The organism is Aestuariibius insulae (assembly GCF_040783535.2).
Classification (GTDB): Bacteria; Pseudomonadota; Alphaproteobacteria; order Rhodobacterales; family Rhodobacteraceae; genus Aestuariibius; species Aestuariibius insulae.
In genome coordinates this window covers 57,141-113,751 of record NZ_JBFONW020000002.1, presented here as the reverse complement: position 1 = coordinate 113,751, position 56,611 = coordinate 57,141, and the positions used below count along the sequence as shown (strand labels likewise).

The window sequence follows — 56,611 nt, the reverse complement described above, 5'->3', positions numbered from 1 at the left end:
CGAGGATCCCGAACCAGATCGCCGTCTCCTCACGCGTTAGCCCGAAATCGAGCGCCATGACGATGGGAAAGAAGATCGGCACCGTCAGCAGGATCATCGACAGCGAATCCATCACGCAGCCGAAGACCAGATAGGCCGCCAACATCGCCAGCAGAACCGCCATCGGCGCAAAGCCCTGCCCTGTCACCCAGTCCGACAGCAGTTGCGGCGCGCGCGTCGTGGCCAGAAACGAATTGAACAGCGCGGCCCCAAAGACGATGAAAAAGATCATCGCCGTGGCCTGCGCTGTCTCGAGGATAGCGTCCAGAAACGCCGCCCGCGTCAGATCGCGGGTTAAGACGCCGTAGAGCCCGGTCAAAACCGCGCCCACGGCAGCCCCTTCGGTCGGCGTGAATAGCGCATCGGGGCCGGGTGTACTCCAGTCCCAGTCGCCCGCGATGCCGTACATGACCAGACCAAAGATGAAGATCACCGGCCATGTCGCCGCCAGCGACCGCATCCGCTGCCGGTAGGGCACACGGTCCGCTGTCCCCGCCGCTCCGGGAGCCACCCGCACATAGATCGCAACAACCGCCATATAGCCCAGCATCGCGAGGATCCCCGGCACGAGGGCGGCCACGAACATCTTCACGATATTCTGCTCCGTCAGGATCGCGTAGATCACCAGAATGATCGAAGGCGGGATCAGGATGCCCAGTGTGCCGCCCGCCGCCAGCACCCCGGTGCTCAGCGCGTCGGAATAGCCGCGCTGGCGCATCTCGGGCAAGGCCACCTGCCCCATGGTCGAGGCTGTCGCCAACGACGATCCGCAGACCGCGCCAAACCCCGCGCAGGCGCCGACAGACGCCATCGCCACGCCGCCGCGCCGATGCCCCAGCCAGTCGGAGGCCGCCGTGAACAAGGCCGCCGACATGCCCGATTTGGTGGCGAACTGCCCCATCAGCAGGAAAAGCGGCACGATCGACAGCGAATAGCTCGCGAACGTATCGTAGGTCAGCGTCTTGAGCTGCGCGAGTGGTGGCGCCATCGTCCCTCTCACGACCCAGATACCAAGGATCCCGGTCAGAGCCATCGCCACTGCGATCGGCACCCTCAGGAAGATCCCGACCAGCATGAGAGCGAACCCCGCCAGAGCGATCTCGAGCCCGGTCAAATCCGCGACGTCTTGGCTGTCTCTGCCGGCTCGGCACCGGCCATCGTCCAGTTCACCGATCGCCAGACGGTATAGGCCGAGACGATGACGAAGACCCAAGCTCCGATCAAAGCCAGCCCGTGCAGCATCCAGATCGGGATCTCCAGCTCATAGGTCGTCTCGGGGTAGAACGGCTTGTATCCCATGCCGAGCCGGTCTCTCCAGACGTCCGAGAAATAGGGGAACTTCTCGCCAAACCCCAGATAGAACCGCCAGGCGATGAGCGCAGCCAACCCGGTCACGAGCAGATCTCCGATCACCCCGAAAATCGCGCGGATGCGCGGGCCGAGCCGGTCCACCAGAAGATCAACGGTCACATGCCGCCGCTGAAGCTGGCACCAGGGCAGAAAGGCAAAGACGGCAATCGCAACGCCCGCCTCGACCAGCTCATAGTCGCCGCGGATTGGCCCAACCCCGTCGATCCGGCGCCCAATGATCGAAACAACCACCATGCAGGCGATACCAACCAGAAGGACGCCGCCCAGATAGGCGAGCCCGCGCGAGAGCGCGCCCAACGCGCGCCCTACCTTCACTTCTGTCTCAACCGCCAGTCCCATGCCGCGCATCCAAAGCGCAGCAGGCGCCGGGTTTCAACCGTCCCTTACAGCTGGTTGGTGATGAATGTGTCGCATTGGGTCAGATCGCCGGTCTCGTAGCCGCGAACGAACCAGCGCTGACGCTGCTCGCTCGTGCCATGTGTGAAGGTGTGCGGCTGCACCACCTGCCCCGATTGCCGTTGCAGCATGTCGTCGCCGATCTGCCGGGCTGCGTTGACGGCTTCGTCCAGATCCCCCGGCTCAAGCGATCCGAACCGGCTTTCGGCCGCGCGCGCGAAGATGCCTGAGAAACAATCGGCCTGCAGCTCGATCCGCACCGACAGCGCATTCGATTCGCGCGGGCTAGCGCGCTGGCGCAGGGCGTTGACCTCTCCAAGGATGCCCAGCTCGTTCTGCACGTGATGGGCGACCTCATGGGCAATCACATAGGCCGCCGCGAAATCGCCGCTGGCGCCCAGACGCCGGTCCAGCGTGTAGAAGAAATCCGTGTCGAGATAGGCGCGTTCATCCGCCGGACAGTAGAACGGCCCCGTCGCCGCCGAAGCACCGCCGCAGGCCGACCGCACCGTGCCGCTGAAAAGAACCAGCTCCGGCTCGTCATAAGGCCGCCCGAGCTGCCGCTCGAAGATATCGGTCCAGACCTCTTCAGTATCGGCCAGCGTCACCGACACGAACTGCGCCATCTGATCGTCCTGCGCCGAGATCTCCTGGCGAGGCGCGGACGATTGCCCGCCGCCAACTGCCTGCAAGAGCGGTGTCACGTCGATGCCGAAAAACCATCCCAGCACCAAGACGACGATCAACCCCAGACCTCCGATCCCGCCTGCCGCCCGGCGTCCGCCGCTTCTGCGCCGATCCACGATATTCCCGCTTCCGCGGCGTCCTCGCCATCTCATCGGCTGTCCTTTCCCTGTCGTCGCAGCGCTCCGGCTTGACCTGCCGCCGCCACCATGTCCTATGACCATGAACGAGCGAGAGCCGAAAATGATCCGACGCCTTTACGACTGGACCCTGGCCCTTGCGGCGACCCACCACGCGATGTGGGCGCTTTTCATCATTTCTTTCATCGAAAGCTCGGTCTTTCCGATCCCGCCCGATGTGCTGCTGATCCCGATGGTGCTGGCCCGCCCGCACCGCGCCTTCGAAATCGCGGCCCTTTGCACCGTGGGCTCTGTCATGGGAGGGCTTGCAGGCTACTGGATCGGCTATGGCCTGTTCGAACAGGTCGGCCGCCCGGTCCTCGAATTCTACGGCAAAGATGCCTATTTCGATGACTTCGCGACCCGTTACAATGAATACGGAGCCTGGGCCGTACTGATCGCGGGCGTCACACCCTTCCCGTTCAAGGTCATCACGATCCTTTCAGGGTCCACAGGCCTGAACCTGACCGTCTTCATCATCTCCTCGATCATCGCGCGCGCCTTCCGCTTTTTCCTCGTCGCGGGCCTCCTGTGGAAATTCGGCGAGCCGATCCGCGAGTTTATCGAAAAGCGCCTGAACTTGCTCTTCGTCGTCTTCTGCGTCCTGCTCGTGGGCAGCTTCGCGCTGGTGCGCTTCCTGTGACTGCGCGCCAGCTCGTCGTGCTGGCCGCCGGAGGCTCCGCCGCGCTTCTTCTGGGCGCCTGGGCCTTCCAGCTTGCGGGCTATGCGCCTTGCACTATGTGCCTCTGGCAGCGCTGGCCCCATGCCGCCGCTGTCGCCATCGGCATCGTCGCCTATGCCAGCCCGGTCGCCGCCTGGCTTGGCGCGGCAGCCGCAGCAACGACGTCGGGCATCGGCGTCTTTCACACCGGCGTCGAACGCGGCTGGTGGGAGGGCCCGTCCAGCTGCACCGGAGGTGGCGCCCTGACCGGAGATCTCCTCTCCACCGACATCCCCGACATCGTCATGTGCGACGAGGTCGCATGGAGCCTTGCGGGCCTCTCCATGGCCAGCTGGAACGCTCTCGCTTCTGCTGCGCTCGTCCTTATCTGGATCGCCGCCGCCCGCCGCGCCTAACCGGCCCCGCCCCTGCGAGTCGATAAAAGCAGGTTCGTCTCGCTGCGCTGCACCCCCTCCATCCGCCGGATCGCAAAAAGCGCCGCGTCGAAATCCTCGAGCGTCTCGGTTCCCAGCTCGACGATCAGATCCCAGGTCCCGTTGGTCGAATGCACGGACGCGACATCGGCCCGCCTCAGCAGCGCCCCCCGGATCCGCTCGGTGCCGCGCCCCTCGATGCCCAGCATCATCAACCCGCGCACCGGGTGCGGCGCGACATCGGCGCGCGTCAGCACGGTAAAGCCCGCGATCTCTTCGCTTTCGATCAGCCGGGTAAGCCGCACCCGTACCGTCGCCCGCGAGAGCCCCAGATCCACAGCCAGCTGGGATAGCGAGGCCCGCCCGTCCCGTCTGAGCGCCGCGATCAGCCGCGCATCCATATCTGCCATTTCGGTCACATCACCTACTCAAATCGAACAATCCCTGCCCGTTTTGCGCAATCCGGCGGCTTCCGTCCAGAGCGGTTCTCGCCAATGCTCCCGCCAACGCAACCCGGAGGCCAAGATGACCCCGCAAATCTGCATCCTTGTCGGCATTCCGATGGACAGCGGTAAACGCCGCCAGGGCTGCCGCATGGGACCGGATGCCCTGCGCATCGCAGGCCTTGCCGAGACGCTGCAAGAGCTGGGCCACACCGTCGAGGATCGCGGCACCGTCACGCCCGACCCTGCCGCGCTTGCTGACACGCCGCCCCTCTACGCTCTGGCCGAAACCGTTGGCTGGACGCAGGCCATCACCCGCGCCGCCCAAGACGCGGCCATAGCAGGCATGCCGATCTTCCTCGGCGGTGACCACGCCCTCTCCCTCGGCACTCTGGCAGGCCTTGCCGCCCATGCAAAACAGCAGAACCGCCCTCTCTTCGTCCTCTGGCTCGACGCCCATGCCGATTTTCACACGCCGAACACGACGCAAAGCGGCAATCTGCACGGCACCCCTGTCGCCTATGCCGCCGGCCGGGACGGCTTCAACGACTTCCCGCCCTTCCCCGCTACAATCCCCGGCGAGCGGATTGCCATGATCGGCTTGCGCTCCGTCGATCCTGAGGAAAAAGCGGCCCTGGATGGCACGGGCATCCACCTCACCGACATGCGCGCGCTCGACGAACGGGGCCTACGCACCCCGCTGGCGGCTTTCCTGACCCGCGTAGAGCAGGCAAACGGCCTGCTCCACGTCTCCTTCGACACGGATTTCCTCGATCCGGACATCGCCCCGGCCGTCGGCACCACCGTCCCGGGTGGCGCAACTCTGCGCGAAGCGCATCTGGCGATGGAGATGCTCTGCGACAGCGGCCTCGTCACCTCTCTCGATCTGGTCGAGCTCAACCCCTTTCTCGACCATGCAGGCAAGACTGCTCAGCTTCTTGTCGATCTGACGGCCTCCCTCATGGGGCGCCGCATCTTCGACCGACCCACACGAGGCCCCAAATGACCCAGCCCGGCGCGCTCGCCCTCGTCCCCTTCGTCTCCGTCGATCACATGATGCAGATCGTCCACCGCATCGGGATCGAAACGATCCTGACCGGCCTCGCGACGGCCATCGAAGACGATTTCCGCCGTTGGGAAAGCTTCGACAAGACGCCGCGCATCGCCTCGCACTCTCCCGAAGGCGTGATCGAGCTGATGCCGACCTCCGACGGCGACACCTATGGCTTCAAATACGTGAATGGGCATCCAAAGAACTGGAAGGACGGCCGCCAGACCGTGACCGCCTTCGGCCTGCTCGCCGATGTCGCGACCGGCTATCCGGTCCTGCTTTCCGAGATGACGATCCTGACGGCCCTGCGCACCGCCGCCACCTCGGCGATGGCCGCCCGACACCTCGCCCCGAAAGGCGCCAGGACGATGGCCGTTATCGGCAACGGGGCCCAGTCCGAGTTCCAATCCATCGCCTTCAAGACGATCTGCGGCATCGAAGAGGTCCGCCTCTTCGACATCGATACCGACGCCACCGACAAATGCGCTGCAAACCTCGCCCAGAGCGGCCTCCGGATCACCAAATGCCCCACCGCGGAAGAGGCGATCGAAGGCGCGCAGATCGTCACGACCGCCACCGCCGACAAGCGCAACCAGCAGATCCTGACTGACAACATGGTAGGCTCGGGCTTGCATATCAACGCCGTCGGCGGCGACTGCCCCGGTAAGACCGAACTGGCCGAAGCGATCCTGCATCGCTCTGACATCTTTGTCGAATATCCGCCCCAGACCCGCATCGAAGGCGAGATCCAGCAACTCGCTCCCGATCACCCTGTGACCGAACTTTGGGAAGTTATCACGGGCAAGACACCGGGCCGCAGCAGCGCCGCACAGATCACGCTTTTCGACAGCGTCGGCTTCGCGACCGAGGATTTCTCGGCACTGCGCCATATCGACGGCCTCGCCAAGGAAACGGGTCTCTATACCGATCTCGACATGCTGGCCGATCCCGACGATCCGCGCGATCTCTTCGGCATGCTCATGCGCGCCGGCTGATCCTCATCTTGCCCTAAACACCTCGGAGAATTGTCAAGGAGGCAGCGCCTCCTTGACGCCCGCGCGGCGAGCGCGCGAGCATCTGTTGCGCCGAAGGCGCTCCGGCAAAGAAGGCTTCCCCCCAGATACCGCCGCTGCTATACATGGGAGCAACAAGATATAGCGCAAAAGCAGCAGGACGACCTCCCCCTTGAGCGATACGCCAGACATGCCAGAAGACGGCGACATTCCCGCCTACTCCGGTCCCTCCATCTCGATCGAAGACGAGATGAAGACCTCCTATCTCGACTACGCGATGTCGGTCATCGTCTCCCGCGCGATCCCCGATCTGCGCGACGGGCTTAAACCCGTGCACCGTCGCATTCTCTACGCGATGCACGAGACGGGAAACACACACGACAAGTCCTACCGCAAATCCGCTCGCCCCGTCGGCGATGTGATGGGTAAATACCACCCCCACGGCGACAGCGCGATTTACGACGCTCTCGTTCGGATGGCGCAGGATTTCTCCATGTCGCTGCCGCTTCTCGACGGACAGGGCAATTTCGGCTCCATGGACGGTGATAACCCCGCCGCCATGCGCTATACCGAAGTCCGCATGGACAAGCCCGCCGCCTATGTCCTGGCCGATATCGACAAGGACACGGTCGATTTTCAGGACAATTACGACGGCAAGGACCGCGAGCCGACCGTCCTGCCCGCCCGCTTTCCCAATATGCTGGTCAATGGCGCGGGCGGCATCGCCGTCGGTATGGCGACCAACATCCCGCCCCATAACCTAGGGGAGGTCATCGACGCTTGCCTCGCGCTGATCGAGGATCCCGATCTCAGCTCCGAACAGCTGATCGACTACATCCCCGGCCCCGACTTCCCCACCGGCGGCATTATGCTGGGCCGGTCGGGCGCGCGAAAAGCCTATCTGGAAAGCCGCGGCAGCGTCATCCTGCGGGCCCGCACCCGGATCGAGGAAATCCGCAAGGATCGCTACGCCATCATCGCCGACGAAATCCCCTATCAGGTCAACAAGGCCTCGATGATCGAGAAGATCGCCGAACAGGTCCGCGAGAAAAAGATCGAGGGCATCGCCCACGTTCAGGACGAAAGCGACCGCAACGGCATCCGCGTCGTCGTCGAGCTCAAGCGCGACGCGACAGCCGAAGTCGTCCTCAACCAGCTCTACCGCTTCACGCCGATGCAGACGAATTTCGCCTGCAACATGCTGGCCCTCAACGGCGGCCGCCCCGAAACCCTGACGCTGCGCCGCTTCCTGACGAGCTTTCTCGACTTCCGCGAAGAGGTCGTCGCCCGCCGCACCGCCTATGAACTCAGGAAGGCGCGCGAGCGCTCGCATGTTCTTTGCGGTCTGGCCGTCGCCGTCTCCAATGTGGACGAGGTCGTGCGCACGATCCGCGCCTCCGCCGATGCCGCCGAGGCCCGCGAAAAGCTGATGACACGCCGCTGGCCCGCCCAGGAGATCCTCGAATACATCCAGCTGATCGACGATCCGACCCACACGGCCAATGAGGACGGCACCTATAACCTGTCGGAAACCCAGGCCCGCGCGATCCTCGACCTCCGCCTCCAGCGCCTGACCCAGATCGGCGTCAAGGAAGTCACCGACGAGCTGGAGGAACTGGCCGCCAAGATCCGCGACTACCTCGACATCCTCGGCTCTCGCGAGCGGATCATGGAGATCATTCGCAGCGAACTAACCGAGGTCAAAGACCTTTTCGCCGTCCCCCGCCGCACCGAGATCGTCGACTGGTCCGGCGATATGGAGGACGAGGACCTTATCGAGCGCGAAGATATGGTCGTGACCGTCACCCAAGGCGGCTACATCAAGCGCACCCCGCTCGCCGATTTCCGCGCCCAACGGCGCGGCGGCAAAGGTCTTTCCGGCATGCAGACCAAGGAAGAGGATGTCGTCACAACCCTCTTCGTGGCCAACACCCACACCCAGCTGCTTTTCTTCACGACCGACGGTATGGTCTACAAGCTCAAAACCTGGCGCCTGCCGCAAGGCTCCCGCACCGCCAAGGGCAAGGCCATCGTCAATATCCTGCCGATCCCGCAAGGCGTCTCCGTCGCCGCCATCCTGCCCATCGACCGGGACGAGGAGGACTGGCAGGACCTGCAGGTGATCTTTGCCACCAGCGCGGGCGATATCCGCCGCAACACGCTGAGCGATTTCACCAACGTCCGCGCCAACGGCAAGATCGCGATGAAACTGCCCGAGGATGGCAGCGTCAGCCTCGTAAACGCCCGCATCGCCTCCGAAGACGACGATGTGATGCTCGTCACCCAGTCGGGCCGCGCCATCCGCTTTTCGACCACTGCCGTGCGCGTCTTCAAGGGCCGCGACAGCACCGGCGTGCGCGGGATCCGTCTGGGCGAGAACGACCGCGTCGTCTCCATGTCGATCATCCGCCATTTCGAAGCCGACCCGGCCGAGCGCGCCGCCTATCTCAAGATGCGCCGCGCCATGGCAGGTCTCGCGGACGATGCCGAAACCGACGACGAGGACGACACTGCCCCCGGCTCCATCAGCCAGGAGCGCTATGCCGAGATGTCTGCCTCCGAAAACCTGATCTTGACGATTACCTCGCAAGGCATGGGCAAGCTCTCCTCGTCGCACGACTATCCCGTGCGCGGTCGCGGCGGCCAGGGCGTCGCGGCGATGGATCGCGCCATGCGCGGCGGCCCCCTCGTCACCAGCTTCCCGGTCGATATCCACGACCAGATCATGCTGGTGACGAATATGGGCCAATCGATCCGCGTCCCCGTCGACGGCATCTCCTTCCGCTCCCGCGGCGCGGGCGGCGTCAAGGTCTTCAACACCGGCAAGGGCGAAGAAGTCGTCAGCGTCGCCTGGATCGCCGATCAGGGCGACGAAGATGCCGAGGAGACACCACCCGAGGAGTGAGGTTCAGGCGCAACAGGCTCAGATCCAGGAGAGGCAGACCTTTACCTCTTAGACATCCCGATTATAACGCGTTGATGAACTCCGTTCACGGGGCTCGACCTGCATTACGCTATCAACATCGGAAACCATAAAATGAAGACACATATTCTCGCAGCCATTTCCGCAATCACACTTCTGCCGCTCGACGCCACCGCTCAGACGGTGCTGAACGGCGGCGAACTCGAATTCCGCTACAGCGCCTTCACGGACCTTGACGACGCCGACAAGACCCAATTCGCGGGCTCCTACGAGCTCGGCTTCTCTCCGACCTTCGCATTTCAGGGCGATGTCAGCGCCGGCAATTTCGGCTTCATCGACGAGTGGTTCCTCAACGGCACGCTCCACGGGATCTACCAGCCCACCGAACGCGCGTCCTTTGGTGTCTTTTTTGGCAGCGAAACCATCGCAGATCTTGATAATGAAAATCCCTATTTCGGGATCGAAGCGGCCTATGAGTTCAACCTCGCTTATATGCAAGGATACGCCAATATCTTCGAAGACGGTGACGATACCGTCCAATACGGCATCTCGGGCGGCCTCGCGTCGCGCGGTCTCGGCTACAACCGCCTCTCGATCGACCGGATCGAAGACGACGACACATCCTTCACCCGTTATGCGCTTCTCGGCGGTTTCGAGATTGCCAATTCCGTCAGTCTTGTGGGCGAATTCGGAACGCTTGAGGTCGAGGCGGACGGGAACAGCGACAGTGAAACCTTCTTTGGCCTCGGCGTCAGATACGGGTTCGGACGGGACGGAAAGACCACTTTCGACCGCCGCGGCAGCCTGACGATCCTGCCGGGTCTCTGAACCGGCCCTCATCTTGCCTGAAATACCTCAGGGGATCTTTAAGGGGACAGCGTCCCCTTGAAGGCCCGCGCGGCCCGAGCGCAAAAGCATCATATGCGGCGCAAGCCGCACCGCCTTTTCAAAGCGGCCCGCTCCGACTATCTCATCCTCCATGACCCAGACCCTTAACATCATCGGCGGCGGCATGGCCGGATCCGAGGCCGCCTGGCAGGCCGCCAATGCAGGCCTCCAGGTGCTGATCCACGAGATGCGCCCCAAGGTCGAAACCTTCGCGCATCAGACCGGCAATCTCGGAGAGATGGTCTGCTCCAACTCCTTCCGCTCCGACGATCACGAACAGAACGCCGTGGGCCTTCTCCACTGGGAGATGCGGCAGGCAAACGGTCTCATCATGGCCGCCGCCGACACCCACCGCCTTCCCGCAGGCGGCGCGCTCGCCGTCGACCGCGAGCCCTTCGCCGAAACGGTGACGGCCCGCCTGAAAGCGCACCCAAATATCCGCATCTCCTACGAAGAAATCACGGAGCTGCCGACCGAAGGCCACTGGATCATCGCCACCGGCCCCCTCACCTCCGGCGCGCTGGCTGAGGCAATCCAGCAGGAAACCGGCACCGACGCGCTCGCCTTCTTCGACGCCATCGCGCCAATCGTCCATCACGACAGCATTGATATGTCCAAGGCGTGGATGCAGTCGCGCTACGACAAGGGCGAGACTGAGGAAGAGCGCACCGCCTATCTCAACTGCCCGATGGACAAAGATCAGTACGACGCCTTCATCGACGCGCTTCTCGCCGCCGAAAAGACCGAGTTCAAACCGGGAGAAACAGCAGGCTATTTCGACGGCTGCCTGCCGATCGAGGTGATGGCCGAACGCGGCCGCGAGACCCTGCGCTTTGGCCCGATGAAGCCGGTCGGTCTCACCAATCCTCACCAGCCGGATGTCAAAGCCTACGCCGTCGTTCAACTCCGCCGCGACAATGCGCTGGGGACGCTCTATAATATCGTCGGCTTCCAGACCAAGATGAAATACGGCGCGCAAACCTCTGTTCTGAAGATGATTCCCGGGCTTGAAAATGCCCGCTTCGTCCGGCTCGGCGGCATCCACCGCAACACGTTCCTGAATTCTCCGACGCTGCTCGACGCCCAGATGCGCCTCAAATCTCGCCCCAATATCCGCTTCGCCGGCCAAATCACCGGCGTCGAAGGCTATGTCGAAAGCGCCTCCATGGGCCTGCTCGCTGCCCGCCTCGCCGTGGCCGAGATTACCGGCCAAAGCCTCGCCGCTGTGCCGCCCACCACCGCCACAGGCGCGCTCGTCACCCACATCACAGGCGGCGCGGAGGCCAAGACCTTTCAGCCCATGAATGTCAATTTTGGCCTCTTTCCTCCGGTCGAGGGTCTCAAAGGCGGGCGCCGGGGCCGCAAGGACCGCTACAAGGCCTATACCGACCGCGCCAAAGCCGATTGGCTGGACTGGCTCGGGACACGCAAGCTGGACGCCGCCTGAAACCGCGTTAACCTTGCCCTATGGCAAACAGCTATCTCGACCGCATCTATGCCGCGCAAACCGAAGAGGAGCGGCGCCGGATCTACGCCGACTGGGCCGAAAGCTACGACATCGAACTGGACGGTGCCGGCTATGCCACCCCGTCCCGGGTGGCCGAGGCACTGGCGGGTTTTGCCGACAAGGATGCGCCTCTCCTCGATTTCGGCTGCGGCACCGGCCTCTCGGGTCTGGCCCTCCACGCCTCCGGTTTCACCACCGTCGATGGCGCCGACATCTCCCAGGAGATGCTCGCCAAAGCCCGCGAGAAAGGGATCTACCGGGATCTGACAGCCCTTACCCCCGAAGCCGGTCCGCCGACCGGCTACAGCGCAATCAGCGCAACCGGCGTCGTCAGCACCGGAGCCGCCCCGCCCGAAACCTTGGGCGCGCTGCTGCAAGCCCTGCCAAAAGGCGGCCATCTCGGCCTCAGCTACAACGATCACACGCTCGCCGATCCCTCCTATACCGGCGCGCTGAACGACTGGATCGATTGCGGCGCGGCCCGTCTCCTCTTTCGCGAGCACGGCGACCACCTCCCCGCCATCGACCTCAAGTCGATGGTCTACGTCCTTGAAAAGGCGTGAGAACCCGCTTTGCGCCGTCCCCGACCGGTCCCCTTCATCTCGGTCACGCCTTCTCGGCCATTACAGCATTTGAGATCGCTCGCGCCGCCCGTGGAGAGTTCCTCCTGCGGATCGAGGATACGGACCGCGCCCGGAGCAAGCTCGAATTCGAAGAGGCAATCCAGGACGACCTGCACTGGCTCGGCCTCCCATGGCCAAGCCCGGTCTGGCGCCAATCCGAGCGCCTCGCGATCTACGAGGCCGCACTCAACCGTCTGATTGAACTGGATCTTGTCTATCCCTGCTCCTGTACCCGGGCAGATATCAACGCAGCACTTTCGGCCCCCCAGGAAGGCGTCACCCATCTGCCGCCGGATGCGCATGTCTATCCCGGAACCTGCCGTCACCGGCCGATCTCCAGCCGCAGCACCTCCGATGCCCTGCGGCTCGATCTGGCGAAAGCTCTCGATCTGACAGGCCCGCCATCCTTCAGCGAAGTCGGTCCGATCAAGACCGGAGCCCATGAATGGAGCCGCGACAGCATGCGCGCCGATATCGGTGACGTCGTCCTCTACCGACGCGACATCAAAACGGCAGCCTACCATCTGAGCGTCGTGGTCGACGATGCGGCGCAAGAGATCACCCATGTGATCCGCGGCATGGACCTTTTCGAGGCGACACCCGTCCAGCGCGTTCTGCAGACCCTTCTTAACCTGCCCGCACCCATTTATCACCATCATCGCCTGATCCGCGACGAGACCGGCAAGCGCCTCGCCAAACGCGACGATGCCCGCGCCATCGCCGCCTATCGTGAGGCTGGCGCAACACCGGGAGAGATTCGTAACATGCTGGATCTGCCGTCAGGCATCGCCGCCAGCCGCGCCGAATGACGACACTGCGGGATCCGGGGCCGCGATCTCTTTTCCATTGCGCACCTCGGTGAAGAAACAGGTCCGCGCGCCGGTATGGCAGGCCGGTCCGGTCTGCCGGACGACCGCCAGAAGACAGTCCCGATCGCAATCGATCCGCATCTCGACCAATTCCTGCACATTCCCCGAGGTCTCTCCTTTGATCCAGAAGGCCTGCCGCGACCGAGACCAATAGGTGACCCGCCCGCTGTCCAATGTGCGCGCCACGGCCTCTGCATTCATCCAGGCCAGCATCAGCACCTCGCCGCTCGAACTCTCCTGGGCGATGACGGGAACAAGACCCTGATCATTGTAGCGCAAGGTCGCAGGATCGAAGGTCATGGCGATTTTCCTTTGGCAGCGGAGATCCGAGCGCCTATCTAGAGACGAAGCAGAGCAGAGGCCAGCCCATGACCACCGATGCCGATCTGATGAAACTCTATTCCAGCCGGATCCTCGCACTCGCGGCGGATATGCCGCGCACGACACGGCTCGAACATCCCACGGCCACGGCCAAACGTCGCTCGCCGCTATGTGGCTCGACCGTGACGGTCGATCTTCGGATCGAGAACGGCGCAATCGTCGACTACGCTCAAGACGTCAAAGCCTGCGCTCTGGGCCAGGCGGCCGCCTCCGTCGTCGGATCCGGCATCATCGGCCTGACCGAAGAGGAGATCCGGCGAGGCCGAGACGCCCTTCACGCGATGCTCAAGGAGGATGGACCGGTCCCAGCCGCACCTTTCGACGGACTTGAAGTCCTGCAACCGGCCAAGGACTACAAGAACCGCCACGCCTCGATCATGCTCGCCTTCGATGCAACCCTCGACGCCTTGGAGGCAGCCAAGGCCCGCACCTGACCAACGCTTCCGAGAGAAAGAATTTTCTAGAAAATTCTTGTCTTCAAAGTCTTCCAGAAGACTTTGCCCTTCAGGATTTTCTAGAAAATCCTGCCACCTCATGAAAAAACCGCCGCACTTCCGATAGGAAGGCGGCGGAGGAAAAGCGTGTCCGTGTGGGACCCGATCGCTTTGGCCGGAGGGGCAGGCAAAAACCCGTCAGGCAGGGAGGTGAAACAGGCAGGAAACCCTCCATTCTCGCATCAAAGGTTGGGACAGGGATGCGAGGGGCAGATCGGCACGGACCGCAGGCAGGTCGGTCTCTCTCAGGTCTCCTCAGAACAGACCAGGCAGAGAGAGCCCGACAAACAGCATCACAACGAGAGACACAGCTCCGATTGCATCCCCGATGATCGTCTCGCGAGAGCGGATCAGGGCGCTTTTGATATCGTCGGCCATTGGCTGTCTCCTTCGTTTCGTTGACCTTTTGTTCTCATTTATGAACAGTTCTGTAAAGAACTTTTTAAGAACATCTGAGAACAAAACAGGTTTTCAACCCTAACCAACTGATATCAAACGAATTGCCTTATCCTGCTCCATCAACCACAACAGAACCCGCACCGCTTGCCCCCGCTCTCCCGTCAGATCGGGATCGCCTACCAGCAGCGCGCGCGCATCAGACCGCGCCGTCGCCATCAGCCCCGCCTGCCGCTCCAGATCGGCGATCCGGAAGCGCGGCAGCCCCGATTGCGCGGTTCCGATGACATCGCCCGCCCCCCGCATTGCAAGATCCTCCTCCGAGATCCGAAACCCGTCTTCGGTCTCGCGCAATATCTGAAGCCGCCGCTCGCCGCTTTCGCTCAGCGGCGCCTGATACATCAGCAGACAGGTCGACGCCGCCGCCCCGCGCCCCACACGACCCCGAAGCTGGTGCAGTTGCGCAAGTCCAAAACTCTCCGCCCGCTCGATCACCATGATCGACGCATTCGGCACGTTCACCCCGACCTCGATCACCGTCGTCGCGACCAGCACGCTGGTCTGACCGGCGACGAACCGCGCCATGGCCGCATCCTTCTCGGCAGGCGGCATCTGCCCGTGCACCAACCCGACGACGCCTTCACCAAGGGCCGCACGCAGCGCCTTGAACCGCTCCTCGGCGGCGGTCATGTCGAGCGTCTCGCTTTCCTCGACCAAGGGGCAGACCCAGTAGGCCTGCCGCCCCTCGGCCACCGCCGCGCGCAGCCGCTCGATCACCTGATCCATCTTCGCTGTCGCCACCAAAGCTGTCGTCACCGGCCTGCGCCCCGGCGGCTTCTCGTCGAGAACCGACACCTCCATATCGCCGTATTGCGCTAGCTCCAGACTGCGCGGAATGGGCGTCGCCGTCATCACCAGCACGTCGACCGCTTCGCCTTTCGCGCCCAGCTCCAGCCGTTGGCGAACCCCGAACCGGTGCTGCTCGTCCACGACCGCAAGCCGCAGATCGGCAAAGCCCACATCCCGCTGGAACACCGCATGGGTACCGACAAGGATCTGGATCTGCCCGCCCGCCAGCGCCTCCAGCTTGGCTCGTCGCTCCGTCCCCTTGTCGCGGCCGGTCAGGATCTCAAGCACCACGCCCGCCGCCTCGGCCAGGGGTTGGAGCCCCTCCAGATGTTGCCGCGCGAGGATCTCTGTCGGCGCCATCATCACGCCCTGCCCGCCCGCCTCCACGGCGGCCAGCAGCGCGCAGAAGGCGACTAGCGTCTTACCCGAGCCGACATCGCCCTGCAGCAACCGGTTCATCCGCACCGGACGCGCCAGATCCCCCACGACCTCCTCGATCGAGCGCATTTGCGCCCCCGTCGGTTCATACGGCAAGGAGCCAAGGATCTTCGCCCTGAGCCGCCCATCCCCGGCGCTTGCTCGTCCCGGCAAGGCCCGGTCCCGAGCCCGCGCCAAGGCAAGCGTCACCTGATGGGCAAAGATCTCGTCATAGGCCAGCCGCTGCCGCGCCGGATCCGCCAGACCGGCGATGCCCTCCGGATGATGGGCAGCCTCCAGCGCCGCCCGCCATCCCGGCCAACCCTCCCGCACCCTCAAAGCCGGATCGATCCACTCCGCCAGCTCCGGCGCCCGCGCCAGGGCAGAGCTCACCGCCTTCGCCATCCCCTTCTGCGTCACCCCGGCGACCAGCGGATAAACCGGCTCGAACAGAGGAAGCGTTTCCGCCTCCTCCAGCGGAACCGCGTGATCAGGATGGACCATCTGCGCCAACCCGTCGAACAGCTCCACCTTGCCCGACACAAGCCGCCGTTGGCCGACCGGCAGAAGCTGCGTCAGGTAATCGCCGCCCCGGAAATAAAGGATCTGAAACGCCGTCTGAGCGTCGGTTACATCGATGCGGTAGGGCCCGCCCCGGCGGTTGGGCGGGCGGTGCCGCTGTACCTCGACCTCAACCGTCAAAACGCTCGGCAGCGGCGCGCCCTGAACCGTCTCGCGCCGCCTGCGATCCACGACCGTATGTGGCAGCGTCATCAACAGATCGCGCGGCGTCTGGACCCGAAGGGCGGCCATCACCGCCGCCGTCTTCGCTCCGACCCCCTCAAGCGAGGTTAGATCGGCGAAAAGCGGGAACAGAACCTCCGGACGGCTCATGCCTCTCCGATCAGGGCCAGCCAGCCATCCTCGTCGAGCGTCTCGATCCCCAGCTCGGCCGCCTTCTGGCCCTTCGATCCCGCCCCCGGACCGGCCACGACCAGATCCGTCTTGGCCGAGACCGAACCGGAGACCTTGGCCCCGAGCGCTTCGGCCCGCGCCTTGGCCTCGGCCCGGGTCATCCGCTCCAGCGATCCGGTGAAGACCACCGTCTTGCCGGCCACCGCGCTACCCGTCGCCACCGCATCGGGCGCCTCGACCGTGAGCAACCGCACCAGACGGTCGATCGAGGCCCGCTCCGCCGCCTGCTGCAGAGTCGTCACGAGCGAGACCGCGACCGTCGCTCCGATCCCGTCGATCCCGACCAGATCCTCCCAGGCCGCGCGCGCCTCGGGCGTCACCGGACCGGCATCCCAGACCGCATCGCGCGCCTTCTTGACCGCCGCACGACGCCCCTCGCTTGCCGCCGCCTCACGCTCTGCCAGTTCGGCCGCATCGGCGGCGAGATATCGCTCCGCCGCAGGCGCGGCCAGATCCGCCGCCCCGGCCAGCGCCTCCCAACTTCCGAAATGCCGCGCCAGATCCGACGCCGCGACCTCGCCCACATGCCGGATCCCCAGGGCAAAGATCAGCCGCGCAAGGGCAATTCTCCGACGCTCCTCGATCGCCGCAAACAGGTTAGATGCGGATTTCTCCCCCCACCCCTCGCGTTGGAGCAGGTCCTCGCCATGCCGCTTCTGCAATGCGAAGATATCCGCAGGCTCCGCGATCCAGCCCTCGGCATGGAACTGCTCGACCTGTTTCGAGCCAAGCCCTTCGATATCGAAGGCCCCCCGGCTAACGAAATGTTTCAGCTTTTCAACGGCCTGAGCAGGACAGATCAGCCCGCCGGTACAGCGCCGGACGGCATCCCCCTCCTCGCGCACCGCCGCCGATCCACAATCGGGGCAAACCTCCGGGAAGACGTAGGGCCTGGCCTGCTTGGGCCGTTGGCTCAGATCCACATCGGCAATCTTGGGGATGACATCGCCCGCGCGATAGACCTGCACCCGGTCGCCGACGCGGATATCGCGACCTTCGCGGATCGGCGCGCCGTTGGCATCGCGACCCGCGATATAATCCTCGTTGTGCAGCGTCGCGTTCGAGACGACGACCCCGCCCACCGTCACCGGATCGAGCCGCGCTACGGGGCTAAGCGCGCCGGTCCGGCCGACCTGAATGTCGATGCCCGCAAGTCGCGTCCAAGCCAGCTCTGCTGGAAATTTATGCGCGATCGCCCAGCGCGGCGTGGTCGAACGCAGTCCAAGCCGCCGCTGATAGTCCAGATCGTCCACCTTGTAGACGACCCCATCGATGTCGTAGCCCAGCGTCGCACGGTTCGCCTCGATCTGCGCGTAATGCGCGATCATCTCCTCGACGCTCTCGCACCGGCGGGTCAGCGCGTTCACCTCGAACCCCATCGCTTCGAACCGCTCGAGCGCCTTGCTTTGTGTCTTGGCCAACGGTTCCGACAGGCTTCCCCAGGCATAGGCAAAGAACTTCAAAGGGCGCGCCTTCGTGATCTCCGCATCCAGCTGCCGCAGCGATCCGGCCGCCGCATTACGCGGATTGGCGAAGGTTTTGCCGCCGTCCGCCTCTTGCCGCGCGTTCAGATCGGCGAAATCGGCGTGGCTCATATAGACCTCGCCGCGCACTTCCAGCAGGTCGGGAGCACCCTCGATCTTTTGCGGGATGTCCCCGATCGTGCGCGCATTCGCGGTCACGTTCTCACCAACGCGGCCATCCCCACGCGTCGCGGCCTGCACGAGCACGCCTTTCTCATATCGCAAGGAAAGCGACAGGCCATCGATCTTTGGCTCGGCCGTGAATGCAATCGGCCCGTCCACTCCCAGATATCGCCCGATCCCGCTGACGAAATCCGCGACGTCCTCGTCAGTAAAGGCGTTGCCCAGCGACAGCATCCGCTCGGCATGGGTGACTTTCGAGAACCCTTCCTTCGGCGCAGCCCCGACCAGATCGCTCGGACTGTCAGCCCGCTTGAAAGACGCAAACCGCGCTTCCAATGCGGCGTTCAGCTGTTTGAGTGCGTCGTAATCCGCATCCGACAGATCCGGCGCGTCATCCCCATGGTAAGCGTCATTTGCAACGCCAAGGACCTCGGCCAAACGCGCCAGCACCGCCTCGGCATCGACCTCGCTCACCTCGTCTGCGCTTAAAGAAAGCAGATCCTTGACCAAGCGCTCAGGGACCTCAGCCTCACCAGCTTTCGACTTTCCCTGACCGTTTGCCGGCCACGAGAACGCCGAACGTTCATCGGAAGAAGGATCGTCCATGAGGCCACTCCGGCATGCTCTGCGTCTTGCAGCCTAAGTGATAGGGTCGGCCCGCGATCCCGTCCAGCGGTTCGGGATCGGGCCTAGATATCGCGTGCTCCTATACCGCTACCTGTCTCGCGAAAAGATCGGACACCGCCCGATATCTGATGCATCGCTTCTATATCGCGGAAAGAAGGCGACCCGGTCAGGGCCGCCATCCCATCAGGCGCCGATCGCGATCCGATCCGTTGCGAGTGTGGACGGTTCAGGATCGCGCAGGACATATCCCCGGCCCCAGACCGTCTCAATATGGTTGTCGCCATCGGTCGCGGCGGCAAGCTTCTTGCGCAGCTTGCAAATGAAGACATCGATGATCTTCAGCTCAGGCTCGTCCATGCCGCCATAAAGATGGTTCAGGAACATCTCCTTGGTCAGGGTCGTCCCCTTGCGCAGGCTCAGAAGCTCCAGCATCTGGTATTCCTTGCCGGTCAGATGGACAGGCCTACCGTCGACATCCACCGTCTTGGCATCGAGATTTACCGTGATCCGGCCCGTTCGGATGATCGACTGCGAATGCCCTTTTGAGCGCCGGATGATCGCGTGGATCCGGGCAACAAGCTCTTCGCGATGGAACGGCTTTGTCAGGTAATCGTCAGCGCCGTAGCCAAAGCCTTTCAGCTTGCTTTCCGTGTCGTCACTGCCCGACAGGATCAGGATCGGCGTCTCGATGCGCGCCAGGCGCAATTGCCGCAGCACGTCATAGCCGTTCATATCCGGCAGATTGAGATCGAGAAGAATAAGATCGTAGTCGTACAGCTTGGCCAGATCGATCCCCTCTTCTCCCAGATCCGTCGCATAGACGTTCAGATTGGCGTGGGATAGCATCAGTTCGATGCTCTTCGATGTCGTTGGATCGTCTTCGACCAGCAATACTCGCATGACGTTTTGTCTCCGCTCTCTCGTTTACTCGACGCTACCCCGCCCCGGCACATGCCGGCCCCTTGACGATCCGCGTTCCATGGGTCTGAACCCTGTCGAGGAAAGGTTAATCATAAGTTACTCGCCTATAACTTTTGCGCATTCATCCTAAAGTTGTCTATATTTTTGCAGTGCAGTGGCCTTCAATGCGGCTTCTCCGTGACTATCGACTAAACTAGACCAACCCAAAAGCTCTTCTTCGGACAGCTCGTACATCGATATCGCCTCTTCGGACGTGATCAGGCCACCCTGAATCGCACGGATCACCGCCGCCTTGCGCGATGCGACCCATCGGCCCGTCCCCGGATCGGGAAGATCCGCCCGGGTCATGACGCTGCCATCGGGCAACGTGACGGCGCGCGGGCCGTCGATCTTTCGCAAATACATCTCGCTGGTTTCCTTTCTGCCTGTCGCGGGCTTCATATCGCAGCGTCAGGCTTAAGGAGCGGTGAAAGCCGCCCTTGTTAGTATCTTGCATTTTCATATATTCCGCCCGACTTTACCGGAGCTGATCCCATGCCCCTCGATCCCGCGATCAATTCGCTCGGCTTTGCCAAGGCCCCCGCCGACACGCGCGTCGTCGTTGCCATGTCCGGCGGCGTGGACAGCTCTGTTGTGGCCGCGCAGCTGGCCGAAGAGGGCTACGATGTGGTTGGCGTGACGCTCCAGCTTTACGATCACGGCGCGGCCCTCGCCAAGAAAGGGGCCTGTTGCGCAGGACGCGACATCCATGACGCCCGGCGCGTCGCCGAAGAGATGGGCTTTCCCCATTACGTTCTGGACTATGAAAACATCTTCAAGGACGCAGTGATTGACGAATTCGCCGACAGCTATCTGGGCGGCGCGACCCCCGTGCCCTGCATCCGCTGCAACGAACGGGTCAAGTTCAAGGACCTGCTCGCCACGGCCAAGGATCTCGACGCCGACTGCATGGCCACGGGCCATTACATCCAGCGCAAGATGGGCACCCATGGCCCAGAGCTTCACCGCGCCGCCGATACTGCGCGCGACCAAAGCTATTTCCTCTTCTCGACCACGTCCGAGCAGTTGGACTACCTGCGGTTCCCCCTCGGCCACCTGCACAGCAAGGCCGAAACCCGCGCGCTCGCCAAACGCTACGGCCTTCCTGTCGCGGACAAGCCTGACAGTCAGGACATCTGCTTCGTGCCGAACGGAGACTACGCCGCCGTCATCGAAAAGCTGCGCCCCGGCGCGGCCGATCCCGGCGAGATCGTGGATACCGAAGGCCGCGTGCTCGGCACCCATACCGGCGTCATCCACTACACGGTCGGCCAGCGCCGCGGCCTCGGCATCGGCGGGCTGAGCGATCCGCTCTACGTCATCAAACTCGACGTCAAAACCCGCCGCGTCATCGTCGGCCCGCGCAAGGCTCTGGCCACCCGCCGCATCCCCGTGCGCGAGATCAACTGGCTCGGGGACGGCCCCTTTGAAGAGGCGAAAGGCCAAACGGTCGAGGTCAAGATCCGCTCCACCCGCCCCTCGGGCGACGCGGTCCTGCACCCGATCTCAGCCACTGAAGCCGAAATCGAGCTCATGACCCCCGAAATCGGCGTCTCTCCCGGCCAGGCCTGCGTCTTCTACGACCCCGGCAGCACCCGCGTGCTTGGCGGCGGCTGGATCCACAAAGGCTGAGACCAGACTGCGATTACATAAAGCCTGCCGACATCTCAGTATCGATTTGTGACGGTAGACTTCAATCCGGGTCACTTTCCGCGCACCGTTCTGCCTTAAGGGTCCGGCTTGGCGGACAGACCTCCTGCATAAACTTGGCCAACGTGCTTCCAAGGTTATCGGCCTTCATGCCGTATTTTACGAATTGACCTTCGCGCTTCTTCCAGATCAGGTCCGCCGCTTCCAAGATTGAAAGATGCTTGGAAACAGCCGGTTGAGACATCTCAAACCGATCTGCCACAACACCGGCGGTCAGAGGGCCCTCCGACAAATAGGCGAGTATCCTGCGCCGCGCGGTTGACGCCAAAGCCTCAAACACCTTATCGGGGCTTGACATGATTTCACCTTTTAACTTATTAGTTATATATCTTTATTCTTATAGATTTATCTTCTCGCCTTCGAGGTTTCAAGATGCGCCTATATGCCACGGAACGCGTTTTATCCGATAGTTCAACCGACGCCATGACCGGTACAACTCGTTGGGACATTTCTAAATCGCTCTGGCTCTTTGCGATGATCCTTGGTGGCCTCGCAGCGATCACCCTCACTCCAAGCTGGGGCGGTTTTCTAGTGTTTCTCGGAACAACCGCCATCACGATCTGTGCAGGGCACTCTGTCGGTATGCATCGCCTGCTCATCCACCGCTCGTTTCAAACACCAAAATGGCTTGAATACCTCCTCGTCTGGCTTGGCACCCTCGTCGGCATGGCAGGTCCATTCGGCATGATCCGCGCCCACGACATGCGCGATTGGCACCAGCGTCAATCCGAGTGCCCGCCGCATCCAAGCCACAACGCCAGTTTCTGGCGCGATGCTTGGTGGCAGATGCACTGCCGTTACGATCTCGACCACCCTCCGCGTTTCGAGATCGAGTCTGAAATCGCCGACGATCCCGTCTACCAATGGATCGAGCGTCACTGGATGGCCCAACAACTCTTCATTGCCATCCCGCTCTTTCTCGGTGGGGGCATCGGCTTTGTTCTATGGGGCGTCTGCCTGCGCGTTGCTGTCTCGCTGATCGGCCATTGGCTGGTCGGGCACTATGCACACAAAACCGGGCACCAAGGCTGGTATATTGTGGGCCTGCCGGTTCAGGGGTACAACCTTCGCGGCCTCGGTCTGATCACCTTTGGCGAAAACTGGCATTCCAATCACCACGCTTTCCCGCATTCGGCTAATCTCGGAATCGGAAAAGACCAAACAGATCCCGGTTATTGGCTTATCAAAATACTCGAAGCGATGGGTTTGGCCCATACGGTTCTCGGTCCCGAAGATCGGCCCGAACGCATCGGACTGACGAAAATCGAAACCAAGCCAATGCGCCACAGCGGAGCAGATCTCAAAACTCGACATCCATGACACCTTGTGGAACAGAGGGCAGGCGCGCCGTTCCCGCCCCTCACAACCGGTCCAGCACCGCCCGCGCGGCTCTTAGCCCAGGCGCCTCTCCGCCCGCGCCGAGCCGCTCCATCGTCAGCCGCATCGCCTCCGCTTGGGCCTCGGGCCCGTCCAGCACGTCCAGAAGTGCAGGCGCAATCTTCTCGGGCACACAGTCCGCCCCGATGAATTCCGGCACCGCCCGGGTCTCGCTTACCAGATTGACGAGCGTCACCGTATCGACCCGCAGCATCCGCCCGATGATCTGCCGGCTCAGCCACGCCATGTCATAGGCGATCACCATCGGCGTGCCCCCCGCGGCCAGCTCCAGCGACACCGTCCCCGACGCCGCAAGCGCCGCATCCGCCGCCCGAAACGCCGCTCGCTTCGCATCCCCGGAGGCAAACCCGTCAAAGCCGTCCGGACCCAAGACCAAAGGATCGCCCGCCCACGTCTTCGTCAGCCGCACCACATCGTCTCGCACCCCTGAGACCGTCGGCACGACGACTCGCAGATCGGGCTGCACAGCAACGACCCGCTCCAGCACCTTCCCGAAGACCGGCGCAAGCCGCGCGACCTCTCCCTGGCGAGAGCCCGGCAGGACCAGAACGCAAGGCGCATCGCCGATCCCCGCCACTGATCGAAAGCGCGCGGCATCCGCTTCCGTCGCCAGAGGCTCGGCCACCACCGGATGACCGACGAAATCGCAGGCCACCCCCGCGGCCTCCATGTAAGGCGGCTCGAACGGCAAAAGCGCCAGAACCTGATCGACCAAAGCCGCCATCTTCTCAGCCCGCCTGGGGCGCCAAGCCCAGACCGTCGGCGCCACGTAATGTACGATCCGGATGCTCGACGTCGCCTTCACCCGTTTCGCCACCCGCAGGCAGAAATCGGGGCTGTCGATGGTAATCAGCACATCCGGCTGCGCCTCCAGCACCGCCTCTGCCATCTCCGCGATCCGCCGCTTGAGATCGAAATAGCGCGGTAGCACCTCGGCCAGACCCATCACGCTCAGCTCTTCCATTGGGAACCGGCTGATCAAACCTTCCCCGATCATCCCCGCGCCCCCGACCCCGTCGAAGACCACACCGGGCGCCAGCTCCTTCAGTCCCGCCATCAAAGCCGCGCCCAGCTTGTCGCCCGACGGCTCTCCGGCGATCACAAAGACCTTCACCCGCGCACCCACAAAACCAGCCCGAGCCGGTCCGCCAAAGCCACGCAGCGCGGGCGGTCGATCACCATAACCCCGCCTGCCTCGGTGACGATCCCGTCCAAGCCAACCGCGGCGCCCAACGTCACCGTCTCAGGCCCGATCACCGGCAGATCGATCCGCCGCTCCTGCCCCGGCTTCGGCGCTTTGTAGAGGATCCCGCCCGGCGGCAGGGCGGGATCGCGACTGCTCGCCCCACTGCGCGGTGCTTCCGGTCCCGAGAGCCAATCGGCCACATCGCCCAGCATGTCCCCCACCGCATCAGCCGCCCAAAGCACCGGGTTCTCTTCATCGCGCGCCTCGGGAACCATCAGCGAGCGCAGCATCCACGCCGTCCCCGGGATCGCCTCGACCGCGAGCACCTGCCCGCCCGCGACCACGCAAGCCTGTCCTATGTCGGCGGCCCCCATGGCGGCCACGACCTCGGCGCCACGTGCCGCATCCGCCTTCAACGCTGCATCAGGACCAGCTTGCGTCAACACCCCGACCTTCGGCAGCAGCTCCGGCGCAACCTCATGCACACCGACCACGGCAAATCCGGCCTCCTCGAAAATCGCCACGATCTCGCGCAAAAGCGCATCATCCCCGCGCGCAAAGACCGGCTGCAGTCGCGCAAGGATCGGCGCCGTCGCCGCATCCACCCGTGCCATATCAAGAGACGGTCGCGTCATCGCCCCGGCAAAGACAACCCGGTCCACACCGCGCCGATGCAGCTCTGAAATCAGCGTTCCCAAAGTCTCCAGCCGATAGGACAAGCGCTGCCCGGCACCCGGCGCGGAAACCTCAACGCCCTCCATCTCGCAAAGTACCACGGGCTCGCCCCGCGCGCGGCAGGCGGCGACCACCAGCCCCGGCAGCTCTCCTTGCCCGGCGAAAAGCGCCAAAGCCATCAGATCGGCGTCAGGAAATGCCGGTCACTCTGCTCCAGCACGAAGGCCAGCATTCGGTCCACATAGGCGCTCTCGCTTTCATCGGCGAGCCGCCTGGCACGGTCGTGAAACGTGCCGTCCCCCTGTCGCAGCGCCTGAAACGCGGCCCGCAAAGCAGTGATGTCAGACCGGCTCACACCCTTGCGCTTGAGGCCCACGAGGTTCAGCCCCTCCAGCTGCCCGCGCGGTCCGTGAACCAGACCGTAAGGGATCACATCCTGCGCCACCATCGTCACCGCCCCGATAATCGCGCCCTGCCCGATCCGCACGAACTGGTGCACCCCGGACAGCCCGCCAAGGATCACGTCATCCTCGATGATGCAATGGCCGGCCACGGCAGACGAGTTCACCATCGTCACCCGGTCGCCGATCCGCGCGTCATGGGCGACATGACAGCCCGCCAGAAAGAGCCCGTCATCGCCCACGCGCGTTACCCCGCCGCCGCCCGCCGTGCCGGTATTCATCGTCACATGCTCGCGGATCCGGTTGCGCGCGCCGATCCTCAGCCGCGTTGCCTCGCCCTCGAATTTGCGGTCCTGCGGGATCTCTCCGATGACGCAGAAGGGAAAGACTACGCTCTGCTCGCCGATGACCGTATCGCCGGTGACGACCACATGGGATTTCAGCTCCACCCCGTCGCAGAGCACCACATCGGGCCCGACATGGCAGAACGGCCCGACGATGCAGCCCGCGCCGACCTGCGCGCCCGGCTCGACGATGGCACTCGAATGGATCTGGGCCGCGCGCGTCACGATGCGCCCAAATCCATCATCGCGGTGAACTCCGCTTCGGCCGCCATCTCGCCATCGACCGTGGCCACGCCCTTGAACTTCCAGACCTTGCCGCCCGGCTTGCCGCGGAGCGTCTCCAGCTTCATCTCAAGCACATCGCCGGGGCCGACCTTGCGGCGGAACTTGCAGCCATCGATCGCCATGAAATAGATTAGCATGTTGCTGTCCTGCAGCCCCAGCCCCACGCCCACCATGACGCCGGCCGTCTGCGCCATCGCCTCTACGATCGTCACGCCCGGCATGATCGGCGCGCCCGGAAAATGGCCCTGAAAATGCGGCTCGTTGAAGGTGACGTTCTTGATCCCCACCGCCGAGGAGGTCCCGTCGATATCGCGGACCTTGTCCACCAGAAGAAACGGATAGCGATGAGGCAGGATGCGCTGGATCAGATCGATATCTGCGGTCGTCGGAGTGTCGGACATGGGCGCCTTTCCTGATCAGTCTTCCGCGACAGTTAGCCCCAACCTCCCGCGCGGGCAAGGACACGCGCTACGGCTCTGATGCCGGGACCTCTTCGGGCGGTACGACCTCGGGCGGTCCGTTCTGCTGAAGAAGCACGCGGACATCCATGACCTCTCGCCCTGCCCCGATCCGGGCATCGACCCTCTCGACAATGGGTTCGGTCACATCGACCGCGGTCACGCTCACATAAACGTCGCGCCGCTCCAGCACGACGAGCGCGCCCCGCTCGGCCATGATCTCGAGCAGCACAGCATTCACCACAGGCCTCAGCCGCCGCTCCGCCTCCGACGGGATCTGGCGCAGCAAATCCTCTCGCGCGTCGCGCTCGCGGCGAATGCTCTGCACCTTGGCGTCGAACTCCTCGGCCACCAGCTGAAACGCCTCGGGCGTCAGATCCGGGCGCCGCTCACTGATCGCCTGCTCTTCGGCCTCCAGCGATTCCTGAATGGCGCTGTTCTCCATCTCAAGCGTATTGCCCGCCGTTTCGAACTCTTCGCCGACGCGCCGCCCGAACTGAGTGTCGGACAGGACCCTCTCGAAGTCGAAGACCAGGATCGGCGACGGGTCCAACTCCTCCTGCGCCTGAACCGCACCGGCCCAGATCAGGACCAGCGCAGCGATCACAGCACGCATCGGATCAGAACCGGGTCTGGATCGTGATATCGAAGCTGCGGTCGCGGTCTTCCTCTTCCTTCAGGAAGGCATTGGTGAAGTTGAACCGCAACGGCCCGATGGGCGTCGTCCAGAACAAAGCGAGCCCCGCCACGCCGCGCGGCGTGAAATCGTTGTAAAGGATATCCACACCGTCGACCTCCCGGCCCACATCCCAGACCGACCCGTAATCGATGAACGCGCCGCCAGAGATCCCGTATTCCTCCGGCAAACCCAGCGGAAACTCCGTCTCGAGCCGCAGAACGGTAAAGAGATTGCCGCCAAGCGCATCCTCCGTCTCCGCATCGCGCGGACCGATCCCGCCGCCTTCGAAGCCGCGCATTACCCGGCTGCCAAGAAAGAAGCGGTCCGTCACCCGGCTTTCCCCGTCCGAGAAGGTCAGCGCCCCGCCTTCCAGCGTGGCCCGCAGGGTCACGTCCTCTCCAAAGATCTGCCGTTCGGCCGCCGCCAGAAAGCTGGTCCGGATAAACGTCTGATCCCCGCCCAGACCGGCAAAATCCTGGCCAAAGCGCAAAACCACCCCGCCCGTCGGATTGAACCCCGACCGCCGCGAATCGTAGCTGTAGGAATAGCCCAGCGCGCTTGAAACCAGCAGACCGTCCTCGGCCTCCTCAAAGATCAGAAGGCTCGCCCGGTCATCGGGATCACTCGTCCGCTCGCCCTGCACGTCCAGCAGATCCTGCGCCTGCAAGCGGTAGCGCACCGTCAGCCTGCCATTCTCGCTGACCGGAAAGGTCAGCGACGGGCTGAACGTCAGCGATTGCGTGTCGTAAAGCGCATTTTCGTTGTCCGTCGTCCGGTATCCCAGATCCAGCCCAAACCGCAGATCCCGCCCCAGAAAGGCCGGCTCGGCAAAATCGAGGCTCAGGGCCTGGCTCGACTCCGCCGTCGAGATGTCAAAGGCCAAAAGCTGCCCGCGTCCCAGGAAATTCCGCTCCCGGAAGTTCGCAGCAAAGCCGACCCCGCTATCGGTTGAAAAGCTGGCCCCAAAGCCCAATGATCCCGTCGGCTGCTCCTCGACATCCACATCGACGACCACTTGATCGGGCGACGAGCCTTCGCGCGTCTCGACACTGGTATCGGCAAAGAAGCCCAGCGCCCGGATCCGCTCCGAGGCGGCCCGAATCTCGCGGGGATTGAAGGGATCGCCCTCGACGACGCGGAACTGCTGACGAATGACCCGGTCGAGCGTCGTTGTGTTGCCCTCGATATCGATCCGCTCGACGAAAACACGCTCGCCCCGGCTCAGCACGAAGTCCACATCCAGCTCGAGCGCCCGGTCGTTGCGTGTGATCCGCGGCTCGACCCGCACGAAGTTCAGCCCTTGTCTGAGGGCCAGGACCTCAAGCCTCGAAATCTCGGCCTCCAGAAGCGCGGGATTAAAGACAACACCCGGCCGCAAACGGATCGCATCACTGTAGGCATCCGCGTCGATCTCCTGCAGATCGCTGCTCACCCCGATCCGGCCGAACCGGAATTGCTGCCCTTCTTGCACGTTGAACGTGATGAGAAACGCATCCCGCTCCCGCGTCAGGGCCGCATCCACGTTCTGAACCTGAAAGTCGACATAGCCGCGCGAGCGGTAGAAGTCCGTGAGCACCTGGCGGTCGAACTCGATCCGGTCCGCCACGAATGTATCCCGGCCAATGACCTGGCGGAACAGACCGGCCTGCTTGGTTTCAAGCACGCGGCGCAATCGCCGGTCGGAATATTCGGTATTGCCAACAAAGCTGATCCGCTCGATCTCGGTCAGCCCGCCTTCAAAAATCTCGAAAACCAGATCGACGCGGTTGTCGCTGCGGCGGATGATGCGCGGCGTCACCGTGGCCGAAATCCGGCCCTGCTGCGCATAGGCTTCCGTGATAATCGCCGTATCCTGCTCGGCTTGGGACGGGCTGTAGACCCGGCGCGACTGACTTTCGACCAGCGATCCCAGATCCTCATCAGACAGCCTTGAATTGCCCTCAAAAGCGATGCGGTTGATCGTCGGAAACTCGACCACCCGGATCACGAGCGTCCCGCCCTGCGGGACGATATCCACGCTTTCGAACAGGCCCGAGGCCCGGATCCGCTGCGCCGCATCGTTGAGTTCGCCGGCGCTCAAAGCCTCGCCGCGCGTGATCCCCGCGAAGGTCAGGATGGTCGCGGCCTCGACCCGCTGGTTGCCCTCGATCAACACCTGGTTGAACCGGAACTGCTGCGCCTCTGACGCCGCGCCGAGACTCAGAAAGAGGCTCATAAAAAGAGAGAAAAACCAAAGACGAGGCCCAACCGAGCCTCGTTTCAGCGCCGCCGCGCATAGACCCCGCATCATCGACCCGCCCTGTTCATTGCCCGTTATCGTTACTGGCGACGATTAGCTAAAGTCGGGTAGGTTGTCAAAACGTCTACGTCGGATTTCGATCAATCGCGCCAGCCCAATCTGGACCTTTCAGAGCGTCGCCAGATAGGCTCCGGCCCACATTGCACCGCCCAGAACGAGCACGGACAGCAGCCGGTCGCGATTCAACTCGATAAGAAAGGCAAATCCCTGAACACCTTGGGTCAGCGTATGCATCGATACTGCTCCATCACTTTGGACAGCCTGAAACTACGCTTCGAATATGGCACAAAGTGGGCAACGATCCGGAGGGATCCTGTCCTAACATCTCAAATCGTTGAAAATTGCAAAGATCATCAGACAGCCCAACAGCGCGATGCCAAAAGCCATCAGGATCTTCAGCGCCTGCTGCGACGGGGGTTTGCGGGCCACCGCCTCATAGGCATTGAAGACCAGATGCCCGCCATCCAGAACCGGGATCGGGAAAAGGTTGATCAGCCCCACCGCCGTCGAAAGCGCCGCGATAAAGAGGATGAAATCGTCCAGCCCTTGGCTGGCCACCGCGCCCGAAACCTGCGCGATCCCGATCGGACCCGACAGGTTGCAGGTGGAAATCACGCCTTGAACAATCGCGGCAATCGCCTCGAAGGTCATCGTGATCAGCCCCCAGACCTGAAGCACGCCACCCCAGATTGCCTGAAAGACGCCAGGCCGCTCGGTCGCCGGCTCAAAGAACGCACCGCCAGAAATGCCGATGAGATACCGCTTCTCGAACCCGCCTTCCGGAAGCGGGCTGTCGGTTTCCCTCGGGCTAAGCGTGAACTGCAACTCGCGCCCGTCGCGCCAGATATCCAGAACGACGGGGCGCCCCTCGGCCGCCGTCACCTTGTCGATAATATCCTGAAACGCCACGATCGGATCGCCATCAATCGCGGTGATCACGTCGCCTTCCTTGACCTCGACGTCAAAGGCGGCTGTCTGCGGCCCCACGAACAAGACCCGGGCCGGATGGGGATGCGGACCCTGGACGACCATCTCCTCTCCGTCACGAAGGATCCGGTAATCAAAGACGGGCTCCGACGATAATTCAGAGGCAAGATCGTTCATCGATGCGGCATCGGGCGTCTCTTCTCCGCCCACTGCCAGGATCACATCACCTTCTTCAAGCTCCTGAACCTCGTAGGGCAAAGGTGGCAAGGCCCCTATCGTCAACGGACTTTTCGTCTGTCCGAAATAAAGCCCGATCCCGGCGAAGATCACGATGCTCAGGATGAAGTTGAATACCGGCCCCGCCGCGATCGTCAGCGACCGCGCCCAAAGAGGCGCGCCCAGCATCGTATCGCGCGGCGGCGGATGATCGCCCGCTGTGAGCATCCCGTCGGCGACCACACTGGTCGCGTTCGAATCCCCGTTGAACTTGACGTAGCCCCCGAAGGGAAGCGCCGCGAACTGCCACTTCGTCCCGCGCTTGTCGACGCGCGAGAACAGAACCGGCCCGAAACCGATCGAGAACACCTCCGCCCCGATTCCGCACCAGCGCCCGACAATGTAATGCCCGTATTCATGGATCGCGACGATGATCGACAGCGCCACCACAAAGGCCGCCATGATCCACAGGAACCCGCCCGAGGCGTCGATGAACTGCTCCAAACCGCTATTCCCTGTCCGCTCGCATGAGGCGCCGCGCATAATCGCGCGCCGTCCTGTCTGTCTCCATGACCATATCTAAGTCATCGACGGCATTTCCAAGGCCGTTTTCCGCTGACATCGCGTCGAGCGTCCCTTCGACGACCTCCGCCATCCGCAGAAATCCGATCTGCCCGGCGATGAACCCGTCCAGCGCCTGCTCCTTGGCGGCGTTGAAAGCCGCTCCGGCACGCCCGCCGGTTTCCATCACCCGCCGCGCCAGATCAAGCGCCGGATAGCGCGCCGGATCGGGTGCGCGGAAGGTCAGCTGCCCGATCTCGGCCAGATCGAGCCGCGCCACCGGCAGATCCCGCCGTTCGGGCCAGTGCAGCGCATAACCGATCGCATGGCGCATATCGGGCGGGCCTACGTGGGCCATCAGCGCCCCATCGATATAGCCGACCAGCGCGTGAACCAGGCTTTCGGGGTGGACCACCGTCTCGATCTTCTCGGGCGGGATGCCGAAGAACTCCTTTGTCTCGATCAGCTCCAGCGCCTTGTTGAACATCGAGGCGGAGTCGATCGTGATCCGCTGCCCCATATCCCAGTTCGGATGCGAGGACGCTTCGTCGACCGTCACATGGGCCAGCTCCTCCAGCGGGCGATTCCGAAATGCGCCCCCGCTCGCCGTGATGATGACCCGCTCGACCGACCGCAAATCCTCGCCCGCAAGCGCCTGAAAGACTGCCGAATGCTCGCTGTCGACCGGCAGAATGGTCGCCCCCGACCGCTCCGCCGCGGCCATCAGCAATGGCCCCGCCGCCACCAGCGTCTCCTTATTGGCCAGCGCCAGCGTCCCGCCGCGCCCCGCGACCGCCAGCGACACCGCGATCCCGGCAGCTCCGACGATGGCGGACATGACCCAGTCCGCCTCCCGCTCCGCCGCCTCGACCAACGCACCCGGCCCGCCTGCCGCCTCGATCCCGCTGCCCGTCAGCCGCGCGCGCAGCTCCGGCAAGGCCGCCTCATCGGCGATCACCGCAAGCTCTGCCCGATGCTCCCGCGCCAGCTCGGCCAAAGCCGTCGCATCCGTCCCGGCGCTCAACGCGACGACCTGATACTCACCGGCCGCCCGCCCGATCAGATCAAGCGTCTGCCGCCCCACCGATCCTGTCGCCCCAAAAACGCTGACCCGTCTCAAAAGGCGACACCCGGCACGTCAACGACCAAGGCCACGAACAGCATGAAAAGCGACGCGCCCAAAAGCCCGTCGAACCGGTCAAAAAGCCCGCCATGCCCCGGGATCAGCGTACTGGAATCCTTCACATTCATCCGCCGTTTCAATGCGCTTTCGGCGATATCGCCCATCTGTGAAGAAAAGCTCAACAGCGCAGAAATCCAGACGATATCCCAACCGGCATTGGTAAAAAGCAGGAACACCCATCCCACCACGGCGGCCGCGACCCATCCCGCCGCTGTCCCGCTCCAGGTCTTCTTGGGGCTGACCTTCGGCCAGAACTTCGGCCCGCCAAAGGCCCGCCCCGCGAAATAGCCGAACACATCCGTCGCCGCGACCACGAGGATCAGCCAAAGCAGCCAGAGCGCGCCGAAATCCTCGCGAAACACCACAAGCCCCCAACCCGCGATCTGAATGCCAAGCGCAAACAAAAAGAACGTCTTCCGCTCGGTCTTCAGCACAGCCGCCCCGACAACAGGCACAATCAGCATGAACACCAGGAACAGCGCCCGGTCCGAGACAAGCAGCCCCGACAGAACGCTCGCCACCCCCGCGGCCAACAAGGCGCCCGTCGTGGGCACCTGCGGGCGGATCATCATCCACAGCTCCCAGACCATGATCGCAGTGACAAAAACCGCCAGCATCTGAAACCAGACGCCGCCCACGAGGATCGCCAGAATGCCGCCGCCCGCGATCGCCAGCCCGGACACGGTCCGGACCGTCAAATCATCCCATTTTCCCGGATCGGGCAGCCCCAGCGGCGTCATCTCAGGCCTTCACGGCTCCGAACCGCCGGTCACGCGCACCATAGCCGTCCAGCACCTTGGCAAACTCGCCGCGCGTGAAATCGGGCCACAGAGTATCCACGAATTCGTATTCGCTATAGGCTGACTGCCAGAGCAGGAAGTTGCTGATCCGCGCCTCCCCGCTCGTGCGGATCACCAGATCGGGATCGGGCAGAACACGCGTGTCGAGATAGCGCGCCAGCGTCTCGTCGGTCACATCCTTGTAAGACAGCGCGCCCACGCTCACATCATAGGCCAGCCGCTTTGTGGCGCGCGCGACCTCGTCCCGGCCGCCGTAATTGAGCGCAATCGTCAGATGGACCCGGTCATTGCCGCTGGTCAAAAGCTCAAGCTCGTCCATCATCGCGACCAGCTTGTCCTCCAGCCGCATCCGGTCGCCGATGAATCGCACCCGCACACCGTTTTCCAAAAGCGAGCGCGCCTCGCGTTCGATATACCGCTTGAAGAGCTTCATCAGACCGGCAACTTCCGTCTGCGTGCGCTTCCAGTTCTCGGTCGAAAAAGCAAAGATCGTCAGGTACTTGACCCCCAGATCCGGACAAGCCTCCACGATCTCGCGCACGCGCCGCGCGCCCGCATGGTGCCCGAACAGCCGGGGCCGGCCCCGCGCCTGGGCCCATCGGCCATTACCATCCATGATGATCGCAACATGCTGCGGTCCCGCGCGCATCGCCTTCATATCCTGATCGGCCATAGGGCCTCCCTTACCGGCGCGATATGCACCTCTCGTTGGGTTAAGCCATAACGGCCCCCGCCCGCCAGCACCACCCACTCCTCCCTAGGATCAGGTCAGTTTTCGCGCAGTTTTCACGCATAAACGTCACATGCCCCGCATGTGAGGCGTGCTGGTAAGCGGTTGCGAAGCAACTACGGCAGCACCCGGTTGCAATACCGGGCACACCACCAGCCTATGTCCCGGACTTGATCCGGAACCTCTACGTCACATGCTTTGCATGTGACGCGTGCTGGTAAGCGGTTGCGCAGCAACTGCGGCAGCACCCGGTTGCAATACTAGGCGCACCAACCGCCTACGTCCCGGCCCCCGCGCCGGGACCTCTCCTTCACCCACAAGCGACCGCCTGATCCTCTGGGCTCCGCCCGTTCAGCTCTCGATCTGTCCACTGGACGGCTCGCCACCTCCAGTGGACAGAGCTTCACCTCCGCCCGTTCGGCTCTCGATCGCTCCACCGGACGATGTCACGCTGGCTCGGGGGCTCCGCCCGTTCGCGCCTGAAATGCTCCACTGGAGCATTTCCACGACGGCGCTCACACCTGCATGATCTCGCCTTGCTTGGTCTCGAGCTGCGCATCGACGGCCTTGATATGCTTGTCCGTCAGCTCCTGAACCGCGGCCTCCCAGAACTTCTGGTCGTCCTCGGACATCCCATCGGCCTTCGCCTTCTTGATCTGGTCCATCCCGTCGCGGCGGATGTTGCGGACAGAGACCCGCGCATTCTCCGCATAGCTCGCCGCAACCTTGGTCAGCTCGCGCCGCCGCTCCTCGTTCAGCTCGGGAATGGGCAGCATGATGATCGTGCCATTCATCTGCGGATTGATCCCCAACCCGCTCTCGCGGATCGCCTTCTCGACCTTATTGACGAGCCCTTTGTCCCAGACATTGATCGTCACCATCCGCGGCTCAGGCACGTTGACCGTCCCCACCTGGTTGATCGGCGTCGGAGAGCCATAGGCATCGACCATCACCGGCTCCAGCATCGACGCGCTGGCCCGCCCGGTCCGAAGCGACGCAAACTCCGTCCGAAGCGAACTCATCGCGCCGTCCATCCGCCGTTCAAGGTCATCGGTATCCAGTTCGAAATCGTCTGCCATGGCGTTGGTCCATTCGTCTTGTCGTTTCGCGCGGTATAGCCGCGCGGGCCGACGGTTTCCAGATATGTCGTCTTGCGGCCGACAGGCAGTCCCGTCCCGGCCTTGCGCAGGGGCCTCCCATCGGCAGCGACTCAAACCGTAGGAAAGCGAAAAGACCGAAGAGGCATCTGGACCCGATTAAGTCCGTTGCCTCGACCGCCTCGCGTTCGGAGCCTTAACCCCAAGTCATCCCGAAAATCCACCGACCGGATACCGACAGAATACCGACCGGATACCGACACGCCGATTTCGCGGAAATCCGAGAATTAACCCTCGATTCGAACCCGAGCGCTGCGGCGCGTCTAGCCGTGCACCGTCGTCGAGGTGCCTTCCCCCGCCAGGATGCCCCGAAACCCTCCCGGCTCATCCAGAGAGAAGACGATGATCGGCAGATTATTGTCCCGTGCCAAAGCAATCGCCGAGGCATCCATCACACCCAGATGCTTTTGCAGGACCTCGTCGTAAGTCACTGTTTCATAACGCTTTGCATCATCGTGCTTGGCCGGGTCCTTGTCATAGACGCCGTCCACTTTCGTCCCCTTGAAGATCGCCTCGCAAGCCATCTCGGAAGCGCGTAGCGTGGCCGCCGTGTCGGTCGTGAAATAAGGATTCCCCGTTCCGGCTGCAAAGATGCAAATTCTCTTTTTTTCCAAGTGCCTAACGGCACGCCGGCGAATATAGGGCTCGGCCACTTCGTTCATCGTGATCGCCGAAATGACCCGAGTATGGATCTTCAAAGCCTCCAAGGAGGACTGCATCGCCAGCGCATTCATCACCGTCGCCAGCATCCCCATATAGTCCGCCGTCGTCCGTTCCATCCCTTGAGCAGAGCCCTGCAAGCCCCTGAAAATATTGCCTCCTCCGATGACCATGCAGATCTCGACGCCCATCTCGTGAACGCTCGCAACCTCGCGCGCAATGCGCTCGACGGTCGGCGGATGAAGCCCGTAGCCCTGATCGCCCATCAAGGCTTCACCGGAGATTTTCAGAAGAACCCGTCGGAAGGCCGTTTGCCTGCTCGCATCCATCGCACCCGTGCCCCCGCTCTTTGATTTCGCCGCAAAATGTCGCAAAAGGAGCCATGGTTCAATGGCCGATCCATCATCCACTACCCGATACCGCAGCCTGCCGCCGATATGGCCCCTAATCCTATGAAAATAGATGATATTCCTAAAGACAAGCCGGTCCTCATCGCCGGTCCGACCGCCAGCGGCAAGTCCGCCCTGGCGCTCGAGATCGCCGAGAGGCAAGGCGGCACCATCCTCAACGCCGATGCCCTCCAGGTCTATGACGGATGGCGCATCCTGACCGCCAGACCCTCGCCAGAGGACGAGGCCCGCGCCCCTCACGCACTCTACGGTCACGTTCCGCCATCGGAAATTTACTCGACGGGTCAATGGCTTCGCGACATCACACCCCTCCTCGGCGGCCCCCGGCCCATTATCGTCGGCGGTACCGGCCTGAACGTCTTGGCGCTCACCGAAGGGCTCGCGCCTATCCCTCCCGTGCCGCCGGAGATCCGCACCGAAGGCGACGCGCTTTCTCTCGAGGGCCTCCTGCAAGAGCTTGATCTCGAAACGAAATCCCGGATCGACACCGCCAACCGCGCCCGCGTCCAGCGCGCTTGGGAGGTCCTGCGCGCGACCGGCAAGCCGCTGGCCGCGTGGCAGGCGGAGACGCCCGCTCCGATGCTGCCGCTGAATCAGACCACACCGATCCTGATCGACGCGGACCGCGACTGGCTGGCAAGCCGGATCACCCAACGCTTTGATATCATGCTGCAATCTGGCGCCCTCGACGAAGCCCGCGCGATGCGCCCGCACTACGATCCGGCCCTCCCGTCCTCCAAAGCGATCGGAGCGACCGAGCTGATTGCCCATCTGGACGGCAAGATGTCTCTCGAGGCTGCCAAAGAGGCGGCAATCGTGCAGACGCGTCAATATGCCAAGCGGCAGCGCACCTGGTTCCGCGCCCGTATGAAACGCTGGGTCCGCGTCACATATCCTTGATAGATAAGACCAATTTCACACGTCTTTGCGGTTGCATTGCGCGGGATATGTCGCTTTCATTACGCGCAGACGTCGCAAACCGACCTTTTGATGCCGTTCTGGTTGATTGACGTGTAACGATTGCAAAGGCCGGATGGCCATCGAGGGGGACTGCAGTTCACGACGACGACAGGCCTATCGATCCGGTAGCTCTATCGGGATCGCGCCTGATCACTTTGACAATAAAGAAAAAACGTATGGGGAGATCCACATGACAAAGACAACAGCACCCAAAGTGCACAAAGCCGCGCTGATGTATGCCGAAGAGCTGAAGGCCGGCAGGATCAGCCGCCGTGAGTTCCTGACCCGCGCCACCGCGCTCGGCGTCGCCTCGGCGACCGCGTACTCGATGATTGGCCTCTCCAGCTCCGTCCAGGCCGCCGAGCACATGCAGAACGGCGGAACGCTTCGCATCCAGCAGAGCGTCAAGGCAATGAAAGAGCCGCGCACCTACGACTGGAGCGAGCTAGGCAACCAATCGCGCGGATTTCTTGAATATCTGGTGGAATACAACGCCGACGGCTCGTTCCGTGGCATGTTGCTGGATAGCTGGGACGTCAACGATGATGCCACAGAATATACCCTGACCATTCGTTCCGGCGTCAAATGGAACAATGGCGACGACTTCACTGCTGAGGATGTCGCCCGCAACATCACTGGCTGGTGCGATAAATCGCTTGAGGGCAACTCCATGGCCAGCCGGTTCGGGGGCCTTATCGACGAAGACTCCGGTCGGGCTCGCGATGGCGCGATCGAGATTGTGGACGATACGACTGTTAAACTTACCCTTTCCAGCCCGGATATTGCGATCATTGCGAATATGTCCGACTACCCAGCCGCCATCACCCACTCAAGCTATGACGGCGGCGATCCGTTCGACAACGGGATCGGCACCGGTCCCTTCCGTCCGGTCAGCATGGAGGTTGGCGTCCGCTGCGTGCTCGAGCGCGTGACGGAGCAGGAATGGTGGGGCACATCCGTCTATGGTGGCCCCTATCTCGACCGGATTGAGTTCATCGATTACGGCACCGACCCCGCAGCCTGGGCCGCAGCTGCTGAGTCAGAAGAGATTGATTTGCTTTACGAATCTCTCGGCGAATTCATCGAGCTGATGGACGCGATCGGCTGGGAGAAATCCGAAACCGTCACTGCCGCGACGACTGTCCTGCGCCCCAACCAAGCGGCTGAAGTGGACGGCGTCACGCCCTACGCCGATGCCCGCGTTCGCCGCGCGCTCGCACTTGCTGTGGACAACGCGGTCTGCCTCGAGCTGGGCTATTCCGGCCTTGGCGAAGTCGCGGCGAACGATCATGTCTGCCCAATTCATCCCGCCTATGTCGATATCGGTCCGTCCGAGCATGATCCCGAGCAGGCCGTCGCGCTGATGGAAGAGGCTGGCATGGCCGATTTCGAGCACGAGCTCATCACCATCGACGACGACTGGCAGCGTAATACGGGCGATGCCGCGGCAGAGCAGATGCGGGATGCCGGCCTTAATATCAAACGGACCATCCTGCCTGGCAGCACCTTCTGGAACGATTGGACAAAGTACCCGTTCAGCTCCACCCAGTGGAACCATCGCCCGCTTGAAGTGCAGATCCTCACTCTTGCCTACCGCTCTGGCGAAGCGTGGAACGAGACGGCGTTCGACAATGCCGAGTATGACGCTCTGATCAACGAGGCGAACTCGGTCGCCGACGCCGATGCCCGCAAGGAGGTGATGGAGAAGATCCAGACGCTCCTGCGCGAGGAAGGCGTGATCATCCAGCCCTATTGGCGCTCGCTCTATACGCACCACAACGGCACGGTCGTGAATGCCGAAAAGCATCCGTCACACGAAATGCATCTCTATAAGTTCGGCTTTACGGCTTAAATTTATAAAGCTTGACCGACCGGCCTCGCAGCCGGTCGGTTTCTATTGAGCGACCTTCAGACACTCCGAGCCGCAGATCCGGCAGACAAAGGATATCCATGGGACGTTTTATCCTGCAGCGCGCAGGCATCATGCTTCTGACGGCGCTTTGTCTGACCTTCATCGTCTTCGCGCTGACGAACCTTTATCCGAACCTCGAAAAACTCGCTAAAACCCAGGCCAATAGCCGGATGACCGATACCGAGGTCGTCTCCTGGCTTGAAAATCGAGGCTATCTGCAGCCGCTTCCGGTCAAATACGGCCAATGGCTCGGCGTTCTGCCCGGCTATGTCATCGAAGGCAGCGATGGCCGCACCCGCGCCCGCTGCGCCCCCGACGGCGTCCCGACGGACGATACCCCGCGGTTTTGCGGGGTCCTTCAGGGGGACTGGGGCACCTCCACCGTCTTTCGTGAAGATGTTGCCGAAATCGTCGGCAAACGGCTTGGCCTGACCGGATGGCTCATGCTGGCGGTGATGTGCGTGATGGTGCCGGGAGCTCTCCTGCTCGGCGTGCTCTCGGGCATGCGTGAAGGCAGCCGCACGGACCGGACGCTCTCGACCGTCTCCATCGTCTCGACTGCAACGCCGGAATACGTCTCGGGCGTGCTTTTCATCGCGATCTTCGCCTCCTCGGCAGTGGGCCTCAAATGGTTCAAGGGCACAGCAACCAGCGCGATGGAGGATATCACCTTCGCCAACTTCACTCTGCCTGTGATCACAATCGCGCTTTACGGGATGGGCTATATCGCTCGCATGACCCGCGCCTCGATGACCGAAGTGATGACAGCGCAATATATCCGGACCGCCCGGCTTAAGGGGGTCAGTTTCCGCAATATCGTGCTGAAACACGCGCTCAGAAACGCATTGATCGCGCCTTTCACGGTAATCATGCTGCAGTTCCCGTGGCTCCTGAACGGCGTCGTGATCGTCGAGACGCTCTTCAACTACAAGGGCTTCGGGTGGACCCTCGTTCAGGCCGCATCGAACAACGATATCGAGCTGCTTTTGGGCGTCTCGGTCGTCTCCGTCATCGTGGTTCTAGTCACGCAGCTGATCTCGGATATCGGCTACGTCTTCCTGAACCCCCGCATCCGCATCTCGTAAGGAGCCGCCCCATGGAACCGCTCACCTGGACCGGAACGCTCGGCGCCTACCTCAATCCGCTGCTGGCGCTCTTCGCGGCGGTTTTCGCTGTCGCTGCCGTCGCACAATTCATCCTCGGCTTTGTCCTGCAACCGGGTCGGACCACCGCCAATGCGGACGGGACCCTGTCGGTGGAGCGCGGCCCGCTTGAATGGATCGGCGAAGCTATGAAGTGGAGCTTTCTCGGCATCGTCCTCGTTGTCCTCGCCTATCTGTTGGGCGGGATCGTGACACCCTACGGCACCGGCGGGATCATCGGCGCGATGTCCGCGCGGTTCCTTCCCGTCTGGATCGCTCTCATCGCGACTTTCGCCCTCTCGATCACGTTCAAACGCCGTCTCGGCCTCTACGGAAAGCTTTTCGACAGCCCGATTGGGATGGTGGGCTTCGGCCTTGTCATGTTCTGGGTCTTCACCGCTATCTTCGGCGGGCCCCTCGACATGATTATCACTCACGATCCGCTCTCGCAGGTCTCGGGCCTCAAGAACAAGATCCCCGGCGTTCCCGTTCCGGGGATCGAGGAGATGGGCGTCGGCGCGCATTACCTGCTGGGCGGAGACAACCTCGCCCGAGATATCTTCTCGCGTATGGTCGAAGGCGCCTGGATTGTGATCCAGATCGCCCCGCTAGCCACACTCTTCGCCTTCATGGTGGGCATCACGCTGGGTCTTCCGGCGGGATATTACGGCGGAGCGCTCGATACCTTTCTAAGCTTTCTGGCCAACCTGATCCTCGCCTTTCCAGTGATCCTGCTATTTTATTTGCTGGTCACGCCCGAGATCGTCGCGACCGGCATCCCCAGCTACATGGCCGCTGTCCTCTTTCTTTTCCCGGTGATCTTTCTCGGAGTGCTCCTGAACTCGCGCTACTACACGCAGCCGACCTTCCGCACCGGGCTGTTGATTGTCGTTCTGGGCATCGCCGGCTTCACCTACCTGGCGATCATCTCCCAACGCGGCACGCCGCTTCAGATCCTGCCCAATGCGATCGATCCTATCACCATCAATGGAGGGATCCTCGTTGTCTTCGTCTCAGTGGTTTTCGTGAACGCACCCACGGTCTTCCGCATCGTCCGCTCGCTCGCGCTCGATATCCAGACGCGCGATTACGTGGCTGCTGCCCAGACCCGGGGTGAGGGCGCGTGGTACATCATGCTCTGGGAAATCCTGCCTAATGCACGGGGACCGCTCATCGTCGATTTCTGCCTGCGTATCGGCTACACGACCATCCTTCTGGGTACGCTCGGCTTCTTCGGCCTCGGCTTGCCGCCCGAGAGCCCCGACTGGGGCTCGACAATCAATGAGGGCCGCAAGCTGCTCTCGATCTACCCGCACCCCGCTCTGCCCCCTGCCGTCGCGCTTCTGACGCTGGTGCTAGGGCTGAACCTGCTGGCCGACGGCCTTCGCGAAGAAAGCCTGAAAGACTGACCATCATTCGACCGGCCGCAGATGAAGGACCGCACATGACCGACCCTGACTATGACGGCCCCATCCTAGAGATCGACAATCTCTCGATCTCCTTCTTCACGCGCCTGCGAGAGATCCCAGCGGTCATGGATTTTTCCGTCCGCGTCCGCCCCGGCGAGGCAATGGGTTTGGTCGGCGAATCCGGTTGTGGCAAGTCCACCGTGGCGCTGGGCGTCATGCAGGATCTGGGCGTCAACGGGCGCGTCGTCGGCGGATCGATCAAATTCAAGGGCCGCGATCTGGGCCAGATGTCCGATGCCGAGCTGCGGGATATCCGCGGCTCTGAAATCGCGATGATCTACCAGGAACCGATGGCTTCGCTCAATCCTGCAATGAAGATCGGCAAGCAGCTGATGGAGGTGCCGATCATCCACAAGGGTATCTCCGAAAAAGAGGCCTATGACCGTGCACTCGAGGTCGTCACCGACGTCAAGCTGCCCGACCCCAAGCGCATCCTCGACGCCTATCCGCACCAGCTTTCGGGCGGCCAGCAGCAGCGCATCGTCATCGCCATGGCGCTTATGTCCAAGCCGTCCCTTCTGATCCTAGATGAGCCGACGACGGCGCTTGATGTCACGGTCGAGGCGGCAGTGGTCGAGCTCGTCAAAGAACTCGGCGTCAAATATGGCACCTCGATGCTGTTCATCAGCCACAATCTGGGGCTGGTGCTAGAAACCTGCGACCGCCTTTGCGTCATGTATTCCGGCGAGGCCGTCGAGACCGGCAGCATCGAGGATGTCTTCGACAAGATGCGCCACCCCTACACGCAGGCGCTTTTCCGGTCGATCCCGCTGCCCGGCGCCGACAAGAACTCCAAACCGCTCATCGCCATTCCCGGTAACTTCCCCCTGCCCCACGAACGCCCGCCGGGCTGCAATTTCGGGCCGCGCTGCGATTACTTCGAAGAGGGTCGCTGCGACGCGCAAACCATCCCCATGGCGACTGTGGAAGGCGACGAACGGCATCGCACGCGCTGCCTGAGGTTCGAGGAAATCGACTGGTCAATGATCCCGCTCGGCAGCGACACCAAGGAGAAATCCGAACCCGGCGACGTGATCCTGAAGATCGACGATCTCAAGAAGTACTACCAAGTCGCCGCCTCCGCCCTCTTCTCCGGGGGCAACAAGAAGGTCGTGAAGGCCAACGAGACACTCTCCTTTGAGGCGCGCGAAAGCGAGACGCTCGCTATCGTTGGGGAATCCGGCTGCGGCAAGTCGACCTTCGCCAAGGTTCTCATGGGGCTCGAGACCGCGACAGAAGGCTCCGTCATCCTCGACAACCGCGAGATCGGCCAGACCGAGATCGCCAATCGCGACACCAAGACCGTCTCAGACATCCAGATGGTCTTCCAAAATCCGTTCGACACCCTCAACCCCTCCATGACCGTGGGGCGGCAGATCATCCGCGCGCTCGAGATCTTTGCCGTCGGAAACAGCGAGACGGAGCGGCGCGACCGGATGCTGCAACTTCTTGATCTGGTCAAGCTGCCGCGCGAATTCGCAGGCCGCATGCCGCGCCAGCTATCGGGCGGTCAGAAGCAGCGCGTCGGCATCGCCCGTGCCTTCGCCGGGGACGCCCGCATCGTCGTCGCGGACGAGCCCGTCTCGGCGCTTGATGTGTCGGTTCAGGCCGCCGTCACCGATTTGCTAATGGAGATCCAGCGCGAGCATAAGACGACGCTCCTCTTTATCTCCCATGACCTGTCCATCGTGCGCTATCTCAGCGACCGCGTCATGGTCATGTATCTGGGCCACGTGGTCGAACTCGGCACAACCGATCAGGTCTTTGCCCCGCCCTATCACCCCTATACAGAAGCGCTTCTCTCCGCCGTGCCTATCGCCGACACCCGCGTGAAGAAAAAACATATCGTCCTCGAAGGCGACATTCCGTCGGCGATGAACCCGCCCCCCGGCTGCCCATTCCAGACCCGCTGCCGTTGGAAGTCCAAGGTCCCTGGCAACCTATGCGAGACAGAGGTTCCGCCGATGAAAACCACTGCCGACGGCTTGCAGATCAAGTGCCATCTGACCGACAGCCAGATGGAAGAGATGGAGCCCGTTATCACCATCGCCGCCGAATAGCGCCGGAACGAACGCCCCGCCTGATGCATTTCCCCTCCGTTCCAAGGTGGGAGAGCAATCATGAGCGACCGGGATTTTGGCTGGGCCATTCCAATCATGCAGCTGGGCTATGCGGGCCGTGGCCTCGTTTATGTGACCATCGCTGCAATCTCTCTCTACACGATTTGGCAAGGCGGCCAGGCACAAGGCACCAGCGCCGCCCTCGCCCAGCTTGAAGGCTCGCTTTGGGGTACCGCCGCGCTCGTCTCCATCGCGGTTGGACTCCTCTGCTACATGGTCTGGCGGATCATCTGTGGGACCTATGATCTTGAGGACGAAGGCTCCGGCGGTAAGGCCACGATTGCCCGCATGGGTCAGGTCGTCACCGGTTTGATCCACGGCGCACTCGGCGTTGCCGTTCTTATCCTCGCCGTGACCGCCAAATCCGGCGGCGGCGAAGGCTCCAAGATTGCTGAGATTACAGGGCAGATCATGTCGCTTCCCGCAGGGATTTGGCTCATCGGCATAGCAGGCGTCATCACCGCAGGCGCGGGCGCCTACTATCTCAAGAAGGCATGGAAAGAGGAATACCGCGAAAAGCTCGAGGCAAACCACTTCACCCGTAACTGGAACTGGGCGCTTAAGGCTGGCGTGGCCGCGCAGGGCGTAACCGTCGGCATCATCGGGGTGTTCCTCGTGATCGCCGCCCTCCAGGCCGATCCATCTCAGGCTGGCGGAATGGGCAAGGCTTTCTCATGGCTCTCAGGCCAGATCTACGGCCAAATCCTGGTAACCGCGCTTTGTCTCGGGTTAGCGGGCTTCGCGCTCTTCTGTTTCGTCAATTCTGCCTACCGGATTATACCCAAAGCGTCAGGCGATGATGTCCAGACTTTGGCGAGGAAGGCCAAGAACAAAGGCCAGGCAGCAGCGGCTTAACTGCCCATGATGACCCGAACATAGTTGCGGGTCTCGCGATAAGGCGGCACACCCTTGTGCCGCTTTACCGCACCGGGACCTGCGTTGTAAGCTGCTAAGGCCAACCTCCAAGATCCAAACGCTCTGTACTGCTCCGCGAGATAGCGCGCCCCACCTTCCAGGTTCTGTACCGGATCGTTGGCATCAACCCGAAGATAACGCGCAGTCCCCGGCATCAGCTGCGCGAGGCCCATTGCGCCCTTGTGCGAACGAGCGCGCGGGTTCCAGTTGCTCTCCTGCTGAACTAGCCGGGCAAACAGGTCTTCTGGCACGCCATGCCGCCGCGCGGCTGATTTTGCCAGCTCGAGATACTGCCCGCGATAGGATCCTGCATAAACCGGTCCTTGATCGCCACGACCCGGAATGACGATCCGCGATGGCTGTAGTCGAACCGAGTTCGCATATTGCTGCGCCGCTCGTCCATCCAGTACGCTGGTCTGCGAGTCAAAGAGCGTTGCACGCGACCGGGTCGACACTTGCTCTGCCGTCGCAAATCCGGTGGATCCGATGGCCAGAGTTGCCACCGCCATTGCCAAACGCCCCATCCCCGATACTCCCAGCAATAATATCCGTCTTCCAATTGCCCGGGACTATACCCGCTTCGAGCCGCGTGAAAAGCCTTCTCGAACATCTCTTAGGGGTCTGTTAACCGCGATGGGCTGTTGTAAAGTCGCGCTCAAGCAGAGCAGATTCGACGTCAAGAAGGAGCCTCCCATGGCCGGATCCGTCAACAAAGTCATCCTGATCGGCAATCTTGGCCGCGATCCTGAGGTGCGCAATTTCCAGAATGGCGGTAAGGTTGTGAACCTGCGCATCGCCACGTCCGAGAACTGGAAGGACAAGAATACCGGCGAACGCCGCGAGCGGACCGAATGGCATTCCGTTGCCATCTTCTCCGAACCGCTGGGCCGCGTAGCCGAGCAATATCTCAAGAAAGGCTCGAAAGTGTATATCGAGGGCCAGCTCGAGACGCGCAAATGGCAGGACCAGTCAGGCGCCGATCGCTACTCGACCGAGGTTGTCTTGCGCCCTTACCGAAGCGAGCTGACGATGCTCGACGGACGCGGCGAAGGTAGCGGCGGTGGCGGTGGCTATGGCGGCGATCAGGGTGGCTACGGCAGCAGCGGCGGCGATTACGGCGGCGGCTATGGCAGCGATCAGGGCAGCAGTCGGGGCGGCGGCAGCTCAATCCCCAGCAACAGCGATCTGGACGACGAAATTCCGTTCTAGGGGCCCGGCCCCTAGCGCTCTGCCAAGGCGTCGGTCAGCAGCGCAAGAACAGTCTCGCGCGGGACATCCGAGGTCACGAAAGCCTCCCCAATCCCGCGCGCAAGAACAAACCGCAACTGCCCGTCGATCACCTTCTTGTCCTGCGCCATCAGCTCCAGAAGCGCCTCCGCGTCCGGCAACGCCCCCTCGATATCCGCCAGACCCGCTTTCAGCCCGAGATCAGCCAGATGCGCCCGCACTCGGCTCGGCTCTTCCTGCGAACACAGCCCTAACCGTGCTGATAGATCAAAGGCCATCGCGCAGCCGATCGCGACTCCCTCCCCGTGCAGCAGCCGGTCACTGTATTCCGTCGCCGCCTCCAACGCATGGCAAAACGTATGCCCAAGATTGAGCAGCGCCCGGTCCCCCTGCTCGGTCTCGTCGCGCACGACGATCTCGGCCTTCATTTCGCAGGACCGCCGGATCGCCCTTAGCCGCGCGTCCGCATCGCCGGATAGCACCGCAGCGCCACGGCCTTCGAGCCAACCGAAGAAGTCGGCATCTCCTAGCAGCCCGTATTTCAGAACCTCACCGTAGCCGGCCTTCAGATCCCGCTCGGCCAGCGTATCGAGGCAGCCGGTATCGGCCAGTACAAGCGATGGCTGATGGAAGGCGCCGACAAGGTTCTTTCCCGCAGCCGCATTGATGCCGGTCTTGCCGCCGACCGAACTATCGACCTGCGCCAGCAGCGTCGTCGGCACCTGAACAAAGCGCACGCCCCGCCGCAGAACCGCCGCGGCAAACCCTGCCAGATCCCCGATGACCCCTCCGCCAAGCGCCACGACCACATCATTGCGCTCGATCTTCTCGGCCAGAAGCCATTCGGTGGCCCGCGAAAACTCTGTCCAGCCCTTCGTCGCTTCTCCCGCCGGAAGCACCAGCGCCGAGACTGCGATCCCCGCCCCTTCGAGCGCCGCGCGCAGCGGTTCAAGATGGTGCCGCGCCACATGCTCGTCCGTCAGAACCGCGACCCGGGGCTGCGTCAAAAATGGCCCAATCGTCTCTGCGGCCCGCTCGATCAGCCCCGGGCCGATCAGGATATCATAGGCGCGCCCCGGCAGGCTCACGTGAACGGTCTCATGGCTCGGCATCAGGACACCTCCTTCAGAACATCAGTGCGGCCCGAGATGGTGGCCAGCACCCGATCCGCCATCTCGGCAATCGACAAGCACGGCTCCGCCTCGACCGCGACATCGGCAAGCGCATAGATGTCTTGCCGCGCGTTGAAGATTTGGGTCAGCGTGCCCTTGGGATCAGGCGTCTGCAAAAGCGGCCGGGTCTCCTTGTGCCGCACCCGCTCCCAAAGCAGCTCCAGATCCGCCTTCAGCCAGACCGACAGCCCGGCCTCCGAGATCACGTGCCGATTGCGCTCCGCCAGAAAGGCGCCGCCGCCCGTTGACAGAATCACGGGTTCGTCCCGCACAAGACGCGCGATTACTTCCGCCTCCCGGTCGCGGAAGAACGCCTCGCCATCCCGTTCAAAGATCTCGGCGATACTGGCCTGCGCCGCCTCGACGATCTCGGTGTCACTATCGCGAAACGGCACGTCCAGACGCGCAGCTAACGCCCGCCCGACAGCAGTCTTGCCCGAGCCCATCATGCCCACCAAAGCCACCGTCTTGACCAGCCTCAGCTCCACCTGTCCCCCGATCGGCACGCCGCCGCTTAATGATAAAATCCATACTTGAATGGCGTGATCTTGCCGAAAAGGCCATATATAAGCGGCTGCAAATAACAAAGAGCAGGCAAAGGTCTATAGAATGTGGCGTCTCATCAAGGCTTTACTGTTTCTCGCGGTCCTCGCGGCATTGGGATTTATCGCCTATGCCTATGTCGGGCCAATCGTGACGCCCGCCGACTTCGAACCGGCTCAGGAAGATGTTGTCGAACCTATCACGCTCGATCTGGAATAGGGATGCATCGGACCGCTCTTTATCTGATCCTCCCGGTTCTGGGACAGATCGCAGTTGCAGAGAATGTGGGTCAGCCGCTTTCCGCGATCGACTGGCTCAGCGACAGTGTCGAAACCGCGCCCGGGCAGCCGCAACTGCGCGAGCCGCCCATTGCCGATGCCGTGGCGACGCCGGACATCTCGGTGACCTCGCTGGATCAGCCAACGCTTGATCAGCTCGGCCTGCTCTCTCCAGCAACGACAGGCTTGCCCACGACACTTTGGTCAGCCAGCCCGCCCGATACGCTGGCCTCTCTCGTCACTGCCTTGCCGGTCAACACCCTACCGGCCCTGCAGAGCCTTACCCGAATGCTCCTTCTCGCCGAAGCGCAGCCGCCGTTGGGCGCGGGGCCCGAGGCCCAGCTTTTTTATGCGCGTATTGATAAGCTGCTCGATATCGGCGCGCTTGATCCGGCGCAGGCGCTGATCGGCGGCGTCGATGCACCGACCCGGCGCACCTTCCGGCGCAGCTTCGATATCGATCTGCTGCTCGGGCAGGAGGATCATGCCTGCCAGGTCCTGTCCCGTCGGCCCGATCTTGCCCCCACTGTCCCGGCCCGTATCTTCTGCCGGGCCCGCAACGGAGACTGGGCCGCCGCCGCCCTGACGCTTAACACCGCCATCGCGCTCGGTGACTTGAGCCCTGCAGAAGAAGAGCTCCTTCTGCATTTCCTCGACCCGTCGCATTCTGAAGAGGCAGGTCCTCTTCCCCGCCCGCCACGTCCCAGCCCTCTTACGTTTCGTATTTACGAGGCGGTCGGCGATCAGCTGGACACCACCGATCTGCCGCGCGCCTTCGCGAATGCCGATCTGCGCAGCGTCAGCGGCTGGCGATCACAGCTTCAAGCCGCGGAACGCCTAATCGGTGCCGGAGCCATAGATCCAAATGCCTTCTTCGCCATCTATGCCGATGACCGCAGGCCCGCCGCCTCGGGTGGCGTCTGGGACCGCGTCTCCGCCATCCAGAAACTTGACCGCGCCATATCCTCCGGCAGCGACGACGCGATCGGACTTGCCTTGCCGACCGCATGGGAGGCAATGCGCCAGATCCATGCCGAAGCCGCTTTCGCGGCACGCTATACAGACGCGCTTATCGAAGCGGATCTGAATGACGAGGCCGCTGCGCTCGCCCTTCGCATCGCCCTCCTCAGCGACCGTTACGAGGAACGCGCTTTGAGCGCCGCTGGCACCGATCCTGCAACGCGTCTTCTCGCCGCGATCGCCATGGGTAAATCCGCACCGACCAGCACCCCGGCCGAGCAGGCCGTCGCCGCGGCCTTCGGCGGCGCGCGCCCGCCCCGTGCCCTCCAGGCTGATCTTAACGATGGCAAGCTCGGGGAGGCGGTACTCAAAGCCATCGCCCTTTTCCATGACAGCCGCGACGGTGATCCATCCGGCATTACCGGCGCACTCGCGCTCCTGCGGCAGGCGGGACTTGAGGATGCGGCCCGCCGCGCAGCACTTCAGTATCTCATCCTGGACCACGAGCTGTGAGCCTTCCGGATCACGCCGCAAGCCGCTGGATCCAAACCTTCCTTGAAGCACAGGCAGCCGAGCTGGGTGCAGCCCAGAACACCCAGCTCGCCTATGCCCGAGACCTTTCGGATCTCACCGCGTGGCTGACTTCAAAGAACCTAAATCTCGCCACCGCCGGACGTACCGATATCGAAGGTTACCTGATCCACTGCGACGCGCAGGGCCTCGCCCGCTCGACCCGGGCGCGACGTCTTTCGGCAATCAAACAGCTCTACCGCTTCGCGGTGGAGGAAGGCTGGCGCTCCGACAATCCTGCGATCCAGATCGCTGGTCCGGGCCGCAACAAGCGCCTGCCTAAGACACTCAGCGAGGCCGAGGTCGACGCCTTGCTCGAGGCAGCACGCGCCCATGGCCGGACCCAAGGCGACCGCCTCCGCAATGCCTGCTTGATGGAGCTTCTATATGCCACCGGCATGCGTGTGAGTGAGCTTGTCTCGTTACCCATCGCCGCTGTCCGGGGCGATCCTCGGATGCTTTTAGTGCGCGGCAAGGGCGATAAGGAGCGTATGGTTCCGCTTTCCGCTCCCGCGCGGCGCAGCCTAGCAGACTGGCTCGCCTCCCGCGAGGGGGCCGAAGACACGGCCCGGGCGGCAGGCAAGCCGCCCTCCCGTTTCCTCTTCGCCTCGCGCGGGAAGTCAGGGCATCTGACACGCCATGCCTTTTACATGCTTCTTAAAGAACTCTCGGTCAAAGCTGGTATCGACCTGGCGAAGGTCACGCCCCACGTCCTTCGCCATGCCTTTGCGACCCATCTTCTGGCTCATGGCGCCGATCTTCGGTCGATCCAGACGCTTTTGGGCCACGCGGACATTGCGACTACCGAAATTTACACGCATATCCTCGACGAACGCCTCAGACAGCTCGTTCTCGACCACCATCCGCTCGCCCGTCCGGACAGGCCCCTTGATGCGGACCCCATTTCGAACAGATAAAACGCCAGCCGCTATCGCCCAAGGACCCCAATGGACGCCCCCGCTACAACTCTTGACGCCGCCTTCTGGATTACTGCTGGAGCGATCCTGTGCCTTCTCGTGCTCTCTGGATTCTTCTCGGGATCTGAAACAGCGCTGACCGCCGCATCACGCGGCAAGCTGCGCTCTAAAGCGGACCGGGGCTCGCGCGGCGCCGAACGCGCGCTCAAGATAACCGAGGACAGCGAGCGGCTGATCGGCTCGGTCCTTTTGGGCAACAACCTCGTCAATATCCTCGCCACATCGCTCGCGACCGCGATCTTCACGCGCGCCTTCGGCGAAAGCGGCGTTGCGCTGGCTACACTTGTGATGACGCTTCTCGTCCTGATCTTTGCCGAGGTGCTGCCAAAAACCTACGCAATCACCAATTCCGAGACAGCCGCCTCCTTCGTCGCCGCACCGATTTCAGTTATCGTCACGCTTTTCTCGCCCATCGTTTCGGCCGTCCGCTGGCTGGTACGCCGCGTTCTCAGCCTCTTCGGCGTGCAGATCGATCCTGACAGCAATGTCCTAGCCTTGCGCGAAGAGATCGAGGGCGCGCTCCAACTCGGCCATTCAGAAGGCGTCGTCGAAAAGGAGGACCGCGATCGCATCCTAGGTGCGCTCGATCTAGCCGACCGCACGGTCGAAGAGATCATGCTCCACCGATCCGGGATCGAGATGATCGACAGCGAGGCCGACCCCGACCAGATTCTGCGACAGTGCCTTGAAAGCCCGCATACCCGCCTGCCGCTTTATAAAGGCGAGCAGGAAAACGTCGTCGGCATCATCCACGCCAAAGAACTGCTGCGCGCCATCTACCAGCACCGCGGCACACCCGAAACCGAAGCCACCGATCTGGCTGCCTTCGAGGTGATGGATGTGGCGATGCCGCCCTATTTTATTCCTGAGACGACGACACTTGACGACCAGATGCGCCAGTTCCTGCGCCGCCATACGCATTTCGCGCTGGTTGTAGATGAATATGGCGCCTTGCAGGGCCTTATCACGCTCGAAGACATCCTCGAGGAGATCGTTGGAGAGATCACCGATGAGTTTGACCAAGGCGACGGCTTGCCTATCGCCCGCGCCGATGACGGCGCCTATCTCGTCGATGGCGCGATGACGATCCGCGATCTCAACCGCGCCAATGACTGGTCGCTGCCCGACGAAGAAGCCAATACCGTCGCCGGTCTGGTGATCCACGAGGCGCAGATGATCCCGACCGAAGGTCAGGTCTTCTCGTTCCACGGCTTCCGCTTCGAGGTGGTCGAAAAGGAACAGAACCGCCTCTCGCGCCTCAAGATTCGCGCGCTCTGATCTAATCCCCGGGGGGCTTGCCCTTCGGTCCGCGTGCGCGCAGTCTGTCCCTAACGTCAATCAACCTCGGGGAGAGAGATCTATGCTGCGCTCATCACTTTTGGCCTTGGCCTGCCTCTCGATGCCCCTCGCCGCGCAGGACGCGGCCGATAGCGTCGCCCCGGAGGCGCCTGCCCCCATCTCGCAGGCCTTCGCCGATCTTTCCGATGCCGCGCAAGCCGCCCTCGACGCAAAGCGCGCTGGAGAGCCGGTGACCAGCGAGAACTGGATGATCGCCGCTGCCAACCCTCTGGCTGTCGAAGCCGGAGCCCGCATCCTTCGAAACGGTGGATCCGCCGCCGATGCCATGGTTGCCGTTCAGGCCGTCCTAGGTCTGGTCGAGCCGCAAAGCTCGGGTCTGGGCGGCGGTGCTTTCCTTGTCTGGTACGACGCGGACAGCGGAGAGATCACCACGCTCGACGGGCGCGAAACCGCTCCCATGGGCGCCACCCCGACCTACTTTCAGGACGAAAACGGCGAGCCGCTGGAGTTCTTCGATGCCGTTGTTGGAGGCCGCTCTGTCGGCACCCCCGGCACCCCGGCCCTGCTCGAGGCGGCGCATCGCCGCTGGGGCCGCGCCAATTGGGCCGATCTCTTTACGGATGCGATCATGCTTGCCGAAGACGGCTTCGTTGTCTCGCCACGCCTTGCCACTTTGATAGCCGGAGATGACGAACGCCTGCGCCGTTTCCCGTCGACGGAGGCGTATTTCTTCCCCGGCGGCACCGCGCTGGCCGAAGGCGACACCCTCGTCAATCCGGACTATGCCGAGACCCTGACCGCCATCGCCACCGGCGGGACCGCCGCCTTCTACAGCGGCGAGATCGCCGAAGACATCGTCAGCACAGTACGCAACGCAGAAGGCAATCTAGGGCTGCTCGCTCTCTCCGATCTCGCCGATTACGAGATCATCGAGCGCCCTGCCGTCTGTGCCGATTATCGCGAGGCGCAGGTCTGCGGCATGGGGCCGCCCTCTTCCGGCGCGCTCACCGTCGGGCAGATCCTCGGCATGCTGGGGGCCTACAATCTCTCGGCCATGACACCCGAAGATCCCCGCGCGTGGCGGCTAATCGGAGACGCCTCCCGGCTCGCCTTCGCCGATCGGGGCCGCTACATGGCCGACAGCGATTATGTGCCCGTTCCGACCGAGGGCCTTGTCGATCCAACCTACCTGACGGACCGCGGCAGCCTGCTCCAACGTAACGACGCCCTGCCCGAGGTTGAGCCCGGAACGCCCGAATGGGACCACGCCTTCCTCCACCTGGCCGATGATGAAAGCCTCGAGTTGCCCTCAACTTCGCATATCTCCATCGTCGATGCGGACGGCAACGCGCTTTCGATGACCACGACCATCGAGAACGGCTTCGGCTCTCGCCTTTTCGTCCGGGGCTTCCTGCTCAACAACGAGTTGACGGACTTTTCCTTCCGCACCCATGCGGATGGCTATCCGATTGCCAACCGGCTCGAGCCAGGCAAGCGTCCGCGCTCGTCCATGGCGCCGACCATCGTCCTGCAGGGCGGCGAGCCAATCCTTGTGACCGGATCGCCCGGGGGCAGCCGGATCATCGGCTATGTCGCCCAATCGATCATCGCCGCCATCGACTGGGGCATGAACCCGCAAGAGGCGGTCTCCATGCCGCATCTGGTCAACCGCTTTGGCACCTACGATCTCGAGGAAGGAACAACCGCGACTGATCTCGACATTGCCCTCCAGCAGCTCGGCTACGAGACAAACGTCCGCGATCTGACCTCCGGTTTGCATATGATTGCCATCGGCGACACGCTCACTGGCGGAGCGGATCCCCGCCGCGAGGGGATCGCTCTGGGCGAATAGATCAGCGCCCCTTGAAAAGACTGCCAAGGACGCCGCGCACGATGCGGCGTCCGGTGGTGCCCTTCAGTTCCTTGATCACCACCGAGGTCAGTGCTTCGCCAAAGCCTCCGCCAGAGGACCGCCGCGAACTCGACCGCTCGACCTGCTTGCCAGAATAGCGCCGGCCGGTTCGGAATTCGCGCTCTTCCTCCGCGAGCCGCTCTTCCTCGGCCTCGGCCTCCTCAGCTGCTTTCGCCGCCTTGTCGGCCCGCGCCGCAAGCATTTCGGCCGCGCTCTCGCGATCTAGCCGCTCTTCGTAGCGGCCCGCCAGCGCGGATCCAGCGATGACAGTTTTCCGCTCCACCGCCGAAAGCGGCCCCAGCTGGGAAGAAGGAGGCCGGATCAGCGTCCGCTCCACGATCCCCGGCACACCCTTCTCTTCCAGCATAGAGGTGACGGCCTCGCCCGTGCCGACCTCGCGAATGGCCTCGGCGGTGTCAAAGGCTGGGTTCGGCCGATAGGTCTCCGCCGCCTTGCCCAGCTCCCGCTGATCCTTCGCGGTGAACGCCCGCAAGGCATGCTGCACCCGATTGCCAAGCTGGCTAAGCACATCGTCAGGCACATCACCAGGATTTTGCGTGATGAAATAAACCCCCACCCCTTTCGACCGAATGAGCCGCGCCACCTGCTCGACCTTGTCGATCAGCGCTTTAGGCGCATCGTCGAAAAGCAGATGCGCCTCATCGAAGAAGAACACCAGCTTAGGTTTCTCCGGATTGCCGACCTCGGGCAGTGTCTCGAACAGCTCGCTGAGAAGCCATAGCAGGAAGGTCGCATAAAGCTGCGGCGACCCCATCAGCTTGTCCGCAGCCAGCACATTGATCCGGCCCTCGCCAGCATCGTTCACCGCGATCAGATCCGCGATATCCAGCGCCGGCTCCCCAAAAAACGCGGCGCCCCCCTGATTTTCCAATGTCAGAAGCGACCGCTGAATTGCCCCGACAGAGCTGCTCGCCACATTGCCGTAGCGCAGGCTCAGCTCCTTAGCGTTCTGCCAGCACCAGACCAGGAGCGCCTGCAAATCCTCGAGATCCAGAAGCGGCAACCCCTTCTCGTCCGCAACCCGGAACGCCACGTTCAGAACGCCTTCCTGCGCCTCGCTCAGCTCCAGAAGCCGCGCAAGCAGAAGCGGCCCCATCTCGGCGACCGTCGTCCGGATCGGATGGCCTTGCTCTCCGAACAGATCCCAGAACACGACCGGAAAGGCACGATAGTTCAGATCCAGTCCAATCGTCTCGGCGCGCTTCACGAACGGCTCGTGCAGCTTGAAGTCGGCACTCCCGGATGCGGCGAGACCGCTCAGATCACCTTTCACATCGGATAGAAACACTGGCACGCCCGCCGCGGAAAACCCCTCGGCTAGGATCTGTAGCGTCACCGTCTTGCCGGTTCCCGTCGCTCCCGCGATCAATCCGTGACGGTTCGCATGATCGAGCCGCAGATACTGCTTTTGCGCATATCCCTCGCCGCCGCCTCCGATGAAAACTCCGCTCATCCCGATCTCCTCACCTCACCTAAACATCGCGCGACGATATCGCCTTCCGAGCCCGTGACCAGCCCCGATCCCAGGGACAATCCTCAACAGACTTTATTCCACGCCGAATTGAGCAAAAGATACAGTCTTTTGAGCCGATTGGCTGTTGACGGGTTCAGGCTCGTTTCGTAGCGTCTGCCCGCAAGTCGGCCTAGTCCGGCAGGGAGAAAAGTGAAAAGGGGTCCGCTGTCGGGCCCTTTTTCCAGTTCAGGACCCGCCGAACCCGCTTCCGCCCCGATGGGCAAGAGCTTGCCCGGACCGCCTCCTTTGCCCCTGACACTTTGCATCCGCCATGATAGAGCGGCCAGCGATACGATTTCACGGATCCGAAAGGAACGACCTGACCCATGTGGACTGACTTCAAACCGCTCTCCGCAGCCCTTCTGATTGGACTGGCGAGCCCCGCTTTCGCGCAGGACACCGAAACCCCGGCCGAGCCCGAGGCTCCGTCAGAGGCACAAACCGAAGAGGCGACTGAGACTCCGCCCGCCATCAATGACGAGGCCGGTGCCGACACGCCTGCCGATCCCGCGGACGGCTTTGACATGGGCCGCCCCGCCGGTGAGCCGGGCGCCGCAGACGGACAGGCGACAGAAGGCGAGCCGCGCATTGGTGAGGAATACATCGCCAGCACGTCCGGCGACTGGTCGATCCGCTGTCTCAAGCGTGAGGAAGGCCAGCAGGATCCCTGCTCACTCTACCAGCTCCTGCGCGACGCCAATGATAATGCGGTCTCCGAGATTAGCATCATCCCCCTTCCCGAAGGCAGCCGTGCCGCCGCCGGGGCGACGATCATCACGCCGCTCGAAACACTCCTCAGCGAGGATCTGACTCTCACCGTAGATGGCGGCCAACCCCGCACTTACGAATTCACCTTCTGCAACCGGGGCGGCTGCGTCAGCCGCGTCGGCTTCACGCAGGCCGAGATCGATCAGTTCAAGCGCGGAAACGGCGCGGTCCTGACGATGGTGCCCGCGGGCGATCCAAATCAAAAGGTCGAACTAACGGTCTCGCTCTCGGGCTTCACTGCAGGCTTCGACAGCCTCGAAATCCCGGCAGCCCAGTAAACAAGACCCGCCGCGCCGACCCCCGGCGCGGCATCTACGCCAGACGCTTGAGCGCCAAAACCGCGTTCAGCCCGCCGAAGGCGAAGGCGTTCGACAGAACCACATCCACCTTCGCATCGCGCGCCTCGTTCGGTACGACATCCAGCGCGCATTCCGGATCCGGCTCTTCATAGCCGATCGTCGGAGCAATCACCCCGTCCCGCAGCGCCATCACACAAGCCAGAAGCTCCACCGCCCCGGTGCCCCCGATCAGATGGCCATGCATCGATTTCGTCGATGAGATCATCAGGCTGTCGGCATGGGTGCCGAACGCATCGGCCACCGCGGCGCATTCCGTCTTGTCGTTCGCCGCCGTTCCGGTCCCGTGCGCATTGATGTAACCCACATCCGTCGGCGCGATCCGCCCATCCTCGAGTGCGCCGCTGATCGCCCGCGCGGCACCCTGCTTGGACGGCATCACGATGTCGGATGCGTCCGAACTCATCGCGAACCCGGCAACCTCTGCAAGAATCTCTGCGCCACGCGCTTTCGCATGATCGTAGTCTTCGAAGATGAAGATCCCTGCCCCTTCGCCCTGCACCATGCCGTCGCGATTGGCGCTAAACGGGCGGCACGCGGTCTTCGACATCACGCGCAGACCCTCCCAGGCTTTTACCCCGCCGAAGCACAG

At 62.8% G+C, this 56,611-nt stretch carries 56 protein-coding genes (2 of these 56 only partly in view); 26 read left to right on the top strand and 30 right to left on the bottom strand.

Going from position 1 to position 56,611, the window contains the following annotated elements; all coding sequences use genetic code 11:
• The 3 genes in view from AAD018_RS06850 to ypfJ are tightly spaced (at most 44 nt apart) and all read right to left on the bottom strand, a layout consistent with a single transcriptional unit that may run on beyond the window.
• Positions 1 to 1,153: the 5' portion of a TRAP transporter large permease gene (locus tag AAD018_RS06850; protein ID WP_367314757.1), read on the bottom strand. 200 nt of this gene lie to the left of the window's left edge; the window shows 1,153 of its 1,353 coding nt (coding positions 1-1,153); the start codon lies at positions 1,151 to 1,153; its stop codon lies beyond the left edge, outside the window.
• On the bottom strand, positions 1,150 to 1,749 hold the full coding sequence (locus AAD018_RS06845; RefSeq protein ID WP_367314756.1) for a TRAP transporter small permease: 600 nt from the start codon (positions 1,747 to 1,749) through the stop codon (positions 1,150 to 1,152). The genes AAD018_RS06850 and AAD018_RS06845 overlap by 4 nt, the downstream gene beginning before the upstream one ends.
• Positions 1,750 to 1,793: 44 nt before the next feature.
• Entirely contained in the window at positions 1,794 to 2,645 is an 852-nt protein-coding gene (gene ypfJ / locus AAD018_RS06840; RefSeq protein WP_367314755.1) for a KPN_02809 family neutral zinc metallopeptidase, read from the bottom strand.
• A gap of 88 nt (positions 2,646 to 2,733) precedes the next feature.
• Between ypfJ and AAD018_RS06835 the strand changes: the two genes are divergently transcribed.
• Together AAD018_RS06835 and AAD018_RS06830 are read left to right on the top strand one after the other, a co-directional pair.
• Positions 2,734 to 3,312: a YqaA family protein gene (locus tag AAD018_RS06835; RefSeq protein WP_367314753.1), complete on the top strand. Its 579-nt coding sequence runs from the start codon at positions 2,734 to 2,736 to the stop codon at positions 3,310 to 3,312.
• Positions 3,309 to 3,746: a disulfide bond formation protein B gene (locus tag AAD018_RS06830; protein ID WP_367314752.1), complete on the top strand. Its 438-nt coding sequence runs from the start codon at positions 3,309 to 3,311 to the stop codon at positions 3,744 to 3,746. The genes AAD018_RS06835 and AAD018_RS06830 overlap by 4 nt, the downstream gene beginning before the upstream one ends.
• On the opposite strand, the gene AAD018_RS06825 is transcribed toward AAD018_RS06830, so the two are convergent.
• Positions 3,743 to 4,174 carry an Lrp/AsnC family transcriptional regulator gene (locus AAD018_RS06825; protein WP_367315200.1) on the bottom strand — a complete coding sequence of 144 codons (432 nt, stop codon included), beginning with the start codon at positions 4,172 to 4,174 and terminating at the stop codon, positions 3,743 to 3,745. The two genes, AAD018_RS06830 and AAD018_RS06825, sit on opposite strands and share 4 nt — an antisense overlap.
• A 115-nt stretch (positions 4,175 to 4,289) precedes the next feature.
• Between AAD018_RS06825 and rocF the strand changes: the two genes are divergently transcribed.
• The 4 genes from rocF (at position 4,290) to AAD018_RS06805 (ending at position 10,022) form a co-directional block, all read left to right on the top strand.
• Positions 4,290 to 5,213 carry an arginase gene (gene rocF / locus AAD018_RS06820; protein WP_367314751.1) on the top strand — a complete coding sequence of 308 codons (924 nt, stop codon included), beginning with the start codon at positions 4,290 to 4,292 and terminating at the stop codon, positions 5,211 to 5,213.
• Positions 5,210 to 6,253: an ornithine cyclodeaminase gene (locus AAD018_RS06815; RefSeq protein ID WP_367314750.1), complete on the top strand. Its 1,044-nt coding sequence runs from the start codon at positions 5,210 to 5,212 to the stop codon at positions 6,251 to 6,253. The genes rocF and AAD018_RS06815 overlap by 4 nt, the downstream gene beginning before the upstream one ends.
• Before the next feature lie 190 nt (positions 6,254 to 6,443).
• Positions 6,444 to 9,176, top strand: a complete 2,733-nt coding sequence (gene gyrA / locus AAD018_RS06810) for a DNA gyrase subunit A (RefSeq protein WP_412005209.1) — start codon at positions 6,444 to 6,446, stop codon at positions 9,174 to 9,176.
• Positions 9,177 to 9,308: 132 nt separating this feature from the next.
• Positions 9,309 to 10,022 (top strand): hypothetical protein, encoded by a 714-nt coding sequence (locus AAD018_RS06805; protein ID WP_367314749.1) that lies wholly within the window; start codon positions 9,309 to 9,311, stop codon positions 10,020 to 10,022.
• A 27-nt stretch (positions 10,023 to 10,049) separates the two neighbouring features.
• Here AAD018_RS06805 and AAD018_RS06800 read toward each other — a convergent pair whose 3' ends face one another.
• Positions 10,050 to 10,175, bottom strand: a complete 126-nt coding sequence (locus AAD018_RS06800; RefSeq protein ID WP_412005208.1) for a hypothetical protein — start codon at positions 10,173 to 10,175, stop codon at positions 10,050 to 10,052.
• Between AAD018_RS06800 and trmFO the strand changes: the two genes are divergently transcribed.
• Genes trmFO through gluQRS form a run of 3 tightly spaced genes read left to right on the top strand, consistent with a single transcriptional unit; the run spans position 10,174 to position 13,021 of the window.
• On the top strand, positions 10,174 to 11,529 hold the full coding sequence (gene trmFO, locus AAD018_RS06795; protein ID WP_367314748.1) for a methylenetetrahydrofolate--tRNA-(uracil(54)-C(5))-methyltransferase (FADH(2)-oxidizing) TrmFO: 1,356 nt from the start codon (positions 10,174 to 10,176) through the stop codon (positions 11,527 to 11,529). The two genes, AAD018_RS06800 and trmFO, sit on opposite strands and share 2 nt — an antisense overlap.
• Before the next feature lie 20 nt (positions 11,530 to 11,549).
• Entirely contained in the window at positions 11,550 to 12,152 is a 603-nt protein-coding gene (locus AAD018_RS06790) for a class I SAM-dependent DNA methyltransferase (RefSeq protein ID WP_367314747.1), read from the top strand.
• Positions 12,149 to 13,021, top strand: coding sequence for a tRNA glutamyl-Q(34) synthetase GluQRS (gene gluQRS / locus AAD018_RS06785; protein WP_367314746.1), 873 nt, complete (start codon positions 12,149 to 12,151; stop codon positions 13,019 to 13,021). The genes AAD018_RS06790 and gluQRS overlap by 4 nt, the downstream gene beginning before the upstream one ends.
• Here the strand turns inward: gluQRS and hisI are convergent.
• Complete coding sequence (gene hisI, locus AAD018_RS06780; protein ID WP_367314745.1) at positions 12,992 to 13,381, bottom strand: phosphoribosyl-AMP cyclohydrolase; 390 nt, start codon at positions 13,379 to 13,381, stop codon at positions 12,992 to 12,994. The genes gluQRS and hisI overlap by 30 nt on opposite strands.
• A gap of 68 nt (positions 13,382 to 13,449) precedes the next feature.
• Between hisI and AAD018_RS06775 the strand changes: the two genes are divergently transcribed.
• Positions 13,450 to 13,896 (top strand): iron-sulfur cluster assembly scaffold protein, encoded by a 447-nt coding sequence (locus tag AAD018_RS06775; RefSeq protein WP_367314744.1) that lies wholly within the window; start codon positions 13,450 to 13,452, stop codon positions 13,894 to 13,896.
• A gap of 315 nt (positions 13,897 to 14,211) precedes the next feature.
• Here the strand turns inward: AAD018_RS06775 and AAD018_RS06770 are convergent, their stop codons facing one another.
• The 5 genes from AAD018_RS06770 to sciP form a co-directional block, all read right to left on the bottom strand.
• Positions 14,212 to 14,334, bottom strand: a complete 123-nt coding sequence (locus AAD018_RS06770) for a hypothetical protein (protein ID WP_367314743.1) — start codon at positions 14,332 to 14,334, stop codon at positions 14,212 to 14,214.
• 99 nt (positions 14,335 to 14,433) lie between these two features.
• Positions 14,434 to 16,512, bottom strand: coding sequence for an ATP-dependent DNA helicase RecG (recG, locus tag AAD018_RS06765; protein ID WP_367314742.1), 2,079 nt, complete (start codon positions 16,510 to 16,512; stop codon positions 14,434 to 14,436).
• Positions 16,509 to 18,845 (bottom strand): NAD-dependent DNA ligase LigA, encoded by a 2,337-nt coding sequence (ligA, locus tag AAD018_RS06760; protein ID WP_412005207.1) that lies wholly within the window; start codon positions 18,843 to 18,845, stop codon positions 16,509 to 16,511. The genes recG and ligA overlap by 4 nt, the downstream gene beginning before the upstream one ends.
• A 204-nt stretch (positions 18,846 to 19,049) precedes the next feature.
• Entirely contained in the window at positions 19,050 to 19,766 is a 717-nt protein-coding gene (gene ctrA, locus AAD018_RS06755) for a response regulator transcription factor CtrA (protein WP_367314741.1), read from the bottom strand.
• Positions 19,767 to 19,913: 147 nt separating this feature from the next.
• Positions 19,914 to 20,192: a CtrA inhibitor SciP gene (sciP, locus tag AAD018_RS06750; protein WP_367314740.1), complete on the bottom strand. Its 279-nt coding sequence runs from the start codon at positions 20,190 to 20,192 to the stop codon at positions 19,914 to 19,916.
• A gap of 129 nt (positions 20,193 to 20,321) precedes the next feature.
• Between sciP and mnmA the strand changes: the two genes are divergently transcribed.
• Entirely contained in the window at positions 20,322 to 21,458 is a 1,137-nt protein-coding gene (gene mnmA, locus AAD018_RS06745; protein ID WP_367314739.1) for a tRNA 2-thiouridine(34) synthase MnmA, read from the top strand.
• Positions 21,459 to 21,519: 61 nt separating this feature from the next.
• Here mnmA and AAD018_RS06740 read toward each other — a convergent pair whose 3' ends face one another.
• The gene (locus AAD018_RS06740) at positions 21,520 to 21,834 is read right to left on the bottom strand and encodes a metalloregulator ArsR/SmtB family transcription factor (protein WP_367314737.1); all 315 of its coding nucleotides are present in this window, start codon (positions 21,832 to 21,834) and stop codon (positions 21,520 to 21,522) included.
• Between the two features lie 74 nt (positions 21,835 to 21,908).
• Here AAD018_RS06740 and AAD018_RS06735 point away from each other — a divergent pair, with 74 nt between their 5' ends.
• Positions 21,909 to 22,856 (top strand): acyl-CoA desaturase, encoded by a 948-nt coding sequence (locus AAD018_RS06735; RefSeq protein ID WP_367314736.1) that lies wholly within the window; start codon positions 21,909 to 21,911, stop codon positions 22,854 to 22,856.
• 40 nt (positions 22,857 to 22,896) lie between these two features.
• Here AAD018_RS06735 and lpxB read toward each other — a convergent pair whose 3' ends face one another.
• The 13 genes from lpxB to pyrH all read right to left on the bottom strand — a co-directional run bounded on the left by lpxB (position 22,897) and on the right by pyrH (position 35,764).
• Positions 22,897 to 24,048, bottom strand: a complete 1,152-nt coding sequence (gene lpxB, locus AAD018_RS06730; RefSeq protein WP_367314735.1) for a lipid-A-disaccharide synthase — start codon at positions 24,046 to 24,048, stop codon at positions 22,897 to 22,899.
• Entirely contained in the window at positions 24,045 to 24,974 is a 930-nt protein-coding gene (locus AAD018_RS06725; protein ID WP_367314734.1) for an LpxI family protein, read from the bottom strand. Before AAD018_RS06725 ends, lpxB begins: the two co-directional genes overlap by 4 nt.
• The gene (gene lpxA, locus AAD018_RS06720; RefSeq protein ID WP_367314733.1) at positions 24,974 to 25,765 is read right to left on the bottom strand and encodes an acyl-ACP--UDP-N-acetylglucosamine O-acyltransferase; all 792 of its coding nucleotides are present in this window, start codon (positions 25,763 to 25,765) and stop codon (positions 24,974 to 24,976) included. Before lpxA ends, AAD018_RS06725 begins: the two co-directional genes overlap by 1 nt.
• Positions 25,762 to 26,226, bottom strand: coding sequence for a 3-hydroxyacyl-ACP dehydratase FabZ (fabZ, locus tag AAD018_RS06715; protein ID WP_367314732.1), 465 nt, complete (start codon positions 26,224 to 26,226; stop codon positions 25,762 to 25,764). The genes lpxA and fabZ overlap by 4 nt, the downstream gene beginning before the upstream one ends.
• A gap of 67 nt (positions 26,227 to 26,293) precedes the next feature.
• The gene (locus AAD018_RS06710) at positions 26,294 to 26,899 is read right to left on the bottom strand and encodes an OmpH/Skp family outer membrane protein (RefSeq protein WP_367314731.1); all 606 of its coding nucleotides are present in this window, start codon (positions 26,897 to 26,899) and stop codon (positions 26,294 to 26,296) included.
• Positions 26,900 to 26,903: 4 nt separating this feature from the next.
• Positions 26,904 to 29,177: an outer membrane protein assembly factor BamA gene (bamA, locus tag AAD018_RS06705; RefSeq protein ID WP_367314730.1), complete on the bottom strand. Its 2,274-nt coding sequence runs from the start codon at positions 29,175 to 29,177 to the stop codon at positions 26,904 to 26,906.
• A 192-nt stretch (positions 29,178 to 29,369) separates the two neighbouring features.
• Positions 29,370 to 29,495: a hypothetical protein gene (locus tag AAD018_RS06700; RefSeq protein ID WP_367314729.1), complete on the bottom strand. Its 126-nt coding sequence runs from the start codon at positions 29,493 to 29,495 to the stop codon at positions 29,370 to 29,372.
• An 84-nt stretch (positions 29,496 to 29,579) separates the two neighbouring features.
• The gene (gene rseP, locus AAD018_RS06695; protein ID WP_412005206.1) at positions 29,580 to 30,908 is read right to left on the bottom strand and encodes an RIP metalloprotease RseP; all 1,329 of its coding nucleotides are present in this window, start codon (positions 30,906 to 30,908) and stop codon (positions 29,580 to 29,582) included.
• Between the two features lie 4 nt (positions 30,909 to 30,912).
• Complete coding sequence (dxr, locus tag AAD018_RS06690; RefSeq protein WP_367314727.1) at positions 30,913 to 32,085, bottom strand: 1-deoxy-D-xylulose-5-phosphate reductoisomerase; 1,173 nt, start codon at positions 32,083 to 32,085, stop codon at positions 30,913 to 30,915.
• Positions 32,082 to 32,888: a phosphatidate cytidylyltransferase gene (locus AAD018_RS06685; RefSeq protein ID WP_367314726.1), complete on the bottom strand. Its 807-nt coding sequence runs from the start codon at positions 32,886 to 32,888 to the stop codon at positions 32,082 to 32,084. The genes dxr and AAD018_RS06685 overlap by 4 nt, the downstream gene beginning before the upstream one ends.
• 1 nt (position 32,889) lies before the next feature.
• Complete coding sequence (uppS, locus tag AAD018_RS06680) at positions 32,890 to 33,621, bottom strand: polyprenyl diphosphate synthase (RefSeq protein ID WP_367314725.1); 732 nt, start codon at positions 33,619 to 33,621, stop codon at positions 32,890 to 32,892.
• Between the two features lie 572 nt (positions 33,622 to 34,193).
• Entirely contained in the window at positions 34,194 to 34,757 is a 564-nt protein-coding gene (gene frr, locus AAD018_RS06675) for a ribosome recycling factor (RefSeq protein ID WP_367314724.1), read from the bottom strand.
• A 341-nt stretch (positions 34,758 to 35,098) separates the two neighbouring features.
• Positions 35,099 to 35,764: a UMP kinase gene (gene pyrH, locus AAD018_RS06670; RefSeq protein WP_412005225.1), complete on the bottom strand. Its 666-nt coding sequence runs from the start codon at positions 35,762 to 35,764 to the stop codon at positions 35,099 to 35,101.
• On the opposite strand from pyrH, the gene AAD018_RS06665 reads away from it, so the two are divergent.
• The 7 genes from AAD018_RS06665 (at position 35,690) to AAD018_RS06635 (ending at position 44,363) form a co-directional block, all read left to right on the top strand.
• Entirely contained in the window at positions 35,690 to 35,848 is a 159-nt protein-coding gene (locus tag AAD018_RS06665; RefSeq protein WP_412005229.1) for a hypothetical protein, read from the top strand. The two genes, pyrH and AAD018_RS06665, sit on opposite strands and share 75 nt — an antisense overlap.
• A gap of 99 nt (positions 35,849 to 35,947) precedes the next feature.
• A complete protein-coding gene (gene miaA / locus AAD018_RS06660; protein ID WP_367314722.1) occupies positions 35,948 to 36,805 on the top strand; it encodes a tRNA (adenosine(37)-N6)-dimethylallyltransferase MiaA in 858 nt (285 codons plus the stop codon).
• A gap of 250 nt (positions 36,806 to 37,055) precedes the next feature.
• Entirely contained in the window at positions 37,056 to 38,717 is a 1,662-nt protein-coding gene (locus AAD018_RS06655; RefSeq protein WP_367314721.1) for an ABC transporter substrate-binding protein, read from the top strand.
• A 98-nt stretch (positions 38,718 to 38,815) separates the two neighbouring features.
• The gene (locus AAD018_RS06650) at positions 38,816 to 39,862 is read left to right on the top strand and encodes an ABC transporter permease (protein WP_367314720.1); all 1,047 of its coding nucleotides are present in this window, start codon (positions 38,816 to 38,818) and stop codon (positions 39,860 to 39,862) included.
• Positions 39,863 to 39,873: 11 nt separating this feature from the next.
• Positions 39,874 to 41,328, top strand: a complete 1,455-nt coding sequence (locus AAD018_RS06645) for an ABC transporter permease (RefSeq protein ID WP_367314719.1) — start codon at positions 39,874 to 39,876, stop codon at positions 41,326 to 41,328.
• Between the two features lie 35 nt (positions 41,329 to 41,363).
• On the top strand, positions 41,364 to 43,448 hold the full coding sequence (locus AAD018_RS06640) for a dipeptide ABC transporter ATP-binding protein (protein WP_367314718.1): 2,085 nt from the start codon (positions 41,364 to 41,366) through the stop codon (positions 43,446 to 43,448).
• 60 nt (positions 43,449 to 43,508) lie between these two features.
• A complete protein-coding gene (locus tag AAD018_RS06635; RefSeq protein ID WP_367314717.1) occupies positions 43,509 to 44,363 on the top strand; it encodes a DUF1206 domain-containing protein in 855 nt (284 codons plus the stop codon).
• On the opposite strand, the gene AAD018_RS06630 is transcribed toward AAD018_RS06635, so the two are convergent.
• Positions 44,360 to 44,947 (bottom strand): lytic transglycosylase domain-containing protein, encoded by a 588-nt coding sequence (locus AAD018_RS06630; RefSeq protein WP_367314716.1) that lies wholly within the window; start codon positions 44,945 to 44,947, stop codon positions 44,360 to 44,362. The genes AAD018_RS06635 and AAD018_RS06630 overlap by 4 nt on opposite strands.
• Positions 44,948 to 45,116: 169 nt before the next feature.
• Between AAD018_RS06630 and ssb the strand changes: the two genes are divergently transcribed.
• The gene (gene ssb, locus AAD018_RS06625) at positions 45,117 to 45,632 is read left to right on the top strand and encodes a single-stranded DNA-binding protein (RefSeq protein WP_367314715.1); all 516 of its coding nucleotides are present in this window, start codon (positions 45,117 to 45,119) and stop codon (positions 45,630 to 45,632) included.
• 11 nt (positions 45,633 to 45,643) lie between these two features.
• On the opposite strand, the gene aroB is transcribed toward ssb, so the two are convergent.
• Positions 45,644 to 46,762, bottom strand: coding sequence for a 3-dehydroquinate synthase (aroB, locus tag AAD018_RS06620; RefSeq protein WP_367314714.1), 1,119 nt, complete (start codon positions 46,760 to 46,762; stop codon positions 45,644 to 45,646).
• Positions 46,762 to 47,328, bottom strand: a complete 567-nt coding sequence (locus AAD018_RS06615) for a shikimate kinase (RefSeq protein WP_367314713.1) — start codon at positions 47,326 to 47,328, stop codon at positions 46,762 to 46,764. The genes aroB and AAD018_RS06615 overlap by 1 nt, the downstream gene beginning before the upstream one ends.
• Before the next feature lie 103 nt (positions 47,329 to 47,431).
• On the opposite strand from AAD018_RS06615, the gene AAD018_RS06610 reads away from it, so the two are divergent.
• From AAD018_RS06610 to ggt, 5 genes are all read left to right on the top strand, one after another.
• Positions 47,432 to 47,584: a hypothetical protein gene (locus tag AAD018_RS06610; protein ID WP_367314712.1), complete on the top strand. Its 153-nt coding sequence runs from the start codon at positions 47,432 to 47,434 to the stop codon at positions 47,582 to 47,584.
• A gap of 2 nt (positions 47,585 to 47,586) precedes the next feature.
• Entirely contained in the window at positions 47,587 to 49,116 is a 1,530-nt protein-coding gene (locus AAD018_RS06605) for a hypothetical protein (protein WP_367314711.1), read from the top strand.
• Positions 49,113 to 50,090: a site-specific tyrosine recombinase XerD gene (locus AAD018_RS06600; RefSeq protein WP_367314710.1), complete on the top strand. Its 978-nt coding sequence runs from the start codon at positions 49,113 to 49,115 to the stop codon at positions 50,088 to 50,090. The genes AAD018_RS06605 and AAD018_RS06600 overlap by 4 nt, the downstream gene beginning before the upstream one ends.
• Before the next feature lie 30 nt (positions 50,091 to 50,120).
• Positions 50,121 to 51,428 carry an HlyC/CorC family transporter gene (locus AAD018_RS06595; RefSeq protein WP_367314709.1) on the top strand — a complete coding sequence of 436 codons (1,308 nt, stop codon included), beginning with the start codon at positions 50,121 to 50,123 and terminating at the stop codon, positions 51,426 to 51,428.
• An 82-nt stretch (positions 51,429 to 51,510) separates the two neighbouring features.
• Positions 51,511 to 53,301 carry a gamma-glutamyltransferase gene (ggt, locus tag AAD018_RS06590; RefSeq protein ID WP_367314708.1) on the top strand — a complete coding sequence of 597 codons (1,791 nt, stop codon included), beginning with the start codon at positions 51,511 to 51,513 and terminating at the stop codon, positions 53,299 to 53,301.
• 1 nt (position 53,302) lies between these two features.
• Here ggt and AAD018_RS06585 read toward each other — a convergent pair whose 3' ends face one another.
• Complete coding sequence (locus tag AAD018_RS06585; RefSeq protein ID WP_367314707.1) at positions 53,303 to 54,835, bottom strand: helicase HerA-like domain-containing protein; 1,533 nt, start codon at positions 54,833 to 54,835, stop codon at positions 53,303 to 53,305.
• 386 nt (positions 54,836 to 55,221) lie between these two features.
• Between AAD018_RS06585 and AAD018_RS06580 the strand changes: the two genes are divergently transcribed.
• Positions 55,222 to 55,941 (top strand): invasion associated locus B family protein, encoded by a 720-nt coding sequence (locus AAD018_RS06580; protein WP_367314706.1) that lies wholly within the window; start codon positions 55,222 to 55,224, stop codon positions 55,939 to 55,941.
• 34 nt (positions 55,942 to 55,975) lie between these two features.
• Here the strand turns inward: AAD018_RS06580 and AAD018_RS06575 are convergent, their stop codons facing one another.
• A protein-coding gene (locus AAD018_RS06575) for a beta-ketoacyl-[acyl-carrier-protein] synthase family protein (protein WP_367314705.1) crosses the window boundary here: on the bottom strand, positions 55,976 to 56,611 show its 3' portion. 585 nt of this gene lie beyond the right edge of the window; only the last 636 of its 1,221 coding nucleotides appear in the window; the start codon falls outside the window, past its right edge; it ends in the stop codon at positions 55,976 to 55,978.

Coding starts and splice junctions, on each gene's coding strand:
- AAD018_RS06845 (WP_367314756.1), bottom strand. CDS start 1,749: ATGGGACTGGCGGTTGAGACAGAAGTGAAGGTAGGGCGCGCGTTGGGC.
- ypfJ (WP_367314755.1), bottom strand. CDS start 2,645: ATGAGATGGCGAGGACGCCGCGGAAGCGGGAATATCGTGGATCGGCGC.
- AAD018_RS06835 (WP_367314753.1), top strand. CDS start 2,734: ATGATCCGACGCCTTTACGACTGGACCCTGGCCCTTGCGGCGACCCAC.
- AAD018_RS06825 (WP_367315200.1), bottom strand. CDS start 4,174: ATGGCAGATATGGATGCGCGGCTGATCGCGGCGCTCAGACGGGACGGG.
- rocF (WP_367314751.1), top strand. CDS start 4,290: ATGACCCCGCAAATCTGCATCCTTGTCGGCATTCCGATGGACAGCGGT.
- AAD018_RS06815 (WP_367314750.1), top strand. CDS start 5,210: ATGACCCAGCCCGGCGCGCTCGCCCTCGTCCCCTTCGTCTCCGTCGAT.
- AAD018_RS06805 (WP_367314749.1), top strand. CDS start 9,309: ATGAAGACACATATTCTCGCAGCCATTTCCGCAATCACACTTCTGCCG.
- trmFO (WP_367314748.1), top strand. CDS start 10,174: ATGACCCAGACCCTTAACATCATCGGCGGCGGCATGGCCGGATCCGAG.
- AAD018_RS06800 (WP_412005208.1), bottom strand. CDS start 10,175: ATGGAGGATGAGATAGTCGGAGCGGGCCGCTTTGAAAAGGCGGTGCGG.
- AAD018_RS06790 (WP_367314747.1), top strand. CDS start 11,550: ATGGCAAACAGCTATCTCGACCGCATCTATGCCGCGCAAACCGAAGAG.
- hisI (WP_367314745.1), bottom strand. CDS start 13,381: ATGACCTTCGATCCTGCGACCTTGCGCTACAATGATCAGGGTCTTGTT.
- AAD018_RS06775 (WP_367314744.1), top strand. CDS start 13,450: ATGACCACCGATGCCGATCTGATGAAACTCTATTCCAGCCGGATCCTC.
- AAD018_RS06770 (WP_367314743.1), bottom strand. CDS start 14,334: ATGGCCGACGATATCAAAAGCGCCCTGATCCGCTCTCGCGAGACGATC.
- recG (WP_367314742.1), bottom strand. CDS start 16,512: ATGAGCCGTCCGGAGGTTCTGTTCCCGCTTTTCGCCGATCTAACCTCG.
- ligA (WP_412005207.1), bottom strand. CDS start 18,845: ATGGACGATCCTTCTTCCGATGAACGTTCGGCGTTCTCGTGGCCGGCA.
- ctrA (WP_367314741.1), bottom strand. CDS start 19,766: ATGCGAGTATTGCTGGTCGAAGACGATCCAACGACATCGAAGAGCATC.
- sciP (WP_367314740.1), bottom strand. CDS start 20,192: ATGTATTTGCGAAAGATCGACGGCCCGCGCGCCGTCACGTTGCCCGAT.
- mnmA (WP_367314739.1), top strand. CDS start 20,322: ATGCCCCTCGATCCCGCGATCAATTCGCTCGGCTTTGCCAAGGCCCCC.
- AAD018_RS06740 (WP_367314737.1), bottom strand. CDS start 21,834: ATGTCAAGCCCCGATAAGGTGTTTGAGGCTTTGGCGTCAACCGCGCGG.
- AAD018_RS06735 (WP_367314736.1), top strand. CDS start 21,909: ATGCGCCTATATGCCACGGAACGCGTTTTATCCGATAGTTCAACCGAC.
- AAD018_RS06725 (WP_367314734.1), bottom strand. CDS start 24,974: ATGGCTTTGGCGCTTTTCGCCGGGCAAGGAGAGCTGCCGGGGCTGGTG.
- fabZ (WP_367314732.1), bottom strand. CDS start 26,226: ATGTCCGACACTCCGACGACCGCAGATATCGATCTGATCCAGCGCATC.
- AAD018_RS06710 (WP_367314731.1), bottom strand. CDS start 26,899: ATGCGTGCTGTGATCGCTGCGCTGGTCCTGATCTGGGCCGGTGCGGTT.
- bamA (WP_367314730.1), bottom strand. CDS start 29,177: ATGAGCCTCTTTCTGAGTCTCGGCGCGGCGTCAGAGGCGCAGCAGTTC.
- AAD018_RS06700 (WP_367314729.1), bottom strand. CDS start 29,495: ATGCATACGCTGACCCAAGGTGTTCAGGGATTTGCCTTTCTTATCGAG.
- AAD018_RS06685 (WP_367314726.1), bottom strand. CDS start 32,888: ATGACGCCGCTGGGGCTGCCCGATCCGGGAAAATGGGATGATTTGACG.
- uppS (WP_367314725.1), bottom strand. CDS start 33,621: ATGGCCGATCAGGATATGAAGGCGATGCGCGCGGGACCGCAGCATGTT.
- frr (WP_367314724.1), bottom strand. CDS start 34,757: ATGGCAGACGATTTCGAACTGGATACCGATGACCTTGAACGGCGGATG.
- miaA (WP_367314722.1), top strand. CDS start 35,948: ATGAAAATAGATGATATTCCTAAAGACAAGCCGGTCCTCATCGCCGGT.
- AAD018_RS06655 (WP_367314721.1), top strand. CDS start 37,056: ATGACAAAGACAACAGCACCCAAAGTGCACAAAGCCGCGCTGATGTAT.
- AAD018_RS06650 (WP_367314720.1), top strand. CDS start 38,816: ATGGGACGTTTTATCCTGCAGCGCGCAGGCATCATGCTTCTGACGGCG.
- AAD018_RS06645 (WP_367314719.1), top strand. CDS start 39,874: ATGGAACCGCTCACCTGGACCGGAACGCTCGGCGCCTACCTCAATCCG.
- AAD018_RS06640 (WP_367314718.1), top strand. CDS start 41,364: ATGACCGACCCTGACTATGACGGCCCCATCCTAGAGATCGACAATCTC.
- AAD018_RS06635 (WP_367314717.1), top strand. CDS start 43,509: ATGAGCGACCGGGATTTTGGCTGGGCCATTCCAATCATGCAGCTGGGC.
- AAD018_RS06630 (WP_367314716.1), bottom strand. CDS start 44,947: ATGGGGCGTTTGGCAATGGCGGTGGCAACTCTGGCCATCGGATCCACC.
- ssb (WP_367314715.1), top strand. CDS start 45,117: ATGGCCGGATCCGTCAACAAAGTCATCCTGATCGGCAATCTTGGCCGC.
- aroB (WP_367314714.1), bottom strand. CDS start 46,762: ATGCCGAGCCATGAGACCGTTCACGTGAGCCTGCCGGGGCGCGCCTAT.
- AAD018_RS06610 (WP_367314712.1), top strand. CDS start 47,432: ATGTGGCGTCTCATCAAGGCTTTACTGTTTCTCGCGGTCCTCGCGGCA.
- AAD018_RS06605 (WP_367314711.1), top strand. CDS start 47,587: ATGCATCGGACCGCTCTTTATCTGATCCTCCCGGTTCTGGGACAGATC.
- AAD018_RS06595 (WP_367314709.1), top strand. CDS start 50,121: ATGGACGCCCCCGCTACAACTCTTGACGCCGCCTTCTGGATTACTGCT.
- ggt (WP_367314708.1), top strand. CDS start 51,511: ATGCTGCGCTCATCACTTTTGGCCTTGGCCTGCCTCTCGATGCCCCTC.
- AAD018_RS06585 (WP_367314707.1), bottom strand. CDS start 54,835: ATGAGCGGAGTTTTCATCGGAGGCGGCGGCGAGGGATATGCGCAAAAG.
- AAD018_RS06580 (WP_367314706.1), top strand. CDS start 55,222: ATGTGGACTGACTTCAAACCGCTCTCCGCAGCCCTTCTGATTGGACTG.